The 55,987-nt window shown below is 72.8% G+C and carries 48 protein-coding genes, 2 tRNA genes and 2 pseudogenes (2 of these 52 cut by a window edge); 16 read left to right on the top strand and 36 right to left on the bottom strand.

What is annotated here, in order from left to right:
• Together ACFWW8_RS05555 and ACFWW8_RS05550 are read left to right on the top strand one after the other, a co-directional pair.
• Window positions 1-854: the 3' portion of an aldo/keto reductase gene (locus tag ACFWW8_RS05555; RefSeq protein WP_386524016.1), read on the top strand. 187 nt of this gene lie to the left of the window's left edge; 854 of the gene's 1,041 nt are visible here — the last part of the coding sequence; the start codon falls outside the window, past its left edge; its stop codon occupies window positions 852-854.
• Window positions 855-875: 21 nt separating this feature from the next.
• Window positions 876-1,469: a TetR family transcriptional regulator gene (locus tag ACFWW8_RS05550; RefSeq protein WP_386524014.1), complete on the top strand. Its 594-nt coding sequence runs from the start codon at window positions 876-878 to the stop codon at window positions 1,467-1,469.
• A 184-nt stretch (window positions 1,470-1,653) separates the two neighbouring features.
• On the opposite strand, the gene ACFWW8_RS05545 is transcribed toward ACFWW8_RS05550, so the two are convergent.
• Entirely contained in the window at window positions 1,654-3,030 is a 1,377-nt protein-coding gene (locus ACFWW8_RS05545; RefSeq protein ID WP_386524012.1) for a glycine--tRNA ligase, read from the bottom strand.
• Window positions 3,031-3,186: 156 nt separating this feature from the next.
• Here ACFWW8_RS05545 and ACFWW8_RS05540 point away from each other — a divergent pair, with 156 nt between their 5' ends.
• The 4 genes from ACFWW8_RS05540 (at window position 3,187) to ACFWW8_RS05525 (ending at window position 6,343) form a co-directional block, all read left to right on the top strand.
• Window positions 3,187-4,164 (top strand): metal ABC transporter substrate-binding protein, encoded by a 978-nt coding sequence (locus ACFWW8_RS05540; RefSeq protein WP_386524009.1) that lies wholly within the window; start codon window positions 3,187-3,189, stop codon window positions 4,162-4,164.
• Window positions 4,165-4,193: 29 nt separating this feature from the next.
• Entirely contained in the window at window positions 4,194-4,985 is a 792-nt protein-coding gene (locus ACFWW8_RS05535; protein WP_386524367.1) for a metal ABC transporter ATP-binding protein, read from the top strand.
• On the top strand, window positions 4,985-5,848 hold the full coding sequence (locus ACFWW8_RS05530) for a metal ABC transporter permease (protein ID WP_386524007.1): 864 nt from the start codon (window positions 4,985-4,987) through the stop codon (window positions 5,846-5,848). The genes ACFWW8_RS05535 and ACFWW8_RS05530 overlap by 1 nt, the downstream gene beginning before the upstream one ends.
• Before the next feature lie 66 nt (window positions 5,849-5,914).
• Window positions 5,915-6,343, top strand: a complete 429-nt coding sequence (locus tag ACFWW8_RS05525) for a Fur family transcriptional regulator (RefSeq protein WP_150519707.1) — start codon at window positions 5,915-5,917, stop codon at window positions 6,341-6,343.
• Here the strand turns inward: ACFWW8_RS05525 and ACFWW8_RS05520 are convergent.
• The 6 genes from ACFWW8_RS05520 to leuA form a co-directional block, all read right to left on the bottom strand.
• The gene (locus ACFWW8_RS05520; RefSeq protein WP_386524003.1) at window positions 6,340-6,858 is read right to left on the bottom strand and encodes a YcxB family protein; all 519 of its coding nucleotides are present in this window, start codon (window positions 6,856-6,858) and stop codon (window positions 6,340-6,342) included. The genes ACFWW8_RS05525 and ACFWW8_RS05520 overlap by 4 nt on opposite strands.
• A gap of 29 nt (window positions 6,859-6,887) precedes the next feature.
• Complete coding sequence (locus ACFWW8_RS05515) at window positions 6,888-7,709, bottom strand: isoprenyl transferase (protein WP_383915294.1); 822 nt, start codon at window positions 7,707-7,709, stop codon at window positions 6,888-6,890.
• A gap of 11 nt (window positions 7,710-7,720) precedes the next feature.
• Complete coding sequence (recO, locus tag ACFWW8_RS05510; RefSeq protein WP_386524000.1) at window positions 7,721-8,467, bottom strand: DNA repair protein RecO; 747 nt, start codon at window positions 8,465-8,467, stop codon at window positions 7,721-7,723.
• A gap of 121 nt (window positions 8,468-8,588) precedes the next feature.
• On the bottom strand, window positions 8,589-10,139 hold the full coding sequence (locus ACFWW8_RS05505; RefSeq protein ID WP_386523998.1) for a nucleobase:cation symporter-2 family protein: 1,551 nt from the start codon (window positions 10,137-10,139) through the stop codon (window positions 8,589-8,591).
• A 664-nt stretch (window positions 10,140-10,803) separates the two neighbouring features.
• Complete coding sequence (locus tag ACFWW8_RS05500; RefSeq protein WP_386523995.1) at window positions 10,804-11,499, bottom strand: TerB family tellurite resistance protein; 696 nt, start codon at window positions 11,497-11,499, stop codon at window positions 10,804-10,806.
• Window positions 11,500-11,724: 225 nt separating this feature from the next.
• Window positions 11,725-13,494 carry a 2-isopropylmalate synthase gene (gene leuA, locus ACFWW8_RS05495; protein ID WP_386523993.1) on the bottom strand — a complete coding sequence of 590 codons (1,770 nt, stop codon included), beginning with the start codon at window positions 13,492-13,494 and terminating at the stop codon, window positions 11,725-11,727.
• Between the two features lie 367 nt (window positions 13,495-13,861).
• Between leuA and ACFWW8_RS05490 the strand changes: the two genes are divergently transcribed.
• The 4 genes from ACFWW8_RS05490 (at window position 13,862) to ACFWW8_RS05475 (ending at window position 16,872) form a co-directional block, all read left to right on the top strand.
• Window positions 13,862-14,932 carry a M4 family metallopeptidase gene (locus ACFWW8_RS05490; protein ID WP_386523990.1) on the top strand — a complete coding sequence of 357 codons (1,071 nt, stop codon included), beginning with the start codon at window positions 13,862-13,864 and terminating at the stop codon, window positions 14,930-14,932.
• Window positions 14,933-14,942: 10 nt separating this feature from the next.
• The gene (locus ACFWW8_RS05485) at window positions 14,943-15,221 is read left to right on the top strand and encodes a protealysin inhibitor emfourin (RefSeq protein ID WP_386523988.1); all 279 of its coding nucleotides are present in this window, start codon (window positions 14,943-14,945) and stop codon (window positions 15,219-15,221) included.
• Between the two features lie 27 nt (window positions 15,222-15,248).
• Window positions 15,249-16,073, top strand: coding sequence for a GNAT family N-acetyltransferase (locus ACFWW8_RS05480; protein WP_386523985.1), 825 nt, complete (start codon window positions 15,249-15,251; stop codon window positions 16,071-16,073).
• Between the two features lie 91 nt (window positions 16,074-16,164).
• The gene (locus ACFWW8_RS05475) at window positions 16,165-16,872 is read left to right on the top strand and encodes an SAM-dependent methyltransferase (protein WP_386523983.1); all 708 of its coding nucleotides are present in this window, start codon (window positions 16,165-16,167) and stop codon (window positions 16,870-16,872) included.
• Window positions 16,873-16,972: 100 nt separating this feature from the next.
• Here ACFWW8_RS05475 and era read toward each other — a convergent pair whose 3' ends face one another.
• From era to ACFWW8_RS05455, 4 genes and pseudogenes are all read right to left on the bottom strand, one after another.
• Window positions 16,973-17,923 (bottom strand): GTPase Era, encoded by a 951-nt coding sequence (era, locus tag ACFWW8_RS05470; RefSeq protein WP_386524365.1) that lies wholly within the window; start codon window positions 17,921-17,923, stop codon window positions 16,973-16,975.
• Window positions 17,924-18,424: 501 nt separating this feature from the next.
• Window positions 18,425-18,736, bottom strand: a pseudogene (locus ACFWW8_RS05465) (WxL protein peptidoglycan domain-containing protein); the annotation flags it as partial.
• Between the two features lie 203 nt (window positions 18,737-18,939).
• Complete coding sequence (locus ACFWW8_RS05460; protein ID WP_386523980.1) at window positions 18,940-20,232, bottom strand: beta-xylosidase; 1,293 nt, start codon at window positions 20,230-20,232, stop codon at window positions 18,940-18,942.
• Window positions 20,233-20,384: 152 nt separating this feature from the next.
• Window positions 20,385-21,581 (bottom strand): GlxA family transcriptional regulator, encoded by a 1,197-nt coding sequence (locus ACFWW8_RS05455; RefSeq protein ID WP_386523978.1) that lies wholly within the window; start codon window positions 21,579-21,581, stop codon window positions 20,385-20,387.
• 71 nt (window positions 21,582-21,652) lie between these two features.
• Between ACFWW8_RS05455 and ACFWW8_RS05450 the strand changes: the two genes are divergently transcribed.
• Window positions 21,653-22,948: an MFS transporter gene (locus tag ACFWW8_RS05450; protein WP_386523975.1), complete on the top strand. Its 1,296-nt coding sequence runs from the start codon at window positions 21,653-21,655 to the stop codon at window positions 22,946-22,948.
• Between the two features lie 55 nt (window positions 22,949-23,003).
• On the opposite strand, the gene ACFWW8_RS05445 is transcribed toward ACFWW8_RS05450, so the two are convergent.
• The 6 genes from ACFWW8_RS05445 to ACFWW8_RS05420 form a co-directional block, all read right to left on the bottom strand.
• Window positions 23,004-23,357: a cytidine deaminase gene (locus ACFWW8_RS05445; protein ID WP_383915282.1), complete on the bottom strand. Its 354-nt coding sequence runs from the start codon at window positions 23,355-23,357 to the stop codon at window positions 23,004-23,006.
• A gap of 96 nt (window positions 23,358-23,453) precedes the next feature.
• Entirely contained in the window at window positions 23,454-23,816 is a 363-nt protein-coding gene (locus ACFWW8_RS05440) for an MmcQ/YjbR family DNA-binding protein (protein WP_386523971.1), read from the bottom strand.
• A complete protein-coding gene (locus tag ACFWW8_RS05435; protein ID WP_386523968.1) occupies window positions 23,813-25,117 on the bottom strand; it encodes a hemolysin family protein in 1,305 nt (434 codons plus the stop codon). Before ACFWW8_RS05435 ends, ACFWW8_RS05440 begins: the two co-directional genes overlap by 4 nt.
• On the bottom strand, window positions 25,114-25,611 hold the full coding sequence (gene ybeY / locus ACFWW8_RS05430; protein WP_267718535.1) for an rRNA maturation RNase YbeY: 498 nt from the start codon (window positions 25,609-25,611) through the stop codon (window positions 25,114-25,116). The genes ACFWW8_RS05435 and ybeY overlap by 4 nt, the downstream gene beginning before the upstream one ends.
• Window positions 25,612-25,624: 13 nt before the next feature.
• A complete protein-coding gene (locus tag ACFWW8_RS05425; RefSeq protein WP_386523965.1) occupies window positions 25,625-27,736 on the bottom strand; it encodes a PhoH family protein in 2,112 nt (703 codons plus the stop codon).
• 224 nt (window positions 27,737-27,960) lie between these two features.
• Complete coding sequence (locus ACFWW8_RS05420) at window positions 27,961-29,058, bottom strand: carbohydrate kinase family protein (protein ID WP_386523962.1); 1,098 nt, start codon at window positions 29,056-29,058, stop codon at window positions 27,961-27,963.
• Between the two features lie 224 nt (window positions 29,059-29,282).
• Here ACFWW8_RS05420 and ACFWW8_RS05415 point away from each other — a divergent pair, with 224 nt between their 5' ends.
• Complete coding sequence (locus tag ACFWW8_RS05415; protein ID WP_386523960.1) at window positions 29,283-30,647, top strand: MFS transporter; 1,365 nt, start codon at window positions 29,283-29,285, stop codon at window positions 30,645-30,647.
• 22 nt (window positions 30,648-30,669) lie between these two features.
• Here ACFWW8_RS05415 and ACFWW8_RS05410 read toward each other — a convergent pair whose 3' ends face one another.
• The 6 genes from ACFWW8_RS05410 to hrcA form a co-directional block, all read right to left on the bottom strand.
• Complete coding sequence (locus ACFWW8_RS05410; RefSeq protein WP_386523958.1) at window positions 30,670-31,578, bottom strand: ribonuclease Z; 909 nt, start codon at window positions 31,576-31,578, stop codon at window positions 30,670-30,672.
• Between the two features lie 3 nt (window positions 31,579-31,581).
• On the bottom strand, window positions 31,582-31,941 hold the full coding sequence (locus tag ACFWW8_RS05405; RefSeq protein WP_386523955.1) for a histidine triad nucleotide-binding protein: 360 nt from the start codon (window positions 31,939-31,941) through the stop codon (window positions 31,582-31,584).
• Window positions 31,942-32,034: 93 nt separating this feature from the next.
• The gene (locus ACFWW8_RS05400; RefSeq protein ID WP_386523953.1) at window positions 32,035-32,778 is read right to left on the bottom strand and encodes a 16S rRNA (uracil(1498)-N(3))-methyltransferase; all 744 of its coding nucleotides are present in this window, start codon (window positions 32,776-32,778) and stop codon (window positions 32,035-32,037) included.
• On the bottom strand, window positions 32,775-33,866 hold the full coding sequence (locus ACFWW8_RS05395) for a nitronate monooxygenase (RefSeq protein ID WP_386523951.1): 1,092 nt from the start codon (window positions 33,864-33,866) through the stop codon (window positions 32,775-32,777). Before ACFWW8_RS05395 ends, ACFWW8_RS05400 begins: the two co-directional genes overlap by 4 nt.
• 145 nt (window positions 33,867-34,011) lie before the next feature.
• Entirely contained in the window at window positions 34,012-35,151 is a 1,140-nt protein-coding gene (gene dnaJ / locus ACFWW8_RS05390; RefSeq protein ID WP_386523949.1) for a molecular chaperone DnaJ, read from the bottom strand.
• A complete protein-coding gene (hrcA, locus tag ACFWW8_RS05385; protein WP_386523946.1) occupies window positions 35,152-36,168 on the bottom strand; it encodes a heat-inducible transcriptional repressor HrcA in 1,017 nt (338 codons plus the stop codon).
• A 160-nt stretch (window positions 36,169-36,328) separates the two neighbouring features.
• Between hrcA and ACFWW8_RS05380 the strand changes: the two genes are divergently transcribed.
• Both ACFWW8_RS05380 and ACFWW8_RS05375 read left to right on the top strand, forming a co-directional pair.
• Window positions 36,329-37,054 (top strand): MBL fold metallo-hydrolase, encoded by a 726-nt coding sequence (locus tag ACFWW8_RS05380; protein ID WP_386523943.1) that lies wholly within the window; start codon window positions 36,329-36,331, stop codon window positions 37,052-37,054.
• 28 nt (window positions 37,055-37,082) lie between these two features.
• A complete protein-coding gene (locus tag ACFWW8_RS05375) occupies window positions 37,083-37,883 on the top strand; it encodes a DUF3097 domain-containing protein (protein ID WP_386523941.1) in 801 nt (266 codons plus the stop codon).
• A gap of 138 nt (window positions 37,884-38,021) precedes the next feature.
• Here the strand turns inward: ACFWW8_RS05375 and hemW are convergent, their stop codons facing one another.
• The 3 genes from hemW to lepA all read right to left on the bottom strand — a co-directional run bounded on the left by hemW (window position 38,022) and on the right by lepA (window position 43,329).
• Complete coding sequence (hemW, locus tag ACFWW8_RS05370) at window positions 38,022-39,254, bottom strand: radical SAM family heme chaperone HemW (protein WP_386523938.1); 1,233 nt, start codon at window positions 39,252-39,254, stop codon at window positions 38,022-38,024.
• 91 nt (window positions 39,255-39,345) lie between these two features.
• A complete protein-coding gene (locus ACFWW8_RS05365; RefSeq protein ID WP_386523935.1) occupies window positions 39,346-41,238 on the bottom strand; it encodes an AMP-dependent synthetase/ligase in 1,893 nt (630 codons plus the stop codon).
• A gap of 225 nt (window positions 41,239-41,463) precedes the next feature.
• On the bottom strand, window positions 41,464-43,329 hold the full coding sequence (lepA, locus tag ACFWW8_RS05360; protein WP_386523933.1) for a translation elongation factor 4: 1,866 nt from the start codon (window positions 43,327-43,329) through the stop codon (window positions 41,464-41,466).
• Window positions 43,330-43,586: 257 nt separating this feature from the next.
• Here lepA and rpsT point away from each other — a divergent pair, with 257 nt between their 5' ends.
• Window positions 43,587-43,853 (top strand): 30S ribosomal protein S20, encoded by a 267-nt coding sequence (gene rpsT / locus ACFWW8_RS05355; RefSeq protein WP_383915266.1) that lies wholly within the window; start codon window positions 43,587-43,589, stop codon window positions 43,851-43,853.
• A gap of 406 nt (window positions 43,854-44,259) precedes the next feature.
• Here the strand turns inward: rpsT and holA are convergent, their stop codons facing one another.
• A complete protein-coding gene (holA, locus tag ACFWW8_RS05350) occupies window positions 44,260-45,252 on the bottom strand; it encodes a DNA polymerase III subunit delta (protein WP_386523929.1) in 993 nt (330 codons plus the stop codon).
• Between the two features lie 61 nt (window positions 45,253-45,313).
• On the opposite strand from holA, the gene ACFWW8_RS05345 reads away from it, so the two are divergent.
• The gene (locus ACFWW8_RS05345) at window positions 45,314-45,556 is read left to right on the top strand and encodes a hypothetical protein (RefSeq protein WP_386523926.1); all 243 of its coding nucleotides are present in this window, start codon (window positions 45,314-45,316) and stop codon (window positions 45,554-45,556) included.
• Between the two features lie 5 nt (window positions 45,557-45,561).
• Here ACFWW8_RS05345 and ACFWW8_RS05340 read toward each other — a convergent pair whose 3' ends face one another.
• The 9 genes and pseudogenes from ACFWW8_RS05340 to ACFWW8_RS05300 form a co-directional block, all read right to left on the bottom strand.
• The gene (locus ACFWW8_RS05340) at window positions 45,562-46,443 is read right to left on the bottom strand and encodes a YceI family protein (protein ID WP_386523923.1); all 882 of its coding nucleotides are present in this window, start codon (window positions 46,441-46,443) and stop codon (window positions 45,562-45,564) included.
• A gap of 136 nt (window positions 46,444-46,579) precedes the next feature.
• A pseudogene (locus tag ACFWW8_RS05335) lies at window positions 46,580-48,949 on the bottom strand (ComEC/Rec2 family competence protein); the annotation flags it as partial.
• A complete protein-coding gene (locus ACFWW8_RS05330) occupies window positions 48,946-49,632 on the bottom strand; it encodes a helix-hairpin-helix domain-containing protein (protein ID WP_386523920.1) in 687 nt (228 codons plus the stop codon). The gene ACFWW8_RS05330 and the pseudogene ACFWW8_RS05335, both read right to left, overlap by 4 nt.
• Window positions 49,633-50,218: 586 nt before the next feature.
• A complete protein-coding gene (locus ACFWW8_RS05325) occupies window positions 50,219-51,064 on the bottom strand; it encodes a DegV family protein (protein WP_386523917.1) in 846 nt (281 codons plus the stop codon).
• A gap of 216 nt (window positions 51,065-51,280) precedes the next feature.
• On the bottom strand, window positions 51,281-52,042 hold the full coding sequence (locus ACFWW8_RS05320; RefSeq protein ID WP_386523914.1) for a hypothetical protein: 762 nt from the start codon (window positions 52,040-52,042) through the stop codon (window positions 51,281-51,283).
• A gap of 119 nt (window positions 52,043-52,161) precedes the next feature.
• Window positions 52,162-55,035 carry a leucine--tRNA ligase gene (gene leuS / locus ACFWW8_RS05315; protein WP_386523911.1) on the bottom strand — a complete coding sequence of 958 codons (2,874 nt, stop codon included), beginning with the start codon at window positions 55,033-55,035 and terminating at the stop codon, window positions 52,162-52,164.
• 314 nt (window positions 55,036-55,349) lie between these two features.
• Window positions 55,350-55,422: transfer RNA gene (locus tag ACFWW8_RS05310), tRNA-Ala, on the bottom strand.
• A gap of 131 nt (window positions 55,423-55,553) precedes the next feature.
• On the bottom strand, window positions 55,554-55,787 hold the full coding sequence (locus tag ACFWW8_RS05305; protein ID WP_267718557.1) for a hypothetical protein: 234 nt from the start codon (window positions 55,785-55,787) through the stop codon (window positions 55,554-55,556).
• 145 nt (window positions 55,788-55,932) lie between these two features.
• Window positions 55,933-55,987, bottom strand: a tRNA-Ala gene (locus tag ACFWW8_RS05300) (it continues 118 nt past the right edge of the window).

Below are 55,987 nucleotides of genomic sequence, written 5' to 3'. Positions count from 1 at the left end.
ACACGGGCGACTTCTACGGCATGGGGCACAACGAGCTGCTGATCGGCGAAGCCCTGCGCACCGCGCCCGCGGCGGCCCGGGAACAGGCGCTGACCAGTGTCAAGTTCGGCGCGCTGCGCACGGTGGAGGGCGGCTTCGCCGGATACGACGGCCGGCCCGACGCAGTCCGGAACTTCCTGGCCTACTCGCTCCAGCGGCTGGGGCGGGACCACATCGACATCTACCGGATCGCCCGCGTGGACCCGGACGTCCCGATCGAGGAGACCGTCGGCGCCATAGCCGAGGCGGTCCGGGCCGGGCACGTGCGGCACATCGGCCTCTCCGAGGTCGGCGCGGACACCCTGCGCCGGGCCGCCGCGGTGGCTCCGATCGCGGACCTCCAGATCGAGTACTCGCTGATCTCCCGCGGCATCGAGGACGAGATCCTGCCGACCGCGCGCGAGCTCGGCATCGGCGTCACGGCGTACGGGGTGCTGTCCCGCGGGCTGATCAGCGGCCACTTCTCCCGGGACCGTGAGCTGAGCCCCGGGGATTTCCGCGGCATGAGCCCCCGGTTCCAGGGCGACAACCTCGACCGGAACCTCGATCTGGTCGACGCCCTGCGGAAGGTCGCCGACGAAAAGGGAGTCAGCGTCGCCCAGACGGCGATCGCCTGGGTCCTTTCGCGCGGCAGCGACATCGTGCCGCTGGTGGGTGCCCGGCGCCGCGACCGGCTCACCGAGGCACTGGGTGCCATGGACGTCACGCTGAGCGCCGCGGACCTGGCCGCGATCGAGGATGCCGTCCCCGCGGGCTCGGCGTCCGGCGAGCGGTACCCGGCAGCGCAGATGGCCCACCTCGACAGCGAGCACTGAGCTGACGGTACCGTCGTCCCCATGTCCCCCGCTGCTGCCGAGCCCCTGACCCCCGAGCGCATCCTCGCGACCACCGAGGAGGTGCTGCGCCGCTTCGGTCCCACGAAGGCGACCGTGGTCGACGTGGCGCGCGCCCTGGGAGTCAGCCACGGCAGCGTGTACCGGCACTTCCCTTCGAAGGCGGCGCTGCGCGAGGCCGTCACCGAGCGCTGGCTCACCAAGAGCGCGGTGCTGCTGGAGGAGATCGCCGCGACCCCCGGCGAGAGTGCCCCCTCCAAGCTGGAGGCCTGGCTCGAAGCCCTCTTCGAGGCCAAGCGCCACAAGGCGGGAGACGACCCCGAGCTGTTCGCCACCTATACCGTGCTGCTCGCCGAGAACAGCGGGGTGGTGGACGAGCACCTGACGGAACTGGTCGCCCAGCTGGCCCGGATCATCGCCGAGGGAGTCGCCGCCGGCTCGCTCGCCGCCGACGACGTCCCGGGCGCCGCCCGCGCGGTCTTCGACGCCACCGGCCGCTTCCACGACCCGCAGTACGCGGCGGACTGGGTCTCGCCGACGATCATCCCGGAGTTCGAAGCGGTCACGTCCCTGGTCATCCGGGGCCTGCGCGCCTGACCGGGCGCCCCCCGGTGCAACAGGGGCCGCCCCCGGCGAGGCCGTCCGGAGCGGGTGGCCGAGGCCGCGCGGGCGGGTGGGGCACCGGGAGCCGGACACGCCGCGGCGGCCTGATCCCCGTACGACGGACCGGTGGCCCGGTGCGCGTCGCGCACCGGGCCACCGGCTTTCGTGCCCTGCGGACCTAGCAGCCGAGCAGGCGGCTGCCGAGGTAGCTCTGGATCTGGTCCAGGGAGACGCGCTCCTGCTTCATCGTGTCGCGTTCGCGCACGGTCACCGCGTTGTCATCCAGGGTGTCGAAGTCGACGGTGACGCAGAACGGCGTGCCGATCTCGTCCTGGCGGCGGTAGCGGCGGCCGATGGCACCCGCGTCGTCGAACTCGATGTTCCAGAACTTGCGCAGGTCGGCGGCGAGGCCCTTGGCCTTCGGCGACAGCTGCGCGTTGCGGGACAGCGGCAGGACGGCGACCTTGACCGGGGCCAGGCGCGGGTCGAGGCGCATCACGGTGCGCTTCTCCATGACGCCCTTCGCGTTGGGGGCCTCGTCCTCGATGTACGCGTCGAGCATGAAGGCGAGCATGGCGCGGTTGACACCGGCCGCCGGCTCGATGACGTACGGCGTGTACTTCTCCTTCGTCTCCTGGTCGAAGTACACGAGGTCCTGGCCGGAGGCGGCGGAGTGGGCCTTGAGGTCGTAGTCGGTGCGGTTGGCCACGCCCTCGAGCTCGGAGAACTCGTTGCCGCCGAAGTTGAAGCGGTACTCGATGTCGGCGGTGCGCTTCGAGTAGTGGGACAGCTTCTCCTTCGGGTGCTCGAACCAGCGGATGTTCTCCTCGCGGATGCCGAGGCCGCGGTACCAGTTCCAGCGCTCGGCCATCCAGTACTCCTGCCACTGCTCGTCCTCGCCCGGCTTGACGAAGAACTCCATCTCCATCTGCTCGAACTCGCGCGTGCGGAAGATGAAGTTGCCCGGAGTGATCTCGTTCCGGAAGGACTTGCCCATCTGCGCGATGCCGAAGGGCGGCTTCTTGCGCGAAGTGGTCTGCACCTGGGCGAAGTTGGTGAAGATGCCCTGGGCGGTCTCGGGGCGCAGGTACGCCTTCGAGTCCTGGGTCGGGCCGAGGTGCGTCTCCAGCATGCCGGAGAACTGCTTGGGCTCGGTGAACTGGCCCTTCACGCCGCAGTGGGGGCAGTTGACGTCGGCGAGGCCGTTGGCCGGCGGGCGGCCGTGCTTGGCCTCGTACGCCTCTTCAAGGTGGTCCGCGCGGTGGCGCTTGTGACAGGCGGTGCACTCGGTCAGCGGGTCCGAGAAGGTCGCGACGTGACCGGAGGCCACCCAGACCTCGGGGGCCAGGATCACGGACGAGTCGAGGCCGACGATGTCCTCACGCCCGGTGACCATCGCCTTCCACCACTGGCGCTTGATGTTCTCCTTGAGCTCGACACCCAGCGGGCCGTAATCCCAGGCGGCCTTGGAGCCGCCGTAGATCTCACTGCAAGGGAAAACGAAGCCACGGCGCTTGCTCAGGCTGACGATGGTGTCGATCTTGTCGGCGGCCACGGTGCTCTCTTCATTAACGAGGACGAACGGCGAAGCCTTTAGGTTACCGGCGCCCGCACCCTCCCCTTCAAATCGGATCCCCCCTCCAAGACCCCGGAGCCGTGCTCCCACCTGGCTTGTTGACAACCGTTTCCAACTTTGATGAAAATGGATGTCATGAACGTACGACGCCTCATACCCACAGCCGCCCTCGCCGGGGCCGTCGCCCTCGGCGCCACGGCCCTCACCGCCTGCTCCGGAGCCAGCGCCGCCGGCAACGGGACCGACGGCAAGCTCGACGTGACGGCGTCGTTCTACCCGATGCAGTTCCTCGCCGAGAAGATCGGCAAGGACCACGTGAAGGTCTCCACCCTGACGAAGCCGGGTGTCGAGCCGCACGACCTGGAGATCACCCCCAAGCAGACCGCGCAGCTCGGCGAGGCCGACGTGGTCCTCTACCTCAAGAGCCTCCAGCCCGCCGTCGACAAGGCCGTGGAGCAGTCCGGCGTGAAGAACGTCGTCGACGCCGCCACCCTCACCACGCTGGAGGCCCACGGCGCCTCCGGCCACGACGACCACGCCGCCGAGGGCGAGGGCGGGGCCGAGGGCCACGACCACAGCCACGGCGAGGCCGGCGAGGACCCGCACGTCTGGCTCGACCCCGCCAAGTACGCGGAGATGGCCAAGGGCGTCGGCGCGGCCCTGGAGAAGGCCGACGCCGGCCACGCGGCGGACTACAAGAAGAACACCGAGGCGCTGGTCGCCGAACTGAACGCGCTGGACACCGAGTTCAAGAACGGCCTGAAGGACACGGCCTCCCGGACCTTCATCACCACCCACTCCGCCTTCGGCTACCTCGCCGAGCGCTACGGCCTCGACCAGGAGGGCATCTCCGGCGTCGACCCCGAGTCCGAGCCCAGCCCGGCCCGCATGAAGGACCTCCAGACCGTGGCGGCGAAGGACGGGGTGACCACGGTGTTCTTCGAGACCCTGGCCAGCGACAAGACGGCCAAGACCCTCGCGAAGGACACGGGCCTGAAGACCGACGTCCTCGACCCGCTCGAGGGAATCACCGACAGCTCGCAGGGCGCTGACTACTTCGAGGTCATGCGGTCGAACCTGAAGAACCTCCAGAAGGCTCTCGGAGCCAAGTGATGACAGCGGCAGCAACGGAGGCGCGCGCCATGAAGTCCACGCCGGGACAGACAGCGGACCAGCCCGTCATATCCCTGCGCGGGGCCACGGCCTCGCTCGGCTCGCGCCCCGTGCTGCGCGGTGTCGACCTCGCCGTCCACCGCGGCGAGGTCGTCGCCCTGCTCGGCGCCAACGGCTCCGGCAAGTCCACGGCCGTCCGCGCCGTGGTCGGCCAGGTCCCGCTGACCGACGGGGAGCTGTCCCTCTTCGGTACGGACTTCAAGCGCTTCCGCGCGTGGTCGCGGATCGGATACGTCCCGCAGCGCACCACCGCCGCCGGCGGCGTCCCCGCCACCGTCCGGGAGGTCGTCTCCGCCGGACGCCTCGCCCGCTCCCGCTTCGGCCTGCTGCGCCGGGCCGACAAGGACGCCGTCGCCCGCGCCCTGTCCCTCGTCGACATGGACGCGTACGCCGACGCCTCGGTCAACGCCCTCTCCGGCGGCCAGCACCAGCGCGTACTCATCGCCCGGGCCCTCGCCGTCGAGCCCGAACTCCTGATCATGGACGAGCCGATGGCGGGCGTGGACCTCGACAACCAGGCGGTCCTCGCGAACGCCCTGCGCACCCAGGTCGCCGCCGGCGCGACCGTCCTGCTCGTCCTGCACGAGCTGGGTCCGCTGGAGCCGCTGATCGACCGGGCCGTCGTCCTGCGCGACGGCTGCGTCGTCCACGACGGCCCGCCCCCGGAGGCCGTGGGCCAGCACGCGCTGCCCGGCCACGACCACGTACACCCCCACGCGGCGCACGACGCCGAGCCCCTGCGGACGGGACTCCTGAGCTGATGGAACTCCTCGACTACCCCTTCATGGTGCGGGCGCTCATCGCGGCCGCGCTGGTCGGCATCACCGCGCCCGCGATCGGCACGTACCTCGTGCAACGCCGCCAGGCCGTCATGGGCGACGGCCTCGGCCACGTGGCCATGACCGGCGTCGCGCTCGGCTTCGTCCTCAACACCAGCCCGGTCTGGATGGCGACCCTGGTGGCCGTCGTCGGCGCCGTCGGCATGGAGCTGATCCGCTCCCGCGGCAAGACCAGCGGCGACGTGGCGCTCGCCATGCTGTTCTACGGCGGCCTGGCCGGCGGCGTCATGATCATCAGTGTGGGCGGGGGCTCCACGGCGAAGCTGCTCAGCGCGATGTTCGGTTCGATCACCACGGTCGCGTCCGAGGACGTCGTCGCCGTGGGGGTCCTCTCCGCGTTCGTCCTCGCCGTCACCATCGGCCTGCGCCGGCAGTTGTTCGCCGTCTGCCAGGACGAGGAGTTCGCCCGGGTCACCGGCCTGCCGGTGCGCCTCCTTAACCTGCTGATCATGGTGACCGCCGCGGTCACCGTGACCGTCGCCATGCGCATCGTCGGCCTGCTCCTGGTCAGCGCCATGATGGTGATCCCCGTGGCGGCCGCCCAGCGGGTCACCCGCGGGTTCACCGCGACGCTTTCGCTGGCCATGGCGATCGGCCTGATCGTCTCCCTGACCGGCACGGTCACCACGTACTACGTCGAGGCACCCTCGGGCGCGGCCATCGTGCTGCTCGCCATCGGCGTCTTCATGGCGATGACCGCCCTGTCGACGCCGCTGGCCAGGCGCCGGGCGAAGGCCGCGCGCGCGGCGGAAGAGGTGTGCACCCGGGACGACGTGAAGGTCTAGGAGGGCCCACCGCCTGGCACAATGGGCCCGAGCCGAAACGCCCGAGGCCGATACGAGGAGGAACCGGTGGCGACTGCGCCTGGCGAGACGAATACCGCGCCAGTACGAGGACGATCCACCCGGCAGCGGGCCGCCGTGGCGGCGGCGCTGGACGAGGTGGACGAGTTCCGCAGCGCCCAGGAACTCCACGACATGCTCAAGCACCGTGGCGACTCCGTGGGCCTGACCACCGTGTACCGCACCCTCCAGTCGCTCGCGGACGCCGGCGAGGTCGACGTCCTGCGCACCAGTGACGGCGAGTCGGTCTACCGCCGCTGCTCCACCGGCGACCACCACCACCACCTGGTCTGCCGCAAGTGCGGCAAGGCGGTCGAGGTGGAAGGTCCGGCCGTGGAGAAGTGGGCGGAGTCGATCGCCGCCGAGCACGGCTACGTGAACGTGGCCCACACGGTGGAGATCTTCGGCACCTGCGCGGACTGCGCCGCCGCCGGCTAGATCCTGCTCAGGTGCCGGTCCAGGACGGCGCGGATCCGGCCGATGTCCCCGGGGTCCGCGGCCGCCCGTTTCGGGAGCCAGCCCGGGGTTCCGTTGGCGAAGACGAGGACGAACAGGTTCCGGGTCTCCGTCCACCCCCGGTACCTGTCCCATCGGTACGCGACCACCGTGCCGTCGGGCCGGTGGTGGGACACGCCCCGTTCGGTGACCACGCAGCGGTACTCCGGGTGCTCCGCCGCCCAGCGGTACGTCCGGCGCGCGAGCCGGTACAGGTCCAGGCCGAGACAGAGGGCGCCCAGGGCCGACCCCACCCCGGCCGCGAAGGCCAGGCCGGCCGGGCTCGTCCCCCGTCCCTGCTGCCCCACGATCAGCAGGACCGGCACCAGGGGAACCAGTACCAGCCACAGCAGCGCCCGCCCGCGCCCGGCGGGCGACCGGACCGCGCGCCAGCGCAGCACCTCCCGCACGTCGCGGCGGGCCGGGCCGTAGTGCAGCTCCACCGCCTCGTCAGCCATGTCCATGACGGTGGAGCCTAGTGGGCGCTTCAGCCCGCGGAACCCTCCGCCTGGTTCGGGACCGCGCCGCCGAAGCGGCGGTCGCGCTGCGCGTACTCCAGGCACGCGGCCCAGAGGTTGCGGCGGTCGAAGTCGGGCCACAGCACGTCCTGGAACACCATCTCCGCGTACGCGCTCTGCCAGAGCAGGTAGTTGGAGGTGCGCTGCTCGCCGCTGGGCCGCAGGAACAGGTCCACGTCCGGCATGTCCGGGTAGTACATGTACTTCGCGAAGGTCTTCTCGTTCACCTTCGACGGGTCGAGCCGGCCCGCCGCCACGTCGCGGGCGATCGCCTGCGCCGCGTCCGCGATCTCCGCGCGGCCGCCGTAGTTGACGCAGAAGTACAGGGTCATCGCGTCGTTGTCGACGGTCTGCTCCTGGGCGACCTGGAGCTCCTGGACGACCGACTTCCACATCTTCGGCATGCGGCCCACCCAGCGGATGCGGATGCCCAGCTCGTTCATCTCGTCGCGGCGGCGGCGGATGACGTCGCGGTTGAAGTTCATCAGGAAGCGGACCTCGTCGGGCGAGCGCTTCCAGTTCTCCGTCGAGAAGGCGTACAGGGAGAGGTTCTTGACGCCCATCTCCAGGCAGCCCTTGAGCACGTCGAGCACGACGCCCTCGCCCACCTTGTGCCCCTCGGTGCGCGGCAGCCCGCGCTCCTTGGCCCAGCGGCCGTTGCCGTCCATGACGACCGCGACGTGGTTCGGGACCAGCTCACCGGGGATCTTCGGCGGACGCGCACCGGACGGGTGCGGCTCGGGAACCTTGTACTCGCGGCGAGAGCGTCCCAGAATCCCGCGTCGTGCCATGTGCCCAGCTCCTATTTCTCGACGTATCGAAGGGAGCGTAGCCCGCGCTCCAGATGCCAGTGCAAATAGGCGGAGACCAGCCCGCTGCCCTCCCGCACGTGACGCGGCTCGCACGCGTCGGCGTGGTTCCAGTCGCCCGTCAGCAGCGCGCTGAGCAGGGCGATGGCCTCCGACGAGGGTACGACGCTGCCGGGTACCCGGCAGTCCCCGCATATCACCCCGCCCGCGGCGACGGAGAAGTGGCGGTTGGGGCCGTGGATTCCGCACTTGGCGCAGTCCTCGAAGCTGGGCGCGTAGCCGTTGACGGCGAGGGAGCGCAGCAGGAAGGCGTCGAGGATGAGGTGCGGCTCGTGTTCGCCGCGCGAGAGGGTGCGCAGGGCGCCGACGAGGAGCAGGTACTGCTGGACGGAGGGCTCGCCCTCGTTCTCCGTGAACCGCTCGGAGGTCTCCAGCATGGCGGTACCGGCGGTGTAGCGGGCGTAGTCGGTGACGATGCCGTTGCCGTACGGGGCGATGATCTCGGTCTGGGTGCAGAGGGGCAGACTGCGGCCGATCAGCTCGCCGCCGCGGGCGAAGAACTGCACGTCGGCGTGGGAGAAAGGTTCCAGCCGGGCCCCGAACTTGGATTTCGTACGCCGGACCCCGCGGGCGACGGCCCGCACCCGGCCGTGGCCCCGGGTCAGCAGCGTGATGATGCGGTCCGCCTCACCCAGCTTCTGGGTGCGCAGCACGATGCCGTCGTCGCGGAACAGACTCATGCGCCCATTGTCCCCTGCGGTCCACCCGTACGGGAACGCGCGCACGGACGGGGCCGGACGGCGCCGGCCCCCGCCGCGGACCGGAGTCCGGGCGGGGGCGGGCAACCGCGGGGTGGGGGGATCAGGGCGCGGGGGTTCCCGCGTCCTTCGCCGTGGCGACCCTGCCGTCGGCGTTCCCGGTCGCGGTGCCGACCGTCCCGGTGCCAACCGTCTCGGTCCCGGTGCCGCCGGTCCCGGCATTCTCGTCAGCCGTCCCGGCCTCCTCCGGGGCCGCCACCTGGGCGGGCAGCTCGATGCGGGGGACGGACTGCGCGCCGTCCCCGGCCGGACCGTTGAAGATCAGGTTGAGGACGATGGCGGCGGTGGCACCGAGGGTGACACCGCTGTTCAGGAGCGAGGACAGGTCCGCGTCCATGTGCCGGGTGAAGAACACCGGGACGGTCGCGGGCAGCAGAGCGAAGGCGAGGGAGACGCCGACGATCAGCGCGTTCTTCTCCTCCTTGAGGTCCACCTTGCCCAGGGTCTGGATGCCGGCCAGCGCGACCATGCCGAACATGACGGTCGCGGCCCCGCCCAGGACCCCGTGCGGCACGGCGGCGACGATCGCGGCGGCCTTGGGGAGCAGGCCGAGCACGATCATGAAGACGCCGGCGGCGACGACCACGAACCGGCTCTTGACCTTGGTCATCCGCACCAGGCCGACGTTCTCGGCGAAGGCCACGTACGGGAAGGAGTTGAGGACGCCGCCGAGGGCGGTCGCGGCGCCGTCGGCGCGCAGGGCGCGGGCCACGGTCTCGCTGTCGATGTCCTTCTCGACGATCTCGCCGACGGCGTACGTGTCGCCGGTCGTCTCGACCATGGTGATCAGCATGACGATGAGCATCAGGACGATCGGGAACCACTCGAACTTCGGCACGCCGAAGTGGAAGGGGGTGGTGACGCCGATCCAGCCGGAATCGCCGACGGCGCCGAACTTCGCGTCCCCGAGGAGGAACGCGACCGCGGTGCCGCCGACCAGACCGAGGAGGATGGAGATGCTGGAGAGGAACGGCTTGCCGATCTTCATCAGGACGAGGATGAAGAGCATCGTGCCGCCCGCGTAGGCGAAGTGCTTCGGGTCGCCGAAGTCGGGGCTGCCGATACCGCCGGCGGCGTCGTTCAGGCCGACCGGGATCAGGACGATGCCCAGGACGGTGATCACCGTTCCGGTGACGACCGGCGGGAAGAGCCGCATGACCGACCGGAAGGCCTTGGCGGGCAGCCAGGCGAAGGCGAAGGTCGCGATGCCGGCGGTGATGACGGCCCCGTAGATGACCAGCAGCGCGGCGGTGCCGCCTCCCGCACCGAGGCCGATGGCGATCATCGGGGAGACGGCGGTGAAGGTGACGCCCTGGATGAGGGGCAGCCGCGCACCGATCCGGCCTATGCCCCAGGCCTGGATGATCGAGGCGATGCCGCAGGTGAACAGGTCCGCGTTGATGAGGTAGACGAGCTGCTCGGGGCTCAGCTTCAGCGCGTTGCCGACGATGATCGGGACGATCACCGCGCCGGCGTAGAACGCGAGTACGTGCTGGAAGCCGTACAGCGCGAGCTTGGGGAGGGGGAGCACCTCGTCGACCGGGTGCGTGCTCTGCTGTCCGTTGGCGGAAAGCCGGGCGGCGACACGTGCCATCTCTGCCTTGCCCTTCAAGAGGTGAGGTACGGGAGAGGAGTTCTGGTGATCCCTGGCCGGAGTGGGTCGCTAACCCGTTGGTCCGTCAGGGTGGTCAGGAGTTCACGTGCATCGAAGACCCGCGGTGTTACCGGCGGCGTCTCGTCGTGTGACCGGAATTGAACGCCTGTGGGGGTCCTCACAGATATCGTCGACTTCTACAAACTGTTGACTCCCACGGACACCCGATTCGTAGGTTCCGCCTCTGGCCGAGCGCCGGACACGCGAGTAAGGGCGGGCGCACGGGCGCCGAGCACCCTTGGCTGCGCTGATGCGAAGCGGCCCGCGCCGCACCATGCCGCTACGCGCGTCCAGCGCGTTCCGCACAGCAAACCGGCAGGCCGGGCTCCGGCCCGTCCCCGGGTGGTTCCCGGCGGCCCGGAGCGAGGTGCTCGACGGGCCCGCGGGGGCTGCGGGCCGGGCCGGAACGGCCCGGCGAGGCCGGATCGTTACGCCGGAAGAGACCGGTCCGGACCGGTATGGGCGTTCCGCGCCCGACCGGAACCGAAAGGATCAGGCCCCGGCGGCCGCATACGGCCGGGGGGCGCGTCGACGCCGGCGCCCCGGGGCGCCGGCCCGCCGGGGCGCGCGTCGGCGCCGGCCCGGCCGGTCCTGGAGCGGGCCGTCAGGGGGCCCGTACCGCCGACAGCAGCCGGGCGACCTCGTCCGCGTCGATCCGCAGTGCCGCGCCCACCGTGGCGAGCACCTCGCGTTCGGCCGGGATGTACGGGCCGTCCGCGAGCGCGATCCGCGCGCCCTGCAGCAGGATCGATTCGCGGCCCGGGGCCGCGAGGTGCGGAGCCAGCGGCTCCAGGGCCTCGTGGAGCTCTATCGACAGCGCCGCCCCGCAGCATTCGGGTACGTCGTACAGCCCGAGCCGGCCCTCGTCGTTGCACAGGGCGTCCACGAGGGACTCCAGCTGCTCCTCACCGCAGTCCTGGAACCCCGCGGCCCGTACGGCGCACACGGCGGTCTCCAGCGCGCTGCGGGAGGCCGTCCCGCCCGCGGCCAGCACGGCCAGCGCCACGGTGTGCACGGCGTCGCGGAGCAGCGCCGTGAAGCGGGTGGTGGTCAGGTGGTCCAGGACGTCGGTGTCGAAGCGCTCACGGCAGGCGTGGCACTCCACGACGGGCCCGGCGAGCCCGCGGGGCAGCAGCGGCACCCCGAGGACGGCGAAGCGGCGGCGCCCGGTGCGCCGGCGGTAATTCCGGTCCCCACCGCAGGCGGGGCAGAAGAACTCCCCGTCACCCACGGTGCTCCAGGTGGTACGGGTGCCCCAGACCCTCAACTTCCGGCCGTCCCCACCCCGAACTGGCAGCACGTCGCACCTCCGTAACCCTCCGGCAACATCGCCGGGTGGGCGTGATGTTAGCCACATCGGTGAGGATGCGTCAGTCGTGTGACAAGACAACCTTGCCGCGGGACGGGGACTTGGCCGGTCTGCGCCCCCCGCGCGCGCCCTCGTTTCCCGGCGCTTACCGGGCTCCGGGAACGGCGGAACCCCGCCCCTCCCGGGAGGGAGGGGCGGGGTCGCGTCGCGGGAGTGTCAGCGGCCCGCGCGGTTGACGGCGGAGATGACCGCCTTCAGGGAGGCGCGGGTGGTGTTGGCGTCGATGCCGATGCCCCACAGGACACGGCCGTCGATCGCGCACTCGATGTACGAGGCGGCCACGGCGGAGGCGCCCTCGCTCATGGTGTGCTCGGTGTAGTCCAGCAGGCGGGCGTCGATGCCGATGCCGGCCAGCGCGTCGAAGAAGGCCGAGATCGGTCCGTTGCCGGTGCCGTCCAGCACGGTGTCCACGCCGTCCACGACCGCCTCGACGGTCAGCGTGTCCGTGCCGTCCTTGTCGGTGGTGGTCTGGCCGGAACGCAGCTGGATGCGCCCCCACGGGTTCTCCGGGTTGGGCAGGTACTCGTCCTGGAAGACGGACCAGATCGCCTTCGGCGTGACCTCGCCGCCCTCGGAGTCGGTCTTGGCCTGGATGATCCGGGAGAACTCGATCTGCATGCGGCGCGGCAGGTCCAGCTTGTGGTCGTTCTTCAGGACGTAGGCGATGCCGCCCTTGCCGGACTGCGAGTTGACGCGGATGACGGCCTCGTAGGAGCGGCCGACGTCCTTCGGGTCGATGGGCAGGTACGGGACCGCCCACTCCAGATCGTCGACGGTGACGCCCGGGCCGGCGGCGGCCGCGTCCGCCTCCATGGCGTCGAAGCCCTTCTTGATGGCGTCCTGGTGGGAGCCGGAGAAGGCGGTGTAGACCAGGTCGCCCGCGTAGGGGTGGCGCGGGTGGACCTCCATCTGGTTGCAGTACTCGCTGGTGCGGCGGATCTCGTCGATCTGCGAGAAGTCGATCTGCGGGTCGATGCCCTGGGAGAACAGGTTCATGCCCAGGGTGATCAGGTCGACGTTGCCGGTGCGCTCGCCCTGTCCGAACAGGCAGCCCTCGATGCGGTCGGCGCCGGCCATCAGCGCCAGCTCGGCGGCGGCGACGGCGGTGCCCCGGTCGTTGTGCGGGTGCACGGAGATGCAGATGTGCTCGCGGCGGGTCAGGTTGCGGGCCATCCACTCGAAGCGGTCGGCGTGCGTGGACGGCGTCGAGCGCTCGACGGTGGCGGGCAGGTTCAGGATGATCTCGCGGCCCTCGCCCGGCTGCCAGACGTCGCAGACGGCCTCGCAGACCTCCAGGGCGAAGTCCAGCTCGGTGTCGGTGAAGATCTCCGGGCTGTACTGGTAGCCGAAGGTCGTCTCCGGGCCCAGCAGCTTCTCGGCGTACTCCATGACCAGGCGGGTGCCGTCGACGGCGATCTGCTTGATCTGCTCCTTGGAGCCGCGGAAGACGACCCGGCGGAACGTCGGGGCGGTCGCGTTGTACAGGTGCACGGTCGCGCGGCGGGCGCCGACCAGGGACTCCACGGTCCGCTCGATCAGGTCCTCGCGGGCCTGGGTCAGTACGGAGATGGTGACGTCGTCCGGGATCGCGCCCTCTTCGATGATGGAGCGCACGAAGGCGAAGTCCGTCTCGCCGGACGAGGGGAAGCCGACCTCGATCTCCTTGTAGCCCATGCGCACCAGCAGGTCGAACATCTCGCGCTTGCGGGCGGGGGTCATCGGGTCGATCAGCGACTGGTTGCCGTCGCGCAGGTCGGTCGACAGCCAGCGGGGAGCGCGGGTGACGCGGGCGTTCGGCCAGGTGCGGTCCGGGATCTCGACCTGCTCGTAGAAGCCGTACTTGTGGATCGGCATCCCGGAGGGCCGCTGGGTGTGGGTCGCGTTGGTGATGGGCGTGGGGCGACCGACAAAAGGCTGCTGGCTCATGGCGTTGGGCTCCTCGCGTGTCCGCGTGTAGTTCGCTGGGACGGCCGACGGGCGGTCGCAAAACCGCAACACCAAACTCCGCGGGGAGGGGGTCGGCCTACGACTACAGACCCTCGCCGCGGCAGCTAAGGAGAAGCAGCCCGAAACGCATGATGGGCCGAGCCTAGCCGAGCCGCGCGGTGCGCGGGGGTCCTGTTTCAGTATGCAAGACCCTCCAGTCCGATTTACACCAAATGTGAGCTATACCGCTTAAGGTGCGGCTCAAGTCGGTGGGGTCCGTCAATCCGGGGCGTCCGCGTTCAGACGTGTGAATGAATCATGGTTGCAGGTAGTGACAACGATGTGACGCACTGCCACATTGCGGAGCATGGACGCCTCTCCCACCCGCCGCCACCCCGTCTTCTGCACGGTCGTGCCGCCGCACCTGCTCGACCGCATCGCCCGCTCCCGCAACCCCCGCTTCGCCGATCTCGCGCAGGCCACCCTCGAACGCGACTCCCTCCTGCGCACCCGGCGCCGGGTCACCGCCGTCCGGGGTCTCGCGGCCCCCGCCCCGGCGGCGCCCGCCCCCGACCGGCCCGACCGGACCGTGTACGACGCCCAGCACCGGACCCGGCTGCCCGGGCGCACGGTGCGCGAGGAGGGCGGGCCGGTCAGCGGGGACGTCACCGTCAACCGCGCCTACGCCGGGCTCGGGGCGACGTACGAGCTGTTCCTGACCGCCTTCGGGCGCCGCTCGATCGACGACGCCGGGCTCCCGCTCGACGCGACCGTCCACTACGGCGAGGAGTACAACAACGCCTTCTGGGACGGGCAGCAGATGGTCTTCGGCGACGGCGACGGCGAGCTCTTCCTCGACTTCACCGTGTCGGTGGACGTCATCGGCCACGAGCTCGCGCACGGGGTCACCCAGTACACGGCGAACCTGGAGTACCACGGCCAGTCCGGCGCCCTCAACGAATCCGTGTCGGACGTCTTCGGCTCCCTCATCAAGCAGTACGCGCTCGACCAGACGGCCGACCGCGCGGACTGGCTGATCGGGGCGGGACTGCTGGGGCCCGCCGTCGACCGGGGCCAGGCCCTGCGGTCGATGAAGGCGCCCGGGACGGCGTACGAGGACGACGAGCTCGGCAAGGACCCGCAGCCGGCCACGATGGACGACTACGTCGACACCGTCCGCGACAACGGCGGGGTCCACATCAACTCCGGCATCCCGAACCACGCCTTCTACATCGTGGCGAGCGAGCTGGGCGGCAAGGCCTGGGAGCGGGCCGGACAGATCTGGTACGACGCCCTGACCGGCGGGGGGCTCGCCACGGACGCCGACTTCCGGGACTTCGCCCGGGTGACGTCGGCGGCGGCCGTGGCCCGGTACGGGGAGGGCGGCGCGGAGCACCAGGCGCTCCAGAAGGCGTGGTCCGCGGTCGGCCTGGGGTAGGAGGCTGAACATGCGGATCTCAGTGGTGCGGACGGGCGGCTTCGCGGGCATCGAGCGGCGGGGCGAGGTGGACACCTCCGGACGGCAGGACGAGGACGAGTGGCGGGCCCTGGCCCTGCGGGCCCTGCGGCCCGACGCTCCCTGCGATCCGGCGGACCCGGCGGGCGGCGTCCGGGACGGGTTCTCGTACACGGTCACGGTGGACGGGCGGACGGTGTCGTTCCGCGACCCGCACCTCTCGGACGCTCAGCGGGCGCTGGTCTCGCGCGTCCTGAAAGAAGGTGCCTGAGCCCGGCCGCTTTGCTTGGATGACCTGATGAGCGAGCGAGTGACCGACGGAACGACACTGTCCGAGCTGGAGCGGTACTACGACACGGTGCCCCGCGAAGGCGGGGCCCGGGCCGAGGACTTCGGACCGCTGACCCTCTTCGTACAGGAGGGCGCGGGCTGGCCGTACTACGCGCGGCCCGCCCCCGGCGGCCCCGACGCGACCGCCGACGACGTACGGCGGGTCGTGGCGCGGCAGCGCGAGCTGGAGGTCCCCGAGGCCTTCGAGTGGGTGGCCGAGACCACCCCCTCGCTGCGCGCGGCGGTGGAGGAGGCGGGGCTGCACGTCCACGCACACCCGCTGATGGTGCTGGACCCGGCCGCGGTCCGGGCGCCCGCGCACCCGGAGGTCCGGCTGCTCGGCGCGGACGACCCGCTGCTGGCGGCGGCCGTGGCCGTCCCGTCGCTGGCCTTCGCGGCGCCGGGCACGGCGGTGGGCGAGGCCGGACCCGCCGAGCTGGCCGCGGCACTGGCCGGGCCGGACGCGGAGGCCGGACGGGCGCGCGTCGCGGACAAGATCGCGTCGGGCCGCTCGGTGATGGCCGCGGCCGTCCGGGACGGCGTGGTGCTCTGCTCCGGCCTGTACAACCCGGTGGGAGACGTGGCCGAGGTGGTCGGCGTGGGGACGCTGCCGTCGGCGCGCCGGCAGGGCCTGGCCCTCGGCGTCACGTCGGCGCTCGTCGCGGCGGCCCGCGAGCGGGGCGCCCGTACGGTCTTCCTCTCGGCGGGCGACGAGGACGTGGCCCGCATCTACGGCCGCATCGGCTTCCGCCGGGTGGCGATGGCCCTGATCGCGGAACCGCAGGACGCGTAGTTTGCCGGAACGGCAACGAGGTTTGCCCGGGCGGGCGGGGCGGGCGGAGCATCGGCGGTGTCCGCACCGTCACCGGTCGAGGAGTGATCCCGTGTCCGCACAGCACCAGCACCAGCAGCCGCCGCAGGACCCGCGCGCAGAGCACGAGCAGCGGGCGCCGCACCCGCACGAGCCGGTCGACGAGGGCGGGGAGCGGTTCTGGGACGGCCGCTACAGCGAGAGCGACCGGATCTGGAGCGGCGACGCCAATGCCGCCCTGGTCCGGGAGACTTCGCAGCTTCCCCCCGGCCGCGCCCTGGACCTCGGCTGCGGCGAGGGCGGCGACGCCATCTGGCTGGCCCGGCGCGGCTGGCGGGTCACCGGTACGGACATCTCCGGGGTGGCGCTGAAGCGCGCGGCCGGGCACGCCGTCGAGGCGGGGGTCGGCGACCTCGTGGAGTGGCAGCGGCACGACCTGGCCGAGTCGTTCCCGGCCGGGGAGTTCGACCTGGTGTCGGCGTGCTTCCTGCACACGTACGGGGAGTTCCCGCGCGAGCGGATCCTGCGCACCGCGGCGGCCGCGGTGGCCCCCGGCGGGACCCTGCTGATCGTCGGCCACGGCGGCTGGGCCCCCTGGCAGGAGAACCCGCACCCGGAGGTGCACTTCCCGACGCCCGGCGAGGTCGTGGAGCAGCTGGAGCTGCCCGAGGGGGACTGGGAGGTGCTGGTGGCCGAGGACCACGAGCGGATCCAGGTCCAGCCCGACGGCACGCCCGGGACCCGCACGGACAACGCGGTCAAGGTCCGCCGGCTGCGCTGACGCCGGCCGGGACATCCCCGCCCTGTTCCGCCCGGCCTTCCGGCCCGCGGCCTCCCGACACCCCCTGCCCGGCCGCCCGGGCAGGGGGTGTCGGGGTACGTCAGAAGCCGAGCTTGCGGAGCTGCTTGGGGTCGCGCTGCCAGTCCTTGGCGACCTTCACGTGCAGGTCGAGGAAGACCGGGGTGCCGAGCAGCGCCTCGATGTGCTTGCGCGACTTCATCCCGACCTCCTTCAGTCGGGCGCCCTTCGGGCCGATGATGATGCCCTTCTGGCTCGGCCGCTCGATGTAGACGTTCGCGTGGATGTCGAGCAGCGGCCGGTCGGCGGGGCGGTTCTCGCGCGGGATCATCTCCTCGACGACCACGGCGATGGAGTGCGGGAGCTCGTCGCGCACGCCCTCCAGCGCGGCCTCGCGGATCAGCTCGGCCACCATCACCATCTCGGGCTCGTCGGTGAGGTCGCCCTCCGGGTACAGCGGCGGGCTCACGGGCAGCAGCGGCGCGATCAGGTCGGCCAGCAGCTGGATCTGGGTGTCGCCGACCGCCGAGACGGGCACGATCTCGGCCCACTCGAAGCCGAGCTCGGCGCCGAGCTGGTGGATCGCGAGGAGCTGCTCGGCGAGCTGCTTGGACTCGACCAGGTCGGTCTTGGTCACGATGGCGATCTTGGGGGTCTTCTTGATCCCCGCGAGCTCCTTCGCAATGAACTTGTCGCCGGGGCCCAGCTTCTGGTCGGCCGGCAGGCAGAAGCCGATCACGTCGACCTCGGACCATGTGGCGCGGACGACGTCGTTGAGGCGCTCGCCGAGCAGGGTCCGCGGCTTGTGCAGCCCCGGGGTGTCGACGAGGACGAGCTGCGCGTCGGGGCGGTGCACGATCCCGCGGACGGTGTGGCGGGTGGTCTGCGGCCGGTTGGAGGTGATCGCGACCTTGGTGCCCACGAGTGCGTTGGTGAGGGTCGACTTGCCCGCGTTGGGGCGTCCGACGAAGCAGGCGAAGCCCGCACGGTGCGGGCTGGTGGACTCGGGGGAACGATCGCTCATACGGGCCATTCTCCCCGATGCCGCTCCCAGCGCCGACCAGGCCACGGCCGCGAGGGCGCTCCCGCCCGCGAGGAAGGGGGCCAGGAGGGGGTGCGCGGCATGGCCGGCACGGCCCTGAGCTGTGGTTCCGTCGGCCGAGGCCCGTACGGTCACCTCCGCCCATTCCGCACCGGGAGGGTCCTCCCAGCGGGCGCGGAGCCGGACCTCCTGACCCGGCAGCAGCTCGGCCGGCACCCCGGTCAGCCCGCGGGCGACGAGGGTCCGGCCGAACGCGCCGGTGGCGGTGAGGGCGGCGCGCGGGCGCAGGGTGACGTTGCCGGCGTTGCGGAGCGTGTAGGCGACCTCCGCGCCGGCGCCGCCCCGGCTGACGGAGACCCCCCGGACGGCGAGGGCGGGGGCGGTCGGGCCGGTCACCCGCAGGTAGAGGCGCGCGGCGACGGCCTGCCGGACGCCGATCCCCCGGTCGGTGACGGTCCCGGGCCGCTCCTCCAGGGCCACGACGGCGCCGGGGTGGTCCCCCGGTTCGGCGCGGTCCGGAACGGTCACGGTGAAGCCGACGCTCACGGCCCCGCGGGCGGGCACGGTGACCCGCTCCCGGTCGAGCCTGGCCCAGGCGGCGGTGGCCCGGCGCGGCTCGTCGGGGCCGCGCAGGGCGAAGCCGCCGTCGCGGGCGGTGTTGTAGGCGTCGGCTGCGTAGAGGCGGAAGGTGCGGGGGCGGTCGGTGCGGTTGGCGATGGTGACGCTGTCCGCGGCGGCGGCGCCGGGCGCGGCGGCGAGGTAGAAGTACGGGCGCTGGCCGACGGCGGTGGCGGCGGGCAGCACGGACCACTGCCCGTTGTCCGCGGCCGCGGCCGCCCCCGCGGTGCCCAGCAGGACGGCCGCCGGGACGATGAGGCCGGGCAGCAGGAGCCGCACGGCGGCGCCGCGCCACGGGCGCACCCGCCGCGAAGGGGACCGCGCCGGTGACCGCCGGGCGGTCACGAAACGGTTCACCGCGAACAGCACGGCGGGGTTCGCGGCGGGGTTCACGACAAGGTGAGGGTCAGGACCGCCGTGTACGCGCCCGGCGGGGTGTAGCGGGGCACCTGGAGCGTGACCGCGGCGTCGACGGTGAACTCGCCGCCCACCACGGCCGCGTCCGGCGTGTAGGCCAGCACCGCCCCGTCGGGGCCGACGGAGCCCGCGCTGCCCGGCGTACAGGGGCTGGGGCTGCCGGCCGCGGCGGTGCAGGACGGGGTCCAGGAGAGGGAGGCGCCCGGGATGCGGACGCCGCCCGGCCCCGTGAAGTCGGTGACCTTGCCGGTCAGCGACCAGCCGGCCGGCCCGCCGCGGGCGTCCTTGACGGTGACCGTCCCGATCCGGCCGGGGGCGGCTCCGCCGTCGCCGTACGGGACCGCGCCCAGCACGACGTCCTCGCCGGTCTGCGTCATGCCGAGCGCCCCCGGCTCGACGGTGGCCGTGACCTTCCGGGTGCCCGCGGTCGGCGGCGCCGTGTCGACGACGGCGTACGCGGCCGGGCCCGACCCCAGCCCCGCCGACCAGGCGGGCCCCTCGTACGCGACGACGCCGGTGGTGGCCCGGTCGGTGACGGTCAGCCGGGCCAGGACCACGCCCGCCCCGTCGGCGGTGGCGGTGACCCGGTCGGCCGTCTCGGCGGCCCCGGCGCGGCCGGCCAGCGTCACGGACGTGCCCGGCGGGAAGCCGGCGGCGGTGACCTCGACGGCGGCGCCCGGTCCGCCGCGGGCGGCGCCGAGGAAGACGCTCCGCAGGTTGGCCGTGGGCAGCGCGGTCGGGGTGAGGCGCGCGGCGACGGGGGCCCCGGTGGCCGTGCACACGGTGTCGAGGCCCATGAGGTGGCGGGTGTGCAGGGTGTAGCCGCCCGGGGCGAGGGTGATCTCGCCGGGGGCGGTGACGGTGAAGGTGCCCGTCATGGTGACGGGCGGGAGCGGCTCGCCCGCGCCGACGGGGTCGTTGCGCTCGGCGCCGACCACGGTGACCTCGCCGCTCTGCGCGCCGGCCAGCACGATCCGCCCGGTCGGGGTCACCACGTCAGCGGGGAGTGCGGCGCCCACCGGGTTCACGGCGGGGGTCCGGGACACCTGGTAGGTCACGGTGACGGTGTCCCCGACCCGCGGCGCCGGGTCGTCGACGGTGATCCGGGCCTCGGTGGGTCCCTCGGCGGGCGGGAGTCCGGCCTCCTGCGGCGCCAGGCAGTGCGTGGGGAAGTCCACCCGGCCCGGCACCCGGGCGGCGGGCTCCCCCTCGGCGGCGGCGGGCGGGCCCAGCGCTCCTCCGGTCGCCGCGGCGAGTACCGCCATGCCGGCGGCCGCCGACCATCTCCGGTTCCGCGCCCCTGTTCGCACTGCCCGCCCCCTGGGTTCCGTCCCGCCGACAGGGGGCCATTCACGAGCGGGCGACGGCAGAAGTCAATGCGCGGACCCGGCACCGTCTGATGGCCCATCAGGAGCTGTCAGGATGCCCGTCCGGCGAACCCGCCCGTGCCGGAGGCCTCGCCGACGCCCCCCTCGCCGTCCGTACCGCCGTTCCCGCCCGCTCCGCCGTCGCGGAAGGTGCGCCGGTACGCCGTCGGGCTCACTCCGAGCGCCGCCCGCACGTGTTTGCGCAGCGACTGGGCCGTCCCGAACCCCGTCTCCCGGGCCACCTGTTCCACCGGCAGGTCCGTCCGCTCCAGCAGCCGCCGCGCCCGCTCCACCCGCTGGCCGGTGATCCACTGCCCGGGGCTGATGCCCGACTCCTCGCGGAAGCGGCGCGTGAAGGTCCGTACCGACATGGCCTCCTGGCGGGCCAGGTCGGTCAGGCGCAGCGGCTCGTGCAGCCGGTCCAGCACCCACGCACGCGCCGCCGTGGTGCTGGCGAGCTGCGGTTCGGGCACCGGGCGCTCGATGAACTGGGCCTGCCCGCCCTCCCGGTGGGGCGGTACGACGGTCCGCCGGGCCACCTCGTTCGCGACGGCCGCCCCGTGGTCGCGGCGCACGATGTGCACGCACAGGTCGATCCCGGCCGCGACCCCGGCCGAGGTCAGCACGTCCCCGTCGTCGGTGTAGAGCACCCCCGGGTCCACCCGTACGGCCGGGAAGAGCCGCTGGAAGTGCTCGGCGGAGGCCCAGTGGGTGGTGGCCGGGCGGCCGTCGAGGTACCCCGCGGCGGCCAGTACGTAGCCGCCGGTGCAGATGGAGACGAGCCGGGTGCCGGGGCGGATGTGCGCGAGGGCGGCGGCCAGCTCCCCGCTCAGCCGGCCGTGGTCGTAGACCGGACCCAGCTCGTACGAGGCGGGGACCACCACCGTGTCGGCCGTGGCCAGCAGTTCGGGGCCGTGCTCGACGTGAACGGCGAAGTCGGCGTCGGTGCGCACCGGCCCGGGGGCGAGCCCGCAGGTGAGGATCTCGTAGAGCGGCCGCCCGGCGGGGTCCTTGGCACGTCCGAAGATGCGGTGCGGGATGCCGAGCTCGAAGGGCAGCAGCCCGGCGAGGGCGAGCACGACGACCCGGTGCGCGGCGACGCGCCGCGGCTCGGGACGCTCCGGCGCGACGCCGACCGGGGGCGGCTGCCGCTGCGGCGGCCGCGACCGCGCCGACAACGACGCCGGCGCCGACAGCGGCTTCGGGAACGGCTTCTGCTTCGACCGCGGCTCCACCTCGGGCTCCATGGCCCGATCGTAGCGAAGCATGACAGTCAGGCCACTGTCGTCCCGCTCCCGGCCGGCCCGATGCTGGCCGCGTGACACAGACAGCCCCCGCCTCCACGCCCGCTCCGCCCGCCCCGCGCCCGGCCGGACGGATCCACCGCGCGTGGTTCGTCGCCGCCGTCGCCTTCGTGACGATCATCGGCGCGGCTGGTTTCGCCTCCCTGCCCGGGCTGCTCATCGAGCCGCTGCACACCGAGTTCGGCTGGTCCCGCGGCACCATCGGCTTCGCCGTCTCGGTGAACCTCGCCCTGTACGGGCTCACCGCGCCCTTCGCCGCCGCGCTCATGGACCGCTTCGGCATCCGCCGGGTCGTGGCGGTGGCCCTGCTCGTCATATCCGGCGGCTCGCTCGCCACCGTCTGGATGACCGCGTCCTGGCAGCTGGTGATGTTCTGGGGCGTCCTGGTGGGGCTGGGCAGCGGCTCGATGGCGCTCGCCTTCGCCGCGACGGTGACGAACCGCTGGTTCACGGCCCGGCGCGGGCTGGTCACCGGCGTCCTGACCGCCGCCGGCGCCTCCGGCCAGCTGATCTTCCTGCCGCTGCTGGCCTGGCTGGTGGAGCACCACGGCTGGCGCCCGGCGGCGGTGACCGTGTCGCTCGCCGCGACGGCCGTCGTCCCGTTCGTCTGGCTGCTGCTGCGCGACCATCCGGCGGATGTGGGCCTCGCCCCGTACGGGGGCGCGTACACCGTCAAGCCCGCCCCCGTCCCGGGGGCCGCGCGCCGGGCCGTGACGGTGCTGTTCAAGGCGGCGCGCACGGGCCCGTTCTGGCTGCTGGCGGGCACGTTCGCCATCTGCGGGGCCTCGACGAACGGCCTGGTGCGGACCCACTTCGTCCCGGCCGCCCACGACCACGGCATGCCGGTGACGGCCGCGGCGGGGCTGCTGGCGGTGATCGGCGTGTTCGACGTCGTCGGCACGATCGCCTCGGGCTGGTTCACGGACCGCTTCGAGGCCCGGCGCCTGCTGGCCGTCTACTACGCCCTGCGCGGGGTCTCGCTGCTGTTCCTGCCGATGCTGCTGGCCCCGTCGGTCCGGCCGCCCCTGATCTTCTTCATCGTGTTCTACGGCCTGGACTGGGTCGCGACCGTACCGCCGACCATCGCGCTGTGCCGGGAGCACTACGGCGACGACAGCGCGATCGTCTTCGGCTGGGTGCTGGCCTCGCACCAGGTGGGAGCGGCCGTGGTGGCCTTCCTGGGCGGTCTGGCGCGGGACGCCTTCGGTTCGTACGACGTCGTCTGGTACGCCTCGGGGGCGCTGTGCGCGATGGCCGCGCTGATGGCGATGGTGATCCGCCGGTCCCCCGCGCGGCCCGTCCCGGCCTGACCCCGGGGCCGGCCGGGACGGACCGGCCGGCGGGGGTGGCGGCGGTGGCCTGCGGTCAGCCGGCGGGGGTGGTGGACTTCAGGGTGCCGTCCGGACCCGCCAGGAGGACCGGGGTGTCCGGGCCTCCCAGGTCCCGGACGGCCGCGCGGTCGGCCTCGGCGGGGGCCTCCGCGGCGCTGACCACGGCGGCGGCCTCCAGGGACTGTGCCCCGCTGGCCACGGCCATCGCGACGGCGGTCTGCAGGGCGCTGAGCTTCAGGGAGTCGAGCTCCACCGTCCCGGCGACGTAGGTGCGGCCCGTCTCGTCGCGCACCGCGGCCCCCTCGGGCACGCCGTTGCGGGCCCGGGCGCTGCGCGCCAGCGTGATGATCTTGCTGTCCTCGGGGTCGATCCCGGTGCTGTCGGTCATGGGCGGAAGCATAGGGAGCCCGCGGGCGGAGCGCCCGGGCGGGGCCGCGACCCGGACCCGGGGCGGCCCACCGCGGCCCGCCGCCCCGGGACCGGATCAGGGGCGGTCGAGCCGCAGCCGCTCCGCCTTCGGCAGGCCCGCCACCACGAGGTCGTACGAGTCCTCGATCAGCTCCCGCACCAGGGCGTCAGCCAGCCCGTCCGGCCCGCCCACCGTCACGGTGTTCCAGTGCCGCTTGTTCATGTGGTAGCCGGGCACGATCGCCTCGTGCTCCTCGCGCAGCCGCACCGCGAGCTCCGGCTCGCACTTGAGGTTGATCTTCAGCGGCTCCCCGTCCAGGGCGGAGAGCGCGAACACCTTGCCCAGCACCTTGAACACCGAGGTCTCCGGGGTGAAGGGGAACTCCTCCACCGCCGCGTTGAAGCCGAGGCAGAAGGCACGCAGCCCTTCCGGGGTCATGCGCCCTCCCCTTCCTCGGACGCCGCCGGGGCGACCGGTTCGACCAGTACCGTCACGATCTTGTTCCGGCGGCCGGCCGGGGACTCGGCCGTCAGGCGCAGCGGACGCCCGTCCGGCAGTTCCACCAGCGCGGAGGCGCCCGCGATCGGCACCCGCCCGAGCGCCTTGGCGAGCAGCCCGCCCACCGTCTCCACGTCCTCGTCGTCGAAGGCCTCGACCTTGAACAGCTCGCCGAGGTCGGTGATGTCCAGGCGCGCCGTGACCCGGTAGCTGTCCTCGCCCAGGTCCTCGACCGGCGGGATCTCCCGGTCGTACTCGTCGGTGATCTCGCCGACGATCTCCTCCAGGATGTCCTCGATGGTGACGATGCCGGCGGTGCCGCCGTACTCGTCGATGACGACGGCCACGTGGTTGCGCACCGACTGCATCTCGCGGAGCAGGTCGCCCGCGTTCTTGGTGTCGGGCACGAAGAGGGCCGGCCGCATCACCGTCGAGACGAGGTCGGACTCCGCCTCCCGGCTGACGTGCGTCTTGCGGACGAGGTCCTTCAGGTAGACGATCCCGACGATGTCGTCCTCGTTCTCCCCGGTGACCGGTATGCGCGAGAAGCCCGACCGCAGCGCGAGCGTGGTCGCCTGACGGATCGTCTTGTACCGCTCGATGCAGATCAGGTCGGTGCGCGGCACCATCACCTCGCGCACGAGGGTGTCGCCGAGCTCGAAGACCTGGTGCACCATCCGGCGCTCGTCGTCCTCGATCAGCGATTCCTTCTCCGCCAGGTCCACCATCGCGCGCAGCTCGGCCTCGGAGGCGAACGGCCCCTTGCGGAAGCCCTTCCCGGGTGTGAGCGCGTTGCCGATGAGGATCAGCAGCTGCGGGATGGGGCCCATGATCCGGGCGAGCGGCACGAGCACGTACGCCGCCGCCGTCGCGGTGTTCAGCGGGTGCTGGCGGCCGATCGTTCGGGGGGAGACGCCGACGGCGACGTAGGAGACCAGCACCATCACGGCGATGGCCACCAGCAGCGCGGTCCAGTTCTCGCCGAACTCGTCGAGGCAGACGTACGTGACGAGCACGCCCGCCGCCATCTCGCAGGTCACGCGGACCAGCAACGCCACGTTGACGTAGCGGGTGGGGTCGGCGGAGACCTGGGCGAGCTTCGCGCTGCCGCGCCGGCCCTCGCGTACGGCCTGGTCGGCGCGGAAGCTGGAGATCCGGGCGATCCCGGACTCGGCGCACGCCGCGAACCAGGCGACGACCACGAGGAGGACGGCGCCGGTGATCAGCTGGGCGGCGTTCACGAGACGGTCGGGGCCGGGGACGGACCGGTCATGCCGCGCTCACCGCGCCAGCCGTCGACGATGGCCGCCTGGAGACCGAACATCTCGACCTTCTCGTCCGGTTCCTCGTGGTCGTAGCCGAGCAGGTGCAGCACTCCGTGGACGGTCAGGAGCTGGAGCTCCTCGTCCATGGAGTGCTGCGTCGGGGCGTCCTCGCCCTGCTTTTTGGCGACCTCGGGGCAGAGCACGATGTCGCCGAGGAGGCCCTGCGGGGGCTCCTCGTCGTCCTTCGTCGGCGGACGGAGCTCGTCCATCGGGAAGGACATGACGTCGGTGGGTCCGGGCAGGTCCATCCACTGGATGTGGAGCTGCTCCATCGCCCCCTCGTCGATCACGATGACGGAGAGCTCGGAGAGCGGGTGGATCCGCATCCGGGTGAGCGCGTAGCGGGCGATGTCGAGGATCGCCCGCTCGTCGACCTCGGTTCCGGACTCGTTGTTGACGTCGATCGACATGGTGCGCTGGGTTCTACTTCCGCTGATGGCCGTCCGGGGCCGGCCGGGTCTCGTCGTACTTCTCGTACGCATCGACGATACGGCCGACCAGCTTGTGCCGGACGACATCCTCGGAGGTGAGCCGGGAGAAGTGGATGTCGGGCACGCCCTCCAGGATGTCCTGCACCTGCCGCAGGCCGCTCTTGGCCCCGCCGGGGAGGTCGACCTGCGTCACGTCACCGGTGACGACGATCTTCGAGTCGAAGCCGAGGCGGGTCAGGAACATCTTCATCTGCTCGGTGGTGGTGTTCTGCGCCTCGTCGAGGACGACGAACGCCTCGTTGAGCGTGTTGTGCGTCAGCAGGTAGTCCTGCGTGACGTAGAGCGAGTCCTCGGCCGCCACTTGGATGCACACGGCTTCCTCGCGGCCCGCGGGCTCGATGGAGTCGATGAACCGCATGGGGCGCCCGCCCCCGCCGGCCGCGTGGTAGGCGTCCCGCTTGCGCGCGAGGCGGAAGGGCTCGATGCCGTCGGGGAGCCGGATGTCGACGACGTGCGAGTCGTATCGATGGGCGGCGAGTGCAGTGCTCCGTGCCCGGCCTTCCGCCCTCCGGCGCCGGGTGTACGCCACACCGCCGAGGGACTGGACGAGGGCGATCACGTCGTCGCGCAGGACGATCGACGCCGTGGAGTACTGGATCCGGCAGGAACGGCCCCGCTGGGTGACGGGGCCCCCGTCGGAGTCGAGCAGGCCCTGAAGTACGGCAAGGCGGATCTCGGCCGCGTTGAACATGTACTCGTCCGGCACGAACTTGGAGTGCGACCGGCTGCCGAGCAGATCCAGCTCGCGCATGAGACGCGTGACGGGATTCGCCAGGGTGACCTTGTCACCGGGCGCCTTCACGCGATTCAGGACGTAGTCGGGTCCGCCCTTGTGCCGCGCGGCGACACCTGGAAGCACCGCGACCAGGGCGCTCACGAGTTCCTCGTCCTCGGTGGAGAACGCCGGGGTCGTGGAGCCGGTGACGCACCCGTCGCCCAGGAGGAGGCCCAGCGCGTACGGTTCCATGGGGACCTCCCGCTCCGGAAGGGCGACCGGTGCCGTCAGGAGCGGCAGCTCGTACCTGCGGGCGTGCGCCGCCCTCAGGTTGCCGATCATCTCCTGGGTCTCCAGGACCCGCCACGGCTTGTCCCGCCGCTTGTCGTCCCGCGTCCTGACCGTCCACAGGTGCTCTCCGCAGCACAGGGTCCAGGACCCGTCCTGGGCCGTGACGCGGTAGATGTCCTTCTGGCCCTGCGGGTAGACGCCGAGGACCGGTGTCGGCTCACCGTTCGACCCGACGACCAGGTCACCCACCGCGAGCTCCCCCATGGGCCGCCAGCCGTCCGGCGTCAGCACCTTCGTGAAGACCGGCTGCGCGCGACCCCTCATGTATGCCAGCGGCGCCACCTCGATCGTGCCCGCGGCCATCAGGCGCGGGATCGAGTCGGGGTCGATCATGTCGTGCAGCGCGTCGTAGAGCGGGCGCAGGTACGGGTCGATCTTGTCGAAGAGGGTGCCCGGCAGGAAGCCGAGCCGCTCCCCCGCCTCGACGGCGGGCCGGGTCAGGATGATCCGGCTGACCTGCTTGGACTGGAGCGCCTGCACGGCCTTGGCCATCGCGAGGTAGGTCTTTCCGGTACCGGCGGGGCCGATGCCGAAGACGATCGTGTTCTTGTCGATCGCGTCGACGTACCGCTTCTGGTTGAGGGTCTTGGGGCGGATGGTACGGCCGCGGCTGGAGAGGATGTTCTGGGTGAGGACCTCGGCGGGGGTCTCCTCGGAGCCGCCCTTGCCGTTGGTGCTCGCCTTGAGCATGCCGATCGAGCGTTCCACTGCGTCCTCCGTCATCGGCTGCCCGGTGCGGAGCACCAGCATCATCTCGTCGAACAGGCGCTGGATCAGGGCGACTTCCGCCGCGTCACCGACCGCGCTGACCTGATTTCCCCGTACGTGGATGTCGGCCTTCGGGAAGGCCTTCTCGATCACGCGCAGCAGGGCGTCGCCCGAACCGAGCACCGTCACCATCGGGTGCGTGGCGGGAACGGTGAAGTGGGCGCGCGCCTGTCCGGCCGCCGGGGTCTGGGATGTCGGTGTCTGAGTCATGGGCCGGCACTGTGGCCTGCACATACCTCCCGCTGGGGGGCCGCGCCGATCGACGACCTGGGAATACCAAGCGTACGTCTCCGGTGCGCCTTCCCCGAGGGGTTTTACGCCCGGCCCGGCCACCGGTACCGCGTACGCCCCGGCCGGGGGCCCGGTCGGCCGGCGGCCCCCGGGAGCGCGCCCCGCCGGTGCGCGGCCCCGTCCGGACCCGATCCGTGGCGGGCCTACGCGGAGTGGCGGAAGCCGATCGTGGGCACCGCGCGGCGCCGTGCCGCCGGGGTCGTTCCCGGCGGCATGAGCTCGTCCAGGAACGCGTACCGGCCGCGCAGCTCCTGCGGGGCGGCGTGCCACCAGTGGGCGACCTCCGGCCAGCCGGGGGCCGACAGGGAGCCGCCGAACTCCTGGACCGACAGCGCCGCCGTCAGCCCGGCGAAGGCCAGCCGGTCCGCCAGCGGCCAGCCCGCCAGGGTTCCGGTGACGAAGCCCGCCACGTACACGTCCCCCGCCCCGGTCGGGTCCAGCGCCTCGACCGCGATCCCCGGGACCCGGGCGGTCTCCCCGGTGCGTCCGTCCACCGCGTACGAGCCCTCCGCACCCATCGTCACCACCGCGATCGGCACCTTCTCGGCGAGCGCCCGGGCCGCCGCGCGCGGGCAGTCGGTGCGGGTGTAGCGCATCGCCTCGCCCGCGTTCGGCAGGAAGGCCTCGCAGTGCTCCAGATCGGCCAGCGCCCCCAGGTCCCAGCGGCCGCTCTCGTCCCAGCCCACGTCCGCGAAGACCCGCGAGCCGCGCCGCGCGGCCTCGCCGATCCACTCCTCGCCCCGGCCCGGCCCCAGCGAGGCCACGGCGGCGCGGGCCCTCGGCGGGCACTGCGGGAAGGGGCCGGGGCCGGCCGGCGGCGGGGCCTCGTGGCCGTGCGAGACCATGGTGCGCTCGCCCTCGTAGGCCATCGAGACCGTGACCGGGCTGTGCCATCCGGGGACGGTCCGCGACATCGACAGGTCGATGGCCTCGCCCTGTTCGAGGGCGTCCCAGCAGTACTCGCCGTAGTGGTCGTCCCCGAACGCCGCGGCCAGCGAGGTGCGCAGGCCGAGCCGGGCCAGCGCGGTCGCCATGTTGGCGACTCCGCCGGGGCTGGAGCCCATGCCGCGCGCCCAGGACTCCGTGCCGCGAACCGGCGCCGAGTCGAGGCCGGTGAAGATGATGTCGAGGAAGACGGTTCCGGTCAGGAAGACGTCGCAGCCGGGTTCCTCGGGGTCGCGCACCGGACCGAGCGGATCCACGGCGGTGGAGAGGATGTCGAAGCTGTCCCGACTGGTCACGGTGTACTCCCCGTTGTTCTGGAAGGGTCGTCTTTGCTCTGGAGGGGTCGTTTCTGCACGCGGGCTCTCCGTGGGAAGCTGCCGACTCTGCCCGCGCCGGACGGCAGCAAAACCCAGTGTGGCGCAGATCACCACAGGAGCGCTCTTCTCCTCAACTCCGGCCCCTTGATAGACAGGGGCCCCGCTCACTCTGCGGCACCTCCCACGCACCTCCTGGAACACCCGTGCTCCACCGCGCCTCCGCGCCCTCCGCCGCCCGGCCCCTCGTGGCCCTCTTCACGGCCGGATACCTCGCCCCGTACCTCCTGCCGACCGTCGTGGGCCGGCTCGACGCCCATCTGCCGCTCAGCCCCGCGCAGGCCGGCCTGATCGGCTCGGCCCTGCTCCTCGGTTCGGCGGCCGCGGGGTTCGCCCTCGCCTCCCGCATCGCCCGCCACGGCCCCCGGCCGGCCGCCCGGCTCGGGCTGCTGCTCGCCGTCGCCGGCTACGGCACGGCGGCCGCGACCCCGCTGCTCCCGCTCGTCGTCGCGGGCGCCGTGGCCGGCGGCTTCGGGTCCGGCGCCGCCACCGCGGTGGCCGCGTCCGGGATCGCCGGGCAGCGCGACCCGCACCGGAGTTCCGCCCTCGGGCTGCTGTCGGTGTCGGCGACCGCGGGCGCGCTGCACCTGACCCTGCCGCACCTCGGCGGCGGCCACGGGCTGCCGTTCGCCGCGATCGCCGTCGTCGCGGCGGCGGCCTGGCCGGCCACCCGCCACCTCGGCGGCCCGTCGTCCGCCGCGGTTCCCGGAGCCCGCCCCGGCCGGCTGCCGTACCCGCGGGCCGGGATGGTGCTGGCGGGCGCGCTGATGCTGTGGTCGCTGGCCCAGAACGCCCTGTGGGGGGTCAGCGGCCGGATCGGTGCCCAGCAGGCGGGGCTGTCGGAGGTCACCCTCGGCGTGGTCTTCGCCGCGGCGCTGGGCGCGGGCCTGCTCGGGGTGACGGCGGCCTCCGCCCTCGGCGCCCGCCTGGGGCGCGCGGTCCCGATCGGCGTGGGCACGGCCCTGATCGCCTGCTGCGTGGCGCTCTCCTCCTCGGCCCGCGGCCTCGGCTCGTTCGCCGCCGGGGAGATCCTGTGGAACGCGCTCTACCCGGTCGTCCTCTCGTACGCCATCGGCCTCGCGGCGGCCCTGGACCCGCGCGGCCGCTGGGCGGTCCTGGCCGGCTCCGCGTCCTCGCTCGGCGTGGCCTGCGGGCCCGTCACCGGGAGCCTGCTGGCCGAGAGCGCGGGCTTCCCCGGCATGGGGCTGGTGCTGGGCGGGCTGCTGCTGGCCGTGGCCGGGCCGATGACCGCCGTGGCCCTGCACGCGGGCGGCCGCCCGCTGACCGCCGGTTCGGTCCGCCGCCGCGGCGGGGCCCCGGCGGCGGTCCTGGCGGCCGGCGCGGGCGCTCCGTCGGGTGCGGTGCCGCGGGTGGGCGCCGCGGAACTGGAGGTCGCTGAGATCCGGCTCCGCCGGCTCCCCCGCCGCGTGCTGCTGGGCGCGCCCGCGCCGCGCCGCTCGCGCGACCGCGCGGGGGCCCGCGACCGCGCCGGCGTCCAGGGGGTGTCGTAGTCGTTCGTGCGCCGGGGTGGGCTCAGGTCGTCCGCCGGGGGACCGGCACGCGGACCAGGTCCGCCGCCACCGTCAGCTCCCCCTCGAACCCCGCGGCCCGGGCCTGCCGTTCGAAGTCCGACGGGTCCGGGTACCGCTGCGAGAAGTGCGTCAGCACCAGGTGCCGGACGCCCGCCGCGCGCGCCACGGTGGCGGCCTGACCTGCGGTCAGGTGGCCGTGGTCGAGAGCCAGTTGCCCGTCCTCGTCGAGGAAGGTCGACTCGATCACCAGCATGTCGCAGCCCTCGGCGAGCTCCGTCACCCCGTCGCACAGCCGGGTGTCCATGACGAAGGCGAACCGCTGCCCGGGCCGGGCCTCGCTGACCTCGTCCAGGGTGACGCCGCCGAGGCTCCCGTCCCGCTGGAGCCGGCCCACGTCCGGCCCCTTGATCCCGTGCCGCGCGAGCAGCTCCGGCACCATCCGCCGGCCGTCCGGCTCGGTCAGCCGGTACCCGAAGGACTCCACCGGGTGCGAGAGCAGCCGCGCCTCCAGCGTGTACGAGGCCTCCCGCGCCAGGACCCCGTCCCGGACCACCGGCTCCTCGTGCAGCTCTACCGTCTCCCGGTACGCCGTCGCGTACCGCAGCCGGTCGAAGAACTTCTGTCCCGAGGCCGGGTAGTGCGCGGTGACGGGGTGGGGGACCCGGTCCAGGTTGATGCGCTGGATGACGCCGGCCAGCCCGAGGCTGTGGTCGCCGTGGAAGTGCGTGACGCAGATCCGGTTGATGTCGTGCGCCGCGACCCCGGCGCGCAGCATCTGGCGCTGGGTGCCCTCGCCCGGGTCGAAGAGGATGCCCTCGCCGTCCCAGCGCAGCAGGTAGCCGTTGTGGTTGCGGTGGCGGGTGGGCACCTGGCTGGCGGTGCCCAGGATCACGAACTCTCTGACGGACACGGTCTATCCGGGGGGCCACTCGAGGCCGCGCCCGCCGAGGACGTGCGCGTGCGCGTGGAAGACGGTCTGGCCGGCGCCCGCGCCGGTGTTGAAGACGATCCGGTAGCCCTGGCCGTCGACCTTCTCGTCCGCGGCCACCCGGCCCGCCTCGCGCAGCACGTCGGCGGCGACGCCCGGCTCGGCGGCGGCGAGGGACGCGGCGTCGGGGTAGTGGACCTTGGGGATGACGAGCACGTGCGTCGGTGCCTTCGGGCTGATGTCCCGGAAGGCGATGGTCGTCTCGGTCTCCCGGACGAGGGTCGCCGGGACGTCCCCGGTGACGATCTTGCAGAACAGGCAGTCGGCCTGCGGTTCCCCGGCCATTGGTGCGCCTCCCGTGACGGTGATCGGTCCGGGCATCGTATCCAGCCCGGCCCCGGTCACGCGGGTCAGGTCGATCGGGTCAGGCCGGCCGGGTCAGGACCAGCGCCCCGTCCGCGCCAGCAGGACCGCCGTCGCGGCGGTGCCCGCCGTGGACGTGCGCAGGACCGACCGGCCCAGCCGGTACGGACGGGCGCCGACGGCCGCGAACGCCGCGAGCTCGTCCGGGGATACCCCGCCCTCCGGGCCGACCACCAGCACGACGGAACCCGCCTCCGGCAGGGCCGCCGAGGCCAGGGCCTCCGAGGGGGTGTCGCGGTCCTCGTGGAGGACCATCGCCAGGTCGGCACCGGCCAGCAGCGCCGCGACCTGCTTGGTGGACAGGGCCTCCGCCACCTCCGGGAAGCGGACCCGGCGGGACTGCTTGCCCGCCTCCCGGGCCGTGGCCCGCCACTTGGCCAGGGACTTGGCGCCGCGGTCGCCGCGCCACTGGGTGATGCAGCGCGAGGCCTGCCACGGCACGATCGCGTCGACGCCGGTCTCGGTCATCGTCTCGACGGCCAGCTCGCCCCGGTCCCCCTTGGGGAGCGCCTGCACCACGGTGATGCGTACGGCCGGCTCGGCCTCCTCGAAGACGCCGGAGACCGACACGACGAGCCGGTCCTTGCCCTCCGCGGCCTTGACCACGCCCTCCGCCCAGCGGCCCCGGCCGTCCGCAAGGACCACCGCCTCGCCCGGGTTCAGCCGCTTCACCGACACCGCGTGCCGGCCCTCCGGCCCGTCCAGGACGAACTCCGCTCCCGCGGGGACCTCTTCGACCACGAACACCGGGGCGGTCATGACACACTCCTCATCTGCAGAGCCTTCAACGTGCTCTGTGCCTCGGCCAGTTCGGCCGCCAGCACCTCCATCAGCTCCCCGGCGGGCAGCGTCCGCGCCAGCCGGTGCCCCTGCCCGGCCCACAGCGCCATGCCCTGCGGATCGCCGGCCGCGGCGGCCGCCTTGCGCAGCCCCGAGGTCAGGTGGTGGACCTGCGGGTACGCGGCCGGGGCGTACGGCCCGTGCTCGCGCATGAAGCGGTTGACCAGCCCCCGAGCCGGCCGCCCGGAGAAGGCGCGGGTCAGTTCGGTCCGTACGAAGAGCGGGTCCGTCAGCGCCTTCTTGTGCAGCGGGTGCGCCCCCGATTCGGGGCACGCGAGGAAGGCCGTCCCGAGCTGGGCCGCCTCGGCGCCCGCCGCGAGCAGCGCCGCGACCTGCGAGCCCCGCATCAGGCCGCCCGAGGCGATGATCGGGAGGGCCACCGCTTCCCGTACCTGCGCCACCAGCGCGAGCAGCCCGACGGCCGCGGTGCCGTCGGCCTGCGGGTCGTCGCGGTGGGTGCCCTGGTGGCCGCCGGCCTCCACGCCCTGGACGCACACCGCGTCGGCGCCCACGTCCTGTGCGCCGCGGGCCTCCTCGACGGAGGTCACGGTGACGACGGTGTACGTACCGGCCTTGCGCAGCGCGGTGAGCGCCGCGCCCGAGGGGAGGCCGAAGGTGAAAGAGACGACGGGGACCGGGTCCTCCAGGAGGATCGCGAGCTTGGCGTCGTAGCCGTCGTCGGAGGTGCCCATGATGTCGTCGGCGGCGAGGGAGATCCCGTACCAGTTCGCCTCGCCCGCCAGCTGTCCGCGGTACGCCTCGACGGCCGCCGGGTCCACGTAGCCGGTCTGCGGCAGGAAGAGGTTGACGCCGAACGGGCGCCGGGTGAGGGCGCGCACCTGCTTGATCTCCTGGTACATGCCGTCGGCGGTCTTGTACCCGCCGGCCAGGAAGCCCAGTCCGCCCGCCTCGCACACGGCCGCGGCGAGCGGCGGACACGAGGCGCCGCCCGCCATGGGGGCCTGCACGATCGGGTACGGAGACAGACCGTTCGGTGCGGTGGACATGGACTGCATCGTGCCATGTCCCGCTCATCGCACCGAATCACGGCATTCGCCTGGCATGGTCCGCATCCGGACCCGCCGGACCCGATGCGGCGGGCCCGGCCGGGGGTCTCCCCCGACCGGGCCCGTACGCGTGCCCGCCGGCCGCTCAGCGGCCGTTGAAGGCGTCCTTCAGGCGGCTGAACAGGCCCTGCTGGCCCGGCGCGAACTGGCCCGTGGGCCGCTCCTCGCCGCGCAGCTTCGCGAGCTGGCGCAGCAGCTCCTCCTGCTGGGCGTCCAGCTTGTTCGGGGTGGTGACCTCGACGTGCACGATGAGGTCGCCGCGCCCGCCGCCGCGCAGGTGCGTGACGCCGCGCCCGTGCAGCGGGATCGCCTGCCCGGACTGGGTGCCGGGCCGGATGTCGATCTCCTCCAGGCCGTCCAGCGTCTCCAGCGGGCACTTGGTGCCCAGGGAGGCCGCCGTCATCGGGATGGTGACCGTGCAGTGCAGGTCGTCCCCGCGGCGCTGGAAGGTCTGGTGCGGCAGTTCGTGGATCTCCACGTACAGGTCGCCGGCGGGGCCGCCGCCGGGGCCGACCTCGCCCTCGCCCGACAGCTGGATCCGGGTGCCGTTCTCGACGCCCGCCGGGATCTTGACCGTGAGGCTGCGGCGGGACCGGACCCGGCCGTCGCCCGCGCACTCGGGGCACGGGGTCGGGACGACGGTGCCGAAGCCCTGGCACTGCGGGCAGGGGCGCGAGGTCATGACCTGGCCCAGGAAGGACCGGGTGACCTGCGAGACCTCACCGCGGCCGCGGCACATGTCACACGTCTGCGCCGAGGTGCCGGGGGCGGCGCCCTCGCCGGAGCAGGTGGTGCACACCACGGCCGTGTCGACCTGGATGTCCTTGGTGGTCCCGAAGGCCGCCTCGTCCAGTTCCAGGTCCAGGCGGATCATGGCGTCCTGGCCGCGGCGGGTCCGCGAGCGCGGTCCGCGCTGCGAGGCCTGTCCGAAGAAGGCGTCCATGATGTCGGAGAAGTTGCCGAAGCCGCCCGCGCCGAATCCGCCCGCGCCCCCGCCGCCGCCCGAGGAGGACAGCGGGTCGCCGCCGAGGTCGAAGACCTGCTTCTTCTGCGGGTCCGAGAGCACCTCGTACGCCGCGTTGATCTCCTTGAAACGCTCTTGCGTCTTGGGATCGGGGTTCACATCCGGGTGCAGCTCGCGCGCAAGCCGCCGGAATGCCTTCTTGATCTCGTCCTGGGAAGCGTCGCGGCGCACGCCGAGAACGGCGTAATAGTCCGTGGCCACTTACGACTCCGCCAGGATCTGTCCGACGTAACGTGCCACTGCGCGTACCGCTCCCATCGTTCCGGGGTAGTCCATGCGGGTCGGTCCGACCACGCCGAGTTTGGCGACTGCTTCGCCGCCCGAACCGTAACCGACCGAGACGACCGACGTGGAGTTCAGTCCCTCGTAGGCGTTCTCATGCCCGATCCGTACGGCCATTCCCGACTCACTGGCCTCGCCCAGCAGCTTGAGGAGCACGACCTGCTCCTCCAGCGCTTCGAGCACCGGCCTGATCGTCAGGGGAAAATCGTGTCCGAAGCGGGTGAGATTGGCGGTTCCGCCGATCATCAGCCGTTCTTCGGCTTCCTCGACCAGGGTTTCGAGGAGCGTCGCGAGCACGGTGGACACCGTGGCTCGGTCGTCGGCCTCGAAGGACTCGGGGAGGTCCTGGACGAGTGGGGGCACATCGGTGAAGCGGCGGCCGACGACCCGGCTGTTGAGCCGGGCCCGCAGGTCCGCGAGCGAGGCCTCCCCGAAGGGGGTCTGGCAGTCGATGAGCCGCTGCTCGACGCGCCCGGTGTCCGTGATCAGTACGAGCATCAGCCGGGCCGGGGCCAGCGACAGCAGCTCGACGTGGCGCACGGTGGAGCGCGTCAGCGAGGGGTACTGGACGACGGCGACCTGCCGGGTGAGCTGCGCGAGCAGCCGCACCGTGCGCCCGACGACGTCGTCGAGGTCCACCGCGCCGTCGAGGAAGTTCTGGATGGCCCGGCGCTCGGGCGTCGACAGGGGTTTGACCCCCGCCAGCCTGTCGACGAAGAGGCGGTAGCCCTTGTCGGTGGGGATGCGTCCGGCGCTGGTGTGCGGCTGGGCGATGTAGCCCTCGTCCTCCAGCACGGCCATGTCGTTGCGCACGGTGGCCGGCGAGACGCCGAGCCGGTGCCGCTCGGTCAGCGCCTTGGAGCCGACCGGCTCCTCGGTCCCGACATAGTCCTGGACGATGGCGCGCAGCACTTCGAGCCTGCGTTCACTGAGCATCGCGCACACCTCCAGCTGTGGTCCGGCGCCGTGTTTCCGCCGGCGTTTCGTTGGCTCTCCGTTGGCACTCTGGTCGTCCGAGTGCCAGAGATCCCCCGCTCAGTGTACGGCCGGGTGGTCAGACCCTGGCAAGGGCGGCCCGTCAGGGTAGCGTCGCGGCATGGACGTGCGATGGGAAGAGGCGGGCTGGGAAGGGCTGACCGGACGGGCCGGGCGGCGGCGCCTTCCGGTGTGGGACTGCACCGTGGGACTGGTGGTGGGGGACGATGCGGTGCTCCTCGTGGACCCCGGTTCGTGCCTGCGCGAGGGCGCGGAGATCCGCGCCGGGGCCGAGCGGCTGACGGGTCGCCGCGTGACCCATATCGCATTCACCCACGGGCATTTCGATCACGTGCTGGGCGCGGCCGCCTTCTCCGGGGCCGAGGTGTACGCCGCGGTCGGGCTGGACTCCGTCCTGGACACAGGGCGGGAGTCGCTGCGGGCGTCCGCCGTGCGGCACGGGCTGTCCGGCAGGGAGGCGGCTGAGGCCGTCGAGCTGCTGGTGCTCCCCCGGCACCCGGTGTCGGGCGAGTGGACGCTGGAGCTGGGCGGGGTGCGGGTGCTGCTGGCCAACGTGGGGCCGGGGCACACGGGGCACGACCTGGCGGTGTTCGTCCCCGGCGAGCGGGAGACGGTCTTCTGCGGGGACCTGGTCGAGGAGTCCGGCGAGCCGCAGGCGGGCGACGACGCGCTGCCGGCGCGCTGGCCGGACGCCCTGGACCGGCTGCTGGCCCTGGGCGGCGACGACGCCCTGTACGTGCCGGGTCACGGAGCGGTGGTCGACGCGGCCTTCGTCCGTGCGCAACGCGCCACACTGGCCGCGCGTTTCGGCGTGTCGGAGGCGTGATCGCCGCGCCTCTCCTAGTGTCGGCCGGATGCGCGAGTACTCCCCCGACCTGACCCCGCAGTGGAAGCGCCCCAGGGCCGTGCCCGAGGTGGCGGCGGAGCCCGATCTGGTGGTCGAGGTCGCCGGTACGGACTTCTGCGGCGCGGTGGTGGGCTGCGAGGCGGGCACGGTGACCCTGGAGGACCGGTTCGGCAAGCGGCGGGTGTTCCCGATGGAGCCCGCCGCGTTCCTGCTGGACGGCGCGGTGGTGACCCTGGTCCGTCCGCCCCGGGGCCCGGTGGCGCCGTCCCGCACGGCCTCGGGGTCGATCGCCGTCCCGGGGGCACGGGCGCGGGTGGCGCGGGCCGGGCGGATCTACGTCGAGGGCCGGCACGACGCCGAGCTGGTGGAGCGGGTCTGGGGCGACGACCTGCGGATCGAGGGCGTGGTGGTGGAGTACCTGGAGGGGATCGACGACCTCACGGCCGTCGTGGCGGAGTTCGGGCCGGGTCCGGACGCCCGGCTCGGCGTCCTCGTGGACCACCTGGTGCCGGGTTCGAAGGAGTCCCGGATCGCGGCTTCGGTGGACTCCCCGCACGTGCTGATCGCGGGCCACCCGTACGTGGACGTCTGGCAGGCGGTGAAGCCGTCCGCGCTGGGCATCCCCGCGTGGCCGGTGGTGCCGCGCGGCCAGGACTGGAAGACGGGCGTGTGCCGGGCCCTGGGCTGGCCGGAGAACACGGGGGCCGCCTGGCAGCACATCCTGTCGCGGGTGACCTCGTACAAGGACCTGGAGCCGACGCTGCTGGGCCGTGTCGAGGAGCTCATCGACTTCGTCACGGCGCCCTGAGGCCCGTGGGCAGAGTCCCGCCGCCCTGAAACCCGTCGCGGCCGGTCCGTCCGCGCGTCGCGGTCGGGGCGCCGCCCCGAGACCCCTCGCGGCCGGTTCGTCGCCGCGCGTCGCACGGCGCCCGTGCGGCGGTGGGTGTCAGTCCACCAGGTCCCGGACCACCGCGTCGGCCAGCAGGCGCCCGCGCAGGGTCAGCACGGCCCGCCCGGCCGCGTACGGGCCGGACTCCAGGAGTCCGTCCGCGAGGGCCTTCGCGGACGCCCTGAGGCCCGCCGGGGCCAGCAGCGTCAGCGGGCAGCCGTCCAGCAGTCGCAGCTCCAGCAGGATCCGCTCGACCCGCCGGTCCTCCGGCGACAGCAGCTCGCGCCCGGCGCCCGGGGACCTGCCCCCGGCCAGGGCGGCGGCGTAGGCGCCGGGGTGCTTCACGTTCCACCAGCGGACGCCGCCGACGTGCGAGTGCGCGCCGGGGCCCGCGCCCCACCAGTCGGCGCCGCGCCAGTACAGCTCGTTGTGCAGGCAGCGGCCGGCCTCGGTGGTGGCCCAGTTCGACACCTCGTACCAGTGGTACCCGGCCTGTGCCATGACCTCGTCGGCGATCAGGTAGCGGTCGGCGTGCACGTCGTCGTCCGTCATCGGCACCTCGCCGCGGCGGATGCGGCGGGCGAGCTGCGTCCCCTCCTCGACGATGAGGGCGTACGCGCTGACGTGGTCCGGTCCGGCGCCGAGCGCGGCGGCCAGGGTCGCCCGCCAGTCCTCGTCGGACTCCCCCGGCGTGCCGTAGATCAGGTCGAGGTTGACGTGCTCGAAGCCCGCCGCGCGTGCCTCCGCGACGCACGCCTCGGGCCGCCCGGGGGTGTGGGTGCGGTCGAGGACCTTCAGGACGTGCTGCCGGGCGCTCTGCATGCCGAAGGAGACCCGGTTGAAGCCGCCGGCGCGCAGTTCGGCCAGGTATTGCGGGTCCACGGAGTCCGGATTGGCCTCGGTGGTGACCTCGGCGTCCTCGGCCAGGCCGAACTCGTCCCGGATCGCCGCGAGCATCCGTACGAGGTCGCGGGCCGGGAGCAGCGTGGGGGTGCCGCCGCCGACGAAGACGGTGCGCACGGCGCGGGGGTCGTCTCCGAGCACCTTGCGGGCGAGGCGGACCTCGTCGATCAGGGTGTCGGCGTAGTTCTCCCGGGAGGCGAGCACGCCGCCGGTGCCCCGCAGCTCCGTGGCCGTGTAGGTGTTGAAGTCGCAGTACCCGCAGCGCGTGGCGCAGTACGGGACGTGCAGGTAGAAGCCGAGCGGCCGCTCGCCGGCGCCCGCCAGGGCGTGCGACGGGAGCGAGCCGTCTTCGGGCATGGGTTCACCGTCGGGCAGTGCGGAAGGCATGCGCCCATTGTCCCGCACCCGCCGCACCGCCCGGGAACGGCGGGCTCGGCGGGAGGGGCCGCCGGCCCTCCCCGCCGAGCCCGCAGGGGCGCTACGCCTCGCGGGAGCCCGCGTACATCTCCTCGATCAGGTGCTTGAACTCACGCTCGACCACGGGCCGCTTCAGCTTCAGGCTCGGAGTGAGGTCGCCGTGCTCCACGTCGAGGTCCCGGGGCAGCAGCCGGAACTTCTTCACCGTCTGCCAGCGCTGGAGGCCCTCGTTGAGGGTCTGCACGTACGTCTCGATCAGCCGCGTCGTCTCCGGGGCGGCCACGACCTGCGCGTACGTCTTGCCCTCCAGCCCGTTCTCGGCGGCCCAGCCCAGGATGGCGGGTCCGTCGAGGGCGATCAGCGCCGAGCAGAAGTTCCGGTCCGCGCCGTGCACCACGATGCTCGACACGTACGGGCAGATCGCCTTGAACTGGCCCTCGACCTCGGCCGGGGAGACGTACTTGCCGCCCGAGGTCTTGATCAGGTCCTTCTTGCGGTCGGTGATCCGCAGGTAGCCGTCGGCCGACAGCTCGCCGATGTCCCCGGTGTGCAGCCAGCCGTCCGCCTCCAGCACCTCGGCGGTCTTCTCCGGGAGCCCGTGGTAGCCCTCCATGATGCCGGGGCCGCGCAGCAGGATCTCGCCGTCGTCGGCGATGCGGACCTCGGTGCCGGGGAGCGGCTTGCCGACGGTGCCGGTGCGGTAGGCCTCGCCCGGGTTGACGAAGGAGGCGGCGCTGGACTCCGTGAGGCCGTAGCCCTCCAGGATGTGGATGCCGGCGCCGGCGAAGAAGTAGCCGATGTCGGGCGCCAGGGCCGCGGACCCGGAGACGGCGGCGCGCAGGTTGCCGCCGAAGGCCTCGCGGAGCTTGGAGTAGACGAGCGCGTCGGCGATCTTGTGCTTCGTGGTGAGGCCGAAGGGCGCCGTGGCGTTGCCCGTGCGCCGGAAGTTGTCCTGCGTGACCTTCGCGTACTCGCGGGCGACGCCGACCGCCCACTGGAAGATCTTGTACTTGGCCCCGCCGCCGGCCCGCGCCTTGGCGGCGACCCCGTTGTAGACCTTCTCGAAGATGCGCGGGACGGCCGCCATGTAGGTCGGCTGCACGATCGGCAGGTTCTCGATGATCTTGTCGATGCGGCCGTCGACGGCGGTGACGTGACCGACCTCGATCTGGCCGGAGGTCAGGACCTTGCCGAAGACGTGGGCCAGCGGCAGCCACAGGTACTGGACGTCGTCCTTGGTGATCAGGCCGGTGGCCACCGTCGCCTTGGCCATGTACGACCAGTTGTCGTGCGGCAGCCGTACGCCCTTGGGGCGGCCGGTGGTCCCGGACGTGTAGATGAGGGTGGCGAGCTGGTCGGCGGTGATCGCCGAGATCCGTTCCTTCACCGCGCCCGGGTTCTCGGCGAGGTGCGCCGCGCCGCGCTTCTCCAGGTCGGCGAGGGAGATCACCCAGCCGTCCGGGTCCCCGTCGGCGGGAACCGCGTCGGCGGCCTCCAGCACGACGACGTGCGCCAGCCCGGGCAGGTCCGCGCGGTGCAGGCGGGCCTTGGCCAGCTGCGCGGCGTCCTCGGCGATCAGCACCCGGCTGGACGAGTCGGCGAGGATGTACGCCGACTCCTCCGCGTTGGTGCTCGGGTAGACGGTGGTGGTCGCGGCGCCCGCGCACATCACCCCGAGGTCGGCGAGGATCCACTCGACCCGGGTGTTGGACGCGAGGGCGACCCGGTCTTCCGCTTCGAGGCCCAGGGTGATCAGGCCGGCGGCGATGGAGAAGACCCGCTCGGCCGCCTGGCCCCAGCTGAGCGACTTCCACTCGTCGGGGGCGCCCGGGCCGCCGGCCGCGGGGACCGGGAACCGGTACGCCTCCGCGTCCGGGGTGGCGGCAACGCGGTCAAGGAAGAGGGCCGCCACGGTGGGCGGGCGGTTCTCGATCATGGTCTGTGTGTCGCTCACGACATCCTCCGGACCGGTCCACGCGGCAGTGCGTGGGCGTGGGGCGCTTGGGGGGCGCTTGGGACTGGCGGGTTTGAGACGTGCCGGTTAGTGACTGGCGAGTAACCGTCGAGCAGTGATCAGACTAGAGGCCGTCCGGCTGGTGCGTAAGAGCCCGCAAGCGGCCGGTTCATAACGAAAGAGGCCCTCGCGCCGGAGCGTGAGGGCCTCGTTCCACAGCGGTCGCTACTTCTTCTTGCCGCCGGATTCGTCGCTGGAGAGGACGGCGATGAAGGCCTCCTGCGGGACCTCCACGGAGCCGACCATCTTCATCCGCTTCTTGCCCTCCTTCTGCTTCTCCAGCAGCTTCCGCTTACGGGAGATGTCACCGCCGTAGCACTTGGCGAGGACGTCCTTGCGAATGGCGCGGATGGTCTCGCGGGCGATGACGCGGGAGCCGACGGCCGCCTGGATCGGGATCTCGAAGGCCTGCCGCGGGATGAGCTCGCGCAGCTTGGCGACCAGGCGCACGCCGTAGGCGTAGGCGGCGTCCTTGTGGCAGACGGCGGAGAAGGCGTCGACCTTGTCGCCGTGCAGCAGGATGTCGACCTTGACCAGGCTGCCGGACTGCTCGCCGGTGGGCTCGTAGTCCAGGGAGGCGTAGCCGCGCGTCTTGGACTTCAGCTGGTCGAAGAAGTCGAAGACGATCTCCGCGAGCGGGAGCGTGTAGCGGATCTCGACGCGGTCCTCGGAGAGGTAGTCCATCCCGAGGAGGGTGCCGCGGCGCTGCTGGCAGAGCTCCATGATCGCGCCGATGAACTCGGAGGGCGCGAGCAGGGTGGCCCGGACGACCGGCTCGAACACGTCCGAGATCTTGCCCTCGGGGAACTCGCTCGGGTTGGTGACGGAGACTTCCTTGCCGTCCTCCATGACGACGCGGTAGACCACGTTCGGCGCGGTGGCGATCAGGTCGAGGCCGAACTCGCGCTCCAGGCGCTCGCGCACCACGTCCAGGTGGAGCAGGCCGAGGAAGCCGACGCGGAAGCCGAAGCCGAGCGCCGCCGAGGTCTCCGGCTCGTAGACCAGCGCGGCGTCGTTGAGCTGCAGCTTGTCCAGGGCCTCGCGCAGGTCCGGGTAGTCCGAGCCGTCGAGCGGGTACAGGCCGGAGAACACCATCGGGCGCGGGTCCTTGTAGCCGCCGAGGGCCTCGGTCGCGCCATTGTGCAGGCTGGTGATGGTGTCACCGACCTTGGACTGACGGACGTCCTTCACGCCGGTGATGATGTAGCCCACCTCGCCGACGCCGATGCCGTCGGCCGGGGTCATCTCCGGCGAGGAGACGCCGATCTCCAGCAGCTCGTGGGTGGCGCCGGTCGACATCATCCGGATGCGCTCGCGCTTGTTGAGCTGGCCGTCGACGACACGGACGTAGGTCACGACGCCGCGGTACGAGTCGTAGACCGAGTCGAAGATCATGGCGCGGGCCGGGGCGTCCTTGGGGCCGACGGGGGCCGGGACCGTGGCGACGATCTTGTCCAGCAGCACGTCCACGCCGAGGCCGGTCTTGGCCGAGACGCGCAGGACGTCCTCCGGCTGGCAGCCGACCAGGTTCGCGAGCTCCTCGGCGAACTTCTCCGGCTGGGCGGCCGGCAGGTCGATCTTGTTCAGGACCGGGACGATCGCGAGGTCCTTCTCCATCGCCAGGTACAGGTTGGCGAGGGTCTGGGCCTCGATGCCCTGGGCCGCGTCCACGAGCAGGACGGTGCCCTCGCACGCGGCGAGGGAGCGGGAGACCTCGTAGGTGAAGTCGACGTGCCCGGGGGTGTCGATCATGTTGAGGACGTGGGTCCTGCCCACGTCCTCACCCGTGTTCGGCGCCCAGGGCAGCCGGACCGCCTGGGACTTGATCGTGATGCCGCGCTCACGCTCGATGTCCATGCGGTCGAGGTACTGGGCGCGCATCTGCCGCTGGTCGACCACACCGGTGAGCTGGAGCATCCGGTCGGCAAGGGTCGACTTGCCGTGGTCGATGTGCGCGATGATGCAGAAGTTGCGGATCAGCGCCGGGTCGGTACGGCTCGGCTCGGGCACGTGGCTGGGGATCGCGGGCACGCAGTGTCCTGATTCTCGGGTCGCAGTCGGAAGCGTTTGCGGAGCGTCGGTCGGAGCGCGGATCCGGCTCCCGTCGCTCTCGACGGCGGGATCTCGGACCTGTACGCAGACTCCCATGGTCCCATGGACGGGGCAGTGCGCTCGGTTTGGGCCACCCGCAGAGTGCCTGGTAGCCTGGGTGGCTGTGTCTCGTATGCCCTCTCAGCTGCGGGACGCAATCCGAAGCACAAAACTCTGAACCTGAAAAGGCTCTATTCGTGGCGAACATCAAGTCCCAGATCAAGCGGAACAAGACGAACGAGAAGGCGCGCCTGCGCAACAAGGCCGTCAAGTCTTCGCTCAAGACCGCGATCCGCAAGGCCCGCGAGGCCGTCGTCGCCGGTGACGCCGAGAAGGCCACCGTGGCTTCTCGCGCTGCCGCGCGTGCGCTCGACAAGGCTGTCTCGAAGGGCGTCATCCACAAGAACGCCGCCGCCAACAAGAAGTCGGCGCTGGCCACCAAGGTTGCCGCCCTGCAGGGCTGAGCTCTCGATGTGAATCGCCGGTAGGGACTCAGCGGGCCCTCTCTTCCGCTCCAGACCGGCACACCGCGCCGCACGCGGCCTGCTCGCGCGAGCCGCGGCAAGTGCGGCACACCTCGTGACTTTCCAGACACGGCACGCTGGCTGGTACGCCACGCTGACCAGCGTGGAAGCCCCCTGGTCCCCACTGGGGGGCTTCTTTGCGTCCTGATCCGGACGGATCCCGCGGCTGCCGGACCCCGCCGGCCCACGGCCCCGCGCCGTCCGGTGCCGTGCACCACGGGAAGCCACCGGTCCGCCCGCGCTCGGGCGCGTGCAGCCGGTTCGAGCGGCTGCGCCGGTACGCGCACGAGCCGGGTACGGCCGGGCCGGGTACGGCACGGGCCCGGCGCGATCCGGAACTGAGGCCCTAGCGGCGGGGCGGGCGGGCGGCGTGGGCGACGGCCACCACGGCCTTCTCCAGCGCGTATTCGGGGTCGTCGCCGCCGCCCTTGACGCCCGCGTCGGCGGCGGCCACGGCGCGCAGCGCGTCGGCGACGCCGTCGGCCGACCAGCCCCGCATCTGCTGGCGGACCCGGTCGATCTTCCACGGTGGCATGCCCAGGTCCCGGGCGAGGTCGCCCGGACGGGCACCGCGCGGGGCGGAGGCCAGCTTGCCGATCGCCCGTACCGCCTGAGCCAGGGCGCTGGTGATCAACACCGGGGCCACCCCGGTGGAGAGGGACCAGCGCAGCGCTTCGAGTGCCTCCGCCGCGCGCCCCTCGACGGCCCGGTCGGCCACCGTGAAGCTGGAGGCCTCCGCCCGGCCCGTGTAGTACCGGCCGACCACGGCCTCGTCGATGGTGCCCTCGACGTCCGCGCACAACTGCGCCGCCGCGCTCGCCAGCTCCCGCAGGTCGCTGCCGATCGCGTCCACCAGGGTCTGGCACGCCTCGGGTGTCGCCGACCTGCCCAGGGTGCGGAACTCGCCCCGTACGAAGGCCAGTCGGTCCGCCGCCTTGGTCATCTTCGGGCAGGCGACCTCGCGGGCCCCGGCCTTCCGGGCCGCGTCGAGCAGCCCCTTGCCCTTGACGCCGCCCGCGTGGAGGAGCACGACGCTGATCTCCTCGAAGGGCGCGGCGAGGTACGCCTTGACCTCCTTGACCGTGTCCGCCGACAGGTCCTGCGCGTTGCGCACGATCAGCACCTTGCGCTCGGAGAAGAGCGACGGGCTCGTCAGCTCGGCCAGCGTGCCGGGCTGGAGCTGTTCCGGGGCGAGGTCGCGCACGTCCGTATCGGCGTCGGCGGCGCGGGCGGCCGTCACGACCTCCCGCACGGCGCGGTCGAGCAGCAGGTCCTCCTGCCCCACCGCGAGGATGAGCGGGGCGAGCGGATCGTCGGTGGAGTTCTTCCTGGTGGCCATCGGCTCCAGCATCCCACGACGCACTGACAGCCCGCCGCGCCGCGTGCCCCAGAATGGTCGCGTGAACGTGCGACATGTACTCGTCCTGCCCGACCGCGACGCCGCCGAGGAAGTGGCGCGGGAGGCCGCGGACCTCTTCGGCCTGCCGGAGGAGCCGCAGCTGGTCCGCGACGCCCTGGCCGGCGAGGACGACGCCGAGGACGCCCAGTGGCTGGTGGTCGTCGAGGACCCGCGGGAACAACTGGACCCGGCCGCGCTCGACTCGCTCGCCGACGCCTACGAGGGCTGGCTGGAAGCTCCCTGACCCCGTCAGGCCTTGTGGACGATCTGGACGTCCAGCGTCACGTCGACGCCCGACCCGATGGCCGCGATCCCGTGCGCCAGCACCGACTGCCAGTTCAGGGTGAAGTCCTCGCGGTGCAGTTCGGCCGTGGCCCGGCAGGCCGCCCTGGGCTCGCCCTCCAAGCCCGTGCCCAGGCCCAGATACCGGGTGTCCAGGGTCACGGAGCGGCTGACCCCGTGCAGGGTCAGGGCGCCCGCGACGGCCCAGCGGCTGCCGCTGCGGTGGATGAACCGCTCGCTGTAGAACTCCACCGTGGGGTGCCGGACCGCGTCCAGGAAGTCCGCGGACCGCAGGTGGTCGTCCCGCATCCGCAGTCCCGTGTCGATGCTCGCCGCGTCGATGATCACGTGCATGGAGGAGTCCTCCATGCGTTCCGCGATCCGCACCGCGCCGGCGAAGGTGTTGAACCGGCCGCGGATGCGCGCGAACCCTATGTGGCGGGCCGAGAAGCCGATCGACGAATGCGTCGGGTCGAGTTCCCAGTGGCCGGGCTGCGGCAGCAGCGGCGGCTCCACCGCGTCCAGGATGATCTCCGCGGTGCCGGGCTGCGCCGGATCCCCCACGATCGTCGCCCCGTGGAACGGTGCGTACCCCTCGGCGGTCACCGAGAGCCGGTACTCCCCCTCCGGCACGGCCGCCGTGAACCCGCCGTACGGGTCGGTCTCCCCGCTGACGATCCGGCGGCCGATCGGGTCGGTCACCTCGAACGCCGCCAGCCGGACCGGCTGGTGGACCGTGTCGAGGACCCGGCAGCTGAGCAGACGCGCCGTCGGCGGGAGCGTCAGTGTGGCGGATGCGTGCGGGCCGGAACTCCCGGCCGTCTCCATCCCCCGTCGTCGCCCGAACATGGTCTGTGCACCCCCGTGCTGTGTGGACTTGTGCCGCTCTGGCGAAAAGGAATTCGATCATGCTGTCGGGTTCGGGGCAAACGGCAGGGTCGCGCCCGGTATGCCCGTGCCGGCTCCGGCGCCGGTTGGCCGGAAACGCCCGCATCCCCGGTCCGGCCCCGGCCACGGCGATCGAGCCGTCGGTGTCGGTGCGCAGCACGGTCGTCCCCATCGCCCGCAGTCGCGTGAGCGTACCTGGTGCGGGGTGCCCGTAGCGGTTCTCCGCACCGACCGGGACGATGGCGAACCGCGGTCGGACGCGGGCGAGCAGTTCGCGGTCCTGGTGCGCCGAGCCGTGGTGGGCGACTTTGAGGACGTCCACCGGTCCCAGTTCCGGATGGTGGCTCAAGAGGGCCTGCTGGGCTGGTGGTTCGAGGTCTCCCAGCAGGAGCAGGGTGAGCCCCGCACCGCGTACGAGCAGGGCGATGCTCGCGTCGTTGGGTCCGCCGGGCGGCGGTCCGGCGGGCGGCCACAGCACCTCCCACTCCAGCGGTCCGGCCCTGCGCCGCTCCCCCGCCGCCGCCGGTACGACGGGTACTCCCGCGGCGGCCGCGGCCCGGCGGACGAACTGGGCCTGCCCCGGCGGCTCTTCCAGTGTGGTGGCCTGAATCACACCCACGGACCGTCCTCGCAGCACGCCGTGCAGGCCTCCCACGTGGTCCGCGTGAAAGTGCGTCAGCACGAGCAGCGGCACGCGGCGCACGCCCAGGGTCCGCAGGCACGCGTCCACGGGGCCGGGCTCCGGGCCGGCGTCGATCACCACGGCCGTGCCGGGACCGAGTGCGAGGACGCCGGCGTCCCCCTGGCCCACGGCGCACTGGACGTGCCTCCAGTCGGGCGGAGGCCAGTGCGCGAGCGTACGGACCAGCTGGGGCGGCCGCAGGACGGCGAGGAGCAGCAGCACGGCCAAGGCGGCGCAGACCCACCGCCGTCGGCCGAACCGGGCGCAGAGGCCCGCGAAGGCCAGCGTCGCGGCGGCCAGCAGCAGGCCCCCGCCGACCCCGCCCGGCCAGGGCAGTTCGGCCCCCGGCAGCCGGGCCCCGGCCCGGGCCACGGCGGCGATCCACCCGGCCGGCACGCCGGCGCACCGGGCGAGCACCTCCGCGGCGGGCATCGACACCGGGGCCGCGGCGAGCGCCGCGAATCCGAGCACGGTGGCCGGGCCCGCCGCGAGCTCGGCCAGCAGGTTGCACGGCACCGCCACCAGGCTGACCCGGGCCGCGAGCACCGCGACCACGGGGGCGCACACCGCCTGGGCGGCCGCCGCGGCCCCCACCGCCTCGGCGAGCCGCGGCCGCATCCCGCGCCCGCGCAGGGCCGCGCTCCACCGGGGGGCGAGGGCCAGCAGGGCCCCGGTGGCCAGGACGGAGAGCAGGAAGCCCGCGCTGCGGGCCAGCCACGGCTCGTACAGCACGAGCAGCAGCACGGCGGCGGCCAGGGCGGGGATCAGGGAGCGGCGCCTCCCTGTGGCGAGGGCGGCCAGGGTGAGCGCCCCGCAGGCCGCGGCCCGCAGCACGCTCGGCTCCGGCCGGCAGACCACCACGAACGCCAGGGTCAGGGCGCCCCCGCACAGGGCGGTCGCCCGCAGCGAGAGCCCGAGGAGGGGGGCAAGCCCGCGCCGCTCGGCCCGCTGCGCGCGGGCGGGCGGCCCGATGAGCAGGAACAGCACCACGGTCAGGTTGGACCCCGAGACGGCCAGGAGGTGCAGCAGGTCGGTGGCCCGGAACGCCTCGTCCAGGTCGGGCGGCACCCGGGAGGTGTCGCCGACGACCAGGCCCGGCAGGAGCGCCCGCGCGTCCGGCGCGAGGCCTTCGGTGGCCTCGCGCAGCCCGGCCCTCAGCCGGCCCGCCACGCGCTGGGCGGCGCTCGGGCCGCCGGTCACCGCGGGCGGGGTGTCCCCGCCCGGCCGCAGCAGCGCCACCGCCCGCTCCCCCTCCCGGGCCGGAGCCAGCCGGGCGACCACCTCCACCCGCGTGGAAGGCAGCAGCCGGGCCCACGCCGGGTGCCCGGCGAGTACCCGCACCGGGGTCTCGACCCGAGTGCGCGCCCCGTCGGGCCCGGTCACGCGGGTCACCACCGCGTCCAGGACCACCAACGGCGGCCCGTTGCCCCCGCGGGGCACCCGGGGGTCGGAGCCGACGGTGAACTCGGCGAGGACCCGCGCGTGCTCCCGGGCCAGCCCCGCCACCGGCCCGGCCCGGGCCCCGGCCCGCTCCAGCCCCGCCACCCCGGCCCCGGCCGCCGCGCACAGCAGGGCGGCGCCCGCGGCGGCGGCGATCCGCCACCGCCCTCCCGGAAGCCGGCAGGCGGCCGGCACCAGCAGCCCGGCACCGACGGCGCCCAGTCCCACCCCGGCGGCCGTCCACGCGCCGGGCGCGCCCAGCGCGAGCGCGGCGGCCGCCCACGCGGCCAGGGCCGGTGGGACCAGGCGCAGATCCGCCGGACCCGTCCCCTCGGGGCGGTTCACGGCCGCACCAGGCGGCGCAGGTCGGCGAAGCGCCGCTCGCCGATGCCGTTCACCTGGCGGAGCTCCTCAACCGAGCGGAAGCCACCGCGAGCGGTGCGGAAGTCCACGATGTGCCGTGCCAGCACCGGCCCGACCCCGGGCAGCCCGTCCAGCTGCTCGACCGTGGCCGTGCCGAGGCTCAGCGGGCCCGCGCCCGGACCGACGCCCCCGCCCGGCGGCGACAGCGGGTGCGCCGGAGACTGCGGCGGTGCCGGCGCCGGGGCCGGTACGCCGACCAGCACCTGCTCGCCGTCCACCAGCACCCGGGCCCGGTTGAGCCCGGTGGTGTCCGTGCCCGGCCGCACTCCCCCGGCGGCGGCCAGCGCGTCCTCCACCCGCGAACCGGCGGGCAGCCGCCGCACCCCCGGCTCCCGCACCTTGCCGCCGATGTCGACAACGATCCGCGCGCCGCCGGGCGGGGCCGGACCCCCGGCGGACCCGCCCGCCGGCGCCGCCGCCGCGACCGGCACGGGGGCCGGAGCCGGGGCGATCACCGCGGGAGCCGTCACCGGCTGCGGCCGGGCCGACCAGAACTGCTGAGCTGCGCATCCGACCGCCACGAGGAGCACGACCGCGACGGCCCCCACCGTGCGCGGCTCCACCCCGCAGCGGGCCTGGAGCCACACGGGTAACCGCTCCCGCACGGCCAGCCTCCGCGCCTCCCCGGCCGAAAGCCCCAGCGCCTCCCCCGCCTCCGGCGGCACTCCGGGCAACGTTCCAGCAGCCGCCCCGGACGGCGCTTCCCGCCGCGCCCCCGGAGGCTCCCCGTGCCGAGCCACCGGAGCCACCCCGGGCAAGCCGCCCACCCCCGTCTGAGGCGCCCGGGACAACTCCCCCGACGGCACTCCGGACCGCGCCCCCGGCGGGCCCCCAGAGGGCCACTCGGGCGGGCTGCTGCCGCCGAGCAGGGCTTCGGCCCGCCGCCGCACCGCGCCCGGCTCGACGGGCGCCCGGCGCGGCCCGCCGCCCCGGAGTCGCACCCGGCCGTAAGAGGAGCGGGATCGGCCCGGGCCACTGGTGGCACGGGAGGAAATCGGAGTGCGCGTTCGCGTTCGCAGAGTCATGACACGACCGTACGAGCCGATCCCGAACCCCGTTCGGAACCCTCAATTCCGGTGGATGGAGGGACCGTTGTGGATAACCGCATCACCCGTTCGGGTGCTCCTCGACGACCGCCGACCGCCGACCACCGGCCACCGGCCACCGGCCACCGGCCACCCAGGGAATCGCTCAGCGCGGCGAGACGACGGCCGCCAACAGCCCCGGTCCGGTGTGCGCGCCGATCACCGCACCCACCTCGCTGACGTGCATCTCCACCAGCCCGGGGATGCGCTCGCGCAGCCGCTGCGCCAGCTTCTCGGCCCGTTCCGGCGCGGCCAGGTGGTGCACCGCCACGTCGACGCTGGCCGAACCGGCGCGCTCGACGGCCAGCTCCTCGAGCCGGGCGATCGCCTTCGAGGCCGTACGCACCTTCTCCAGCATCTCGATCCGCCCCCCGTCCAGCGTCAGCAGCGGTTTCACCGCCAGGGCCGACCCGAGCAGGGCCTGTGCGGCCCCGATCCGGCCGCCGCGCCGGAGGTAGTCGAGGGTGTCGACGTAGAAGTACGCGGACATGTCCGCCGCCCGCTTCTCCGCGGCGGCCACGGCCTCGTCCAGGGAACCGCCCGTCTCGGCCACCTCGGCAGCGGCCAGGGCGCAGAACCCGAGGGCCATCGCGACCATGCCGGTGTCGACGACGCGGACGGGCACGGGCGCGGTCCTGGAAGCGACCACCGCGGAGTCGTAGGTGCCGGAGAACTCGGAGGACAGGTGCAGGCTCACGATGCCGGCAGCACCGGCGTCAGCGGCGGCCCGGTAGGCCCGGACGAACTCCTCGGGTCCGGGGCGCGAGGTGGTGACCGAGCGGCGCTTCTGAAGGGCCAGGGCGAGGCTTCGCGCCGAGATCTCGGTGCCCTCCTCCAGCGCCTCGTCGCCGAGCACCACGGTGAGCGGGACGGCGGTGATTCCGTGCCGCGCCATGGCCGGTTGGGGCAGGTAGGCCGTGGAATCGGTGATGATGGCGACATGGCGGGACATGAGCCGGAGGTTACCGCCCGTACGGGTTCCACGGCAGCCTGGGACCCCCCTCGGTGTCCTCACCGGCTCCCCGGACCCGCTCCAGAGCCTCTCCGGATCACCCCTCCGGGCACCTCGGCCAGCCCTCGACCCCACCCCTGCGGACACACCTCTGCCGGCCCCGGACCACTTCTCCGGGCACCCCTGGGGCACAGACCTCGGGCAGCCGGGCGTCCCTCAGGTCGTGCTCTCCGGCCGCCGCGCCTTCTGCCACGGGTAGGGCGCCGCCGGAGGCGCCTCGTTCAGGGCCGCCCGATCGGCTCCCGCACCCCGGCCCGCCGCACCCCGGCCGCCCGGAGCCGACGCCTGAGCCTGAGCGGCCGGCCCCTGCGCCGCCGGCCCCTGCGCCGCGTCCCACGCCGCTGCCGCCGCCGCGAGCTCGTCCACCGACTCCGGCGACCAGTCCCGCAGCGCCCCCGACTCCATCTCGATCTGGGCCGACAGCACGCTCAGGTCGTCCTCGGCGAACCGCCGGGCCCGGTCTCGCGCAGCCCACCGCAGCGAATCCGCCGCCTGCGTGACCTTGGACGTGCGTTCCCGCAGGTCAGGCAGGAGAGCGGCGATCCGCTTGCGGTCCGGCTCCTGCTCCAGCCGCTTCAGCTCGTCGTCCAGCTCGTGGCCATGTGCGCTGAGCCGCTCGAACAGGCCGATCGACTCCCGCAGCGAGGCGTCCGTCTGGACGCCCTGGTACAGCGCCTGCTGCGTGGTCCGCATCGACGTCCGCAGGTCGAGGCGCAGCTGCGCCAGCGAGCCGCTCACCCCGACCTGTCCGAGGCTCTTCGCCCGCAGCGTCGTGTCCTCGACCGTCCGCCGCGCCTGCGTGATCGTGCGGTCCACACCCCGCTTCGCGGCCCCCACCACCTTGACCGTCGCATACGCGCCCAGGCCCAGGAAGGCGAAAAGCACCACCAGCGCGAAGATGATCAACGCGGCCTCCATGAGGTTCCTTTCCCCTGCCTATTCCGTCTCCTCCACGGTAAACGCCACGGGCAGGCCAGGGGTTCCAATCGAACCCCCAACCTGCCCGTACGGGAATACCCCTAGACCGGGGCCGGCCGTCAGATGACGATGTTCACCAGCTTCGGCGCGCGCACGATCACCTTGCGGATCTCCGCACCGCCCAGCGCCGCGACCACACCGGCGTCGGTGACGGCCAGCTGCTCCAGGTCCGCGTCCGAGATCGCCGGCGGAACCTCCAGACGCGCCTTGACCTTGCCCTTGACCTGGACCACGCAGGTCACGGTCTCGTCGACGACGTACGCCGGGTCCGCGACCGGGAAGTCCTGGTGGACCACCGAGTCGCTGTGGCCCAGCCGGTGCCACAGCTCCTCCGCGATGTGCGGGGCCAGCGGGGCGACCAGCAGCACCAGCTGCTCGGCGACCGTGCGCTCCAGCGGACGGCCCGCCTTCGTCAGCGCGTTGTTCAGCTCGGTGATCTTGGCGATGGCGGTGTTGAAGCGCAGCGCGGCCAGGTCGGCGCCGGCCCCGTCGATCGCCTTGTGCAGCACGCGCAGGGTGTCCTCGGCGGGTTCGGCGTCGACGACGGTCACCGCGCCCGTCTCCTCGTCCACGATGTTGCGCCACAGGCGCTGGAGCAGGCGGTACTGGCCGACGACGGCGCGGGTGTCCCACGGACGCGAGACGTCCAGCGGGCCCATCGCCATCTCGTACAGGCGCAGGGTGTCCGCGCCGTACTCCTCGCAGATCTCGTCCGGCGTGACGGCGTTCTTCAGGGACTTGCCCATCTTGCCCAGCTCGCGCTTGACGGGCTCGCCCTCGAAGTAGAACCGGCCGTCCCGCTCCTCGACGTCGGTGGCCGAGACCGGGAAACCGCGCTCGTCGCGGTAGACGAACGCCTGGATCATGCCCTGGTTGTACAGCTTGTGGAACGGCTCCACCGACGAGACGTGACCCAGATCGAACAGCACCTTCGACCAGAAGCGCGCGTACAGCAGGTGCAGCACCGCGTGCTCGGCGCCGCCCACGTACAGGTCGACGCCGCCGTGCGGCTGGCCCTCGCGCGGACCCATCCAGTACTGCTCGATCTCCGGGTCCACCAGCGCGGACGCGTTGTGCGGGTCCAGGTAGCGCAGCTCGTACCAGCAGGAGCCGGCCCAGTTCGGCATGGTGTTGGTCTCGCGCCGGTAGCGCCTGACGCCCTCGCCGCGGCCCAGGTCCAGCTCGACCTCGACCCAGTCGGCCTTGCGTGACAGCGGGGTCTCGGGCTGCGACAGCGCGTCGTCCGGCTCGAAGGTGCGCGGCGAGTAGTCCTCGACCTCCGGCAGTTCCAGCGGCAGCATCGACTCGGGCAGCGGGTGCGCGACGCCGTCCTCGTCGTAGACGATCGGGAAGGGCTCGCCCCAGTACCGCTGGCGGCTGAACAGCCAGTCGCGCAGGCGGAAGTTGACGGTGCCCTCGCCGATGCCGCGCTCGGCCAGCCAGTCGGTGATCAGGGCCTTGGCCTCGACCACGCCCAGCCCGTCCAGCGACAGGCCGGAGCACGCGGAGTTGACCAGCTTCGCGTCGTACGAGGCGAACGCGTCGTCCCACTCGGCCGGGTCGGTGCCGCGGCCGTCGGACGGCTGCACGACGCAGCGCATCGGCAGCTCGAAGGCGCGCGCGAAGGCGAAGTCGCGGCTGTCGTGCGCCGGGACGGCCATGATCGCGCCGGTGCCGTAGCCCATCAGCACGTAGTCGGCGATGAAGACCGGGACCTGCTCGCCGCTGACCGGGTTGGTGGCGTACGCACCGGTGAAGACGCCCGTCTTCTCCTTGGCGTCCGCCTGCCGCTCGACGTCCGACTTCGACGCGGCCTGCTTCCGGTACGCGTTGACGGCTTCGGCCGGAGTGGCGTGGCCGCCGGTCCACACGGGGTGCGTGCCCTCGGGCCAGGCCGCCGGGACGATGGTGGAGATCAGCTCGTGTTCGGGCGCCAGCACCATGTAGGTGGCGCCGAACAGCGTGTCCTGGCGGGTGGTGAAGACGGTGATCGCGCCGGCGCCGCCGACGGCGAAGTCCACGCGGGCGCCCTCGCTGCGGCCGATCCAGTTCCGCTGCTGCAGCTTGATGGCCTCGGGCCAGTCCAGTGCGTCCAGGTCGTCCAGCAGCCGGTCGGCGTACGCGGTGATACGCATGTTCCACTGGCTCAGCTTGGCCTTGAAGACCGGGAAGTTGCCGCGCTCGGAACGGCCGTCCGCGGTGACCTCCTCGTTGGCCAGTACGGTGCCCAGCCCCGGGCACCAGTTCACCGGCGCGTCCGAGGCGTACGCCAGGCGGAAGCCGTTCAGTACGTCGGCCCGCTCGCCCGCGGTCAGCTCCGCCCACGCACGGCCGCCCGGAACCTCACGGGAGCCGTCCTCGAATGCGGCGACCAGCTCGGCGATCGGCCGTGCCGTGCCGGCGTCCGCGTCGTACCAGGAGTTGTAGATCTGCAGGAAGATCCACTGGGTCCACTTGTAGTAGTCCGGGTCGATCGTCGCGAACGAGCGGCGCTTGTCGTGGCCCAGGCCCAGCCGGCGCAGCTGGACCTTCATGTTCTCGATGTTCGCCTCGGTCGAGACCCTCGGGTGGGTACCGGTCTGGACGGCGTACTGCTCGGCCGGCAGGCCGAATGCGTCGAAGCCCAGGGTGTGCAGGACGTTGTGGCCGGTCATCCGCTGGTGGCGGGCGAAGACGTCGGTGGCGATGTACCCGAGCGGGTGGCCGACGTGCAGCCCCGCACCGGACGGGTACGGGAACATGTCCATGATGAACTTCTTGGGCTTGGCGACGACCGCGGGGTCACCGGCCAGGTCGCCGGTCGGGTTCGGCGCCTCGTAGGTGCCCTGCTCGTCCCAGACGTCCTGCCAGCGTGCCTCGATGTCGGCGGCCATGGCAGCCGTGTAGCGGTGCGCCTCGGCCGCCTCGGGGGCCGGGGTGTTCGTCTCGCTCATGATTTCTGAAGCTCCATCGATCGTCTCTGCCGTCTCTGCCTGCCCAAACGAAAAAACCCCTCGCACAGGAGGGGACGCCGCGCCGATGCCGACCGCTGGAGGGTCGGCACTGATCAGCGCGGCTCGGTAAGCAGAAGGCGTACGGCACGCATGGCGCCAGGGTACCGCAGCGCCCCCGGCGCCCGCTCGGACCGTCCGCGTCGTGGAGGCGGAGGCGGCGCCGGACGCGGAACCGGAACCGGAACCAGAAGCGGAAGCCGACGCGGGACAACGAGAAGCGGGCCACCCGATCCGGGTGGCCCGCTTCTTCACTGTGGAGCTATGGAGAATTGAACTCCAGACCTCCTGCATGCCATGCAGGCGCTCTACCAACTGAGCTATAGCCCCTCGTACTGCTCGTCGCTCGGTGTCCCTTGCCGGTTCCCCTCGGCGACGTCTCAAACATTACACGGTCATGGCCCTGGTCCAAAAATCGGTTTCCGCCGACCACGGGCCATGTCCGTTTTGACCTGCTTACGTCACGCTCGGGCGAACTGGTAGAACCGCTTGAGCGTGCAGTGCTCGTCGAGCAGCCGGCCGTAGATCGGCTCCCCTTCCAGCTCACGGTACGTCTCGATCGGATCGCCTTTTATGATCAGCGCCCGCGCGCATTCCTCGCACCAGTACTGGTAGTCGGAGTTGACCGGGTCCATGTCCCGCACGATCGGCGTGCCGTTGTTGCACCAGTCGCACCGCCGCCGGTGTGCACCCATCCGTCAGCGACTCCCTCCCGCGTCGGGCCGTCGTGTCCCCCTCCGGCGCTTCGATTCTGCCATGCCGGTACAGGCCCGGCCAGCAAGCACAAAGGGGGCAAAAGCAAGAATCCCGCCCCCAGTTGGGGACGGGATTCTGATTTTGTGGAGCTATGGAGAATTGAACTCCAGACCTCCTGCATGCCATGCAGGCGCTCTAC

It is taken from the genome of Streptomyces sp. NPDC058701, assembly GCF_042715295.1.
GTDB lineage: Bacteria > Actinomycetota > Actinomycetes > Streptomycetales > Streptomycetaceae > Streptomyces.
This window is presented reverse-complemented; position numbering and strand designations above follow the sequence as displayed.

Coding starts and splice junctions, on each gene's coding strand:
- ACFWW8_RS05380 (WP_386523943.1), top strand. CDS start 36,329: ATGGACGTGCGATGGGAAGAGGCGGGCTGGGAAGGGCTGACCGGACGG.
- era (WP_386524365.1), bottom strand. CDS start 17,923: ATGGCCCGTATGAGCGATCGTTCCCCCGAGTCCACCAGCCCGCACCGT.
- ACFWW8_RS05305 (WP_267718557.1), bottom strand. CDS start 55,787: ATGGGTGCACACCGGCGGCGGTGCGACTGGTGCAACAACGGCACGCCG.
- ACFWW8_RS05535 (WP_386524367.1), top strand. CDS start 4,194: ATGAAGTCCACGCCGGGACAGACAGCGGACCAGCCCGTCATATCCCTG.
- ACFWW8_RS05325 (WP_386523917.1), bottom strand. CDS start 51,064: ATGTCCCGCCATGTCGCCATCATCACCGATTCCACGGCCTACCTGCCC.
- ACFWW8_RS05425 (WP_386523965.1), bottom strand. CDS start 27,736: ATGACTCAGACACCGACATCCCAGACCCCGGCGGCCGGACAGGCGCGC.
- ACFWW8_RS05400 (WP_386523953.1), bottom strand. CDS start 32,778: ATGACCGCCCCGGTGTTCGTGGTCGAAGAGGTCCCCGCGGGAGCGGAG.
- ACFWW8_RS05505 (WP_386523998.1), bottom strand. CDS start 10,139: ATGGCACGTGTCGCCGCCCGGCTTTCCGCCAACGGACAGCAGAGCACG.
- ACFWW8_RS05320 (WP_386523914.1), bottom strand. CDS start 52,042: ATGGAGGCCGCGTTGATCATCTTCGCGCTGGTGGTGCTTTTCGCCTTC.
- ACFWW8_RS05395 (WP_386523951.1), bottom strand. CDS start 33,866: ATGTCCACCGCACCGAACGGTCTGTCTCCGTACCCGATCGTGCAGGCC.
- ACFWW8_RS05455 (WP_386523978.1), bottom strand. CDS start 21,581: ATGGAGCCCGAGGTGGAGCCGCGGTCGAAGCAGAAGCCGTTCCCGAAG.
- ACFWW8_RS05440 (WP_386523971.1), bottom strand. CDS start 23,816: ATGACCCCGGAAGGGCTGCGTGCCTTCTGCCTCGGCTTCAACGCGGCG.
- leuS (WP_386523911.1), bottom strand. CDS start 55,035: ATGAGCGAGACGAACACCCCGGCCCCCGAGGCGGCCGAGGCGCACCGC.
- hrcA (WP_386523946.1), bottom strand. CDS start 36,168: ATGCTCAGTGAACGCAGGCTCGAAGTGCTGCGCGCCATCGTCCAGGAC.
- ACFWW8_RS05375 (WP_386523941.1), top strand. CDS start 37,083: ATGCGCGAGTACTCCCCCGACCTGACCCCGCAGTGGAAGCGCCCCAGG.
- ACFWW8_RS05405 (WP_386523955.1), bottom strand. CDS start 31,941: ATGGCCGGGGAACCGCAGGCCGACTGCCTGTTCTGCAAGATCGTCACC.
- ACFWW8_RS05445 (WP_383915282.1), bottom strand. CDS start 23,357: ATGACCGACAGCACCGGGATCGACCCCGAGGACAGCAAGATCATCACG.
- ACFWW8_RS05490 (WP_386523990.1), top strand. CDS start 13,862: ATGGACGCCTCTCCCACCCGCCGCCACCCCGTCTTCTGCACGGTCGTG.
- ACFWW8_RS05520 (WP_386524003.1), bottom strand. CDS start 6,858: ATGGCTGACGAGGCGGTGGAGCTGCACTACGGCCCGGCCCGCCGCGAC.
- ACFWW8_RS05530 (WP_386524007.1), top strand. CDS start 4,985: ATGGAACTCCTCGACTACCCCTTCATGGTGCGGGCGCTCATCGCGGCC.
- holA (WP_386523929.1), bottom strand. CDS start 45,252: ATGGCCACCAGGAAGAACTCCACCGACGATCCGCTCGCCCCGCTCATC.
- ACFWW8_RS05515 (WP_383915294.1), bottom strand. CDS start 7,709: ATGGCACGACGCGGGATTCTGGGACGCTCTCGCCGCGAGTACAAGGTT.
- hemW (WP_386523938.1), bottom strand. CDS start 39,254: ATGCCTTCCGCACTGCCCGACGGTGAACCCATGCCCGAAGACGGCTCG.
- ACFWW8_RS05460 (WP_386523980.1), bottom strand. CDS start 20,232: ATGGCGGTACTCGCCGCGGCGACCGGAGGAGCGCTGGGCCCGCCCGCC.
- leuA (WP_386523993.1), bottom strand. CDS start 13,494: ATGAGCCAGCAGCCTTTTGTCGGTCGCCCCACGCCCATCACCAACGCG.
- ybeY (WP_267718535.1), bottom strand. CDS start 25,611: ATGTCGATCGACGTCAACAACGAGTCCGGAACCGAGGTCGACGAGCGG.
- recO (WP_386524000.1), bottom strand. CDS start 8,467: ATGAGTCTGTTCCGCGACGACGGCATCGTGCTGCGCACCCAGAAGCTG.
- ACFWW8_RS05550 (WP_386524014.1), top strand. CDS start 876: ATGTCCCCCGCTGCTGCCGAGCCCCTGACCCCCGAGCGCATCCTCGCG.
- ACFWW8_RS05485 (WP_386523988.1), top strand. CDS start 14,943: ATGCGGATCTCAGTGGTGCGGACGGGCGGCTTCGCGGGCATCGAGCGG.
- ACFWW8_RS05480 (WP_386523985.1), top strand. CDS start 15,249: ATGAGCGAGCGAGTGACCGACGGAACGACACTGTCCGAGCTGGAGCGG.
- ACFWW8_RS05540 (WP_386524009.1), top strand. CDS start 3,187: ATGAACGTACGACGCCTCATACCCACAGCCGCCCTCGCCGGGGCCGTC.
- ACFWW8_RS05340 (WP_386523923.1), bottom strand. CDS start 46,443: ATGTTCGGGCGACGACGGGGGATGGAGACGGCCGGGAGTTCCGGCCCG.